Genomic DNA, 57671 nt, shown 5'->3' with positions numbered 1-57671 from the left:
TTATAGAAATACTGAGGTTGATCCACGATTCTAAATCTCGCTTTCTTCATTCCGTTAAAGAACTCACGACCAAACTTTCTATCAAACCCTACTTCTTTTATTTTGAAGCCTATCTTACGCATCATAATAAACCAATTAATAATATCGGTATAATGAACCGTTGGAGTGTTACTCATTGTTAGAACACCATCATCCTGCCACCCAAACAGCGGTATGTTATCTTCTTCGGCTTTTGCGTGCGCCATAACGACCGGGAAGAAAGCATGCGTGATGACAATATCTATTGATTTTCCTTCGTGATTATACTGACCGTATAACGCAGCTGCAGTTAAGTCATGCAACTTAGATAAGTCGGCACCGCCGTACCAATCAATCTTCATCTTAGCTAATTCTTCAATGGTCCAATCAAATTGCGTATCACTGCTTCTAAATTCATCAATATTAAAGTAAGCACGCATTGCACTTGTATAGATGTTTAATGACTTTGCTAAAAAATCTTTTCGTTGTTGAGGGTCATTCTGTGCTTGATACGCATCATTCTGCATATCTTCAGGACGTATCGTTACACCATAATTCGGATTAGCTTTTTCGTGCTCGATTGGATTAGTGTAATCAACATCACCATTTTCGTCCTCATCCGCCTTAGCAATAAATACAAAATACTGTTCATCCGTCACTGTTTTATCAAGTATCTTCTGACAATACTTAAGTCGGTTGTAACAGAACGTATTCATGTCATCACCAGCCGTAGTAATACCAATCATCAGCTTATTCGTATAAGCTTTCATTGCTTCTTTGATGATGTTGTACTGCTTCGGATTCTTATACGCATGTAACTCATCGGCGATACCGATATTACAGTTAAGCGAATCTTGTGCATCAGGATTAGCAGCCAAGGCTTGAATGAATAACGAACCATCGCCCAACGAGCCACTGATTGAATGCTCCATATTGTTATCTAAAACTCTGAAGTTTTCTAGTTCGCCCATCTCTGCAAGATTATATTTAATAAACTCAAATGACTGCATAGCTTGTTTTAAAGCAGCACCAACAATATAAACCGTTGAACCGGATCTACGCTCTAATAATGCTAATCCCCATGATAAAGCACTAACAAATCTTGTTTTACCATTCTTACGTGGTAAAAAGATAAAGACTTCTTTATAGCGTCTTATCTCTGTTCCCTTTTGAAAAAAACCTAGGATGTTATAAATAATAAACTTCTGCCATGGCTCCAATATAAAAGGCTCCCCACGTAATGGAGAACCATCTAGCCGTTCACCTTGATTATGAACAAAAGTAGTTTCAATTATCTGTATAACAAACTCAGCATCTTTAGTTCTGAAATCATATTCCGAATTATCTAAATCATCCAAAAACCGTTGACACGATTGGATGGTTTCTTTATTAGCTAACTTTTTTCTAGCTACAACCGATTGTGCATACTCCATCACAATCATTTTATTTTTATTTATTTTATCCAATCATTTTCAGCGCTTCAGCTAATTTTGATTTTGGCGGTTCTTTGATGTCTGTTAGAGATTGATATGACCTAGGATTAACCATGAGTCTATCGGAGTATGTAATGATATCTTTTCTCAGCGCCTCTAATTGAGTAACCAAAACAGGTTTTTTGCCAAAATCATCTTCAATTGGATACCCTAACTCTTCATAGAGTTCCATCATCCTTTGATAGTGATAAATCAGATCAGCATAAACTTCAATCAGCATGTCGAATTCCTTCTTGTAAACATCTAGCGACTTCATGTCGTTCGTCACTCTGGACTTAATTCTATTAACTTCTTTAATCTTAATTTCAAACGTCATACTTTCTGTTTTACCCGAACGTTTAAAGTAATTAGTTGCTAGTCCAAACACTTCAATAACCTTTTGTAAAATGTGTTCCGATGCACTTTTCTTGTTATTTTCAATTTCGGATAAATAGTTTCTAGATATACCAATCGCTTTAGCGAACTCAGCTTGAGTCATACCTTTTTCTTTCCTCAATTTTTTAATTAATTCGCCCACAAATCATCACCGCCTTTCTTTTTGTCGCTCTTTTTATGTGAAATACTTATGGAGAGGGAAAAGGCCCTCCCCCCTCGGTACCCTCCGATTCAAAAAATTAATTATGGGGTGGGGGGGTACCATAGAATTTTTTAAATTCATTTTTAAATTTGTTCTGCAATGCTATACCTTCACCAATAATTTCATTGGAATTTCTGTCATGAATTTTATTATGTTCGCTTTCATTCACGCTTGTGAGATTCCAATTGACTAGTGCAAGTTCAGGATACAATTCAAGTGGATAGATATGATGAACTGTATTTGCTGCAGTTGATTTACCAAACCGTTTGGATAGTTGACACAAATAACTATCTCGCTTTAGAATTAACTCACGCTTTCTCTTCCACTTCTTAGACTTATAGAATGGATTAACTACTTTCATTTCTCGTCATCCTTATCACTGATAGGTTCTATTCTATATATTTCATTAGTATGTATTGTATACTCTTCGTCTAATCCGTCATGAAGTAAGTCAACAACAATCTGATCAGGTGGTTGAGTTTTTATGATGCGTGCCATTAGTTCCATCTTGTCTATAAATACTATTGTTACAACTTCACCAGGCTCAAAATTTAAATCAACTGGTTTGTTCATGTAATCCCCTCCATATTTGTTTGTATAAAAAAAGACCTCAAAAGAGGTCTCATTTGTATTTATTTTTGATATATCGCCATAGATTGAAGACAACTAGGCATCCAACTACAGCGATAATAATAAGGTTAACTGTAGTTCTGTCCATTTTTATCACCTATAATTTTTCAGTATATTTTGTAATTCTTTCAACCGTATCATCATCAAAAAAATCATCATAATCATTTATTTTTGCTTTTATAAAAGTCAATGGATTTACTTTAAACCCCGTAAAGTCATACTTTAATTGAGATAAGATTAAAGAAAAAATATAAATTTGAAACGCTGAGAAGTCTTCACCTAACTCGTTCTAGATAGACTCTGATCTGTGCGTACTTTTCATATATTTTGCAAATGAATTAATTGTTTCATCAGAACCGTACATAAAAACATCACTAGTAATAGAATACATTGTATCCTCATCCATATTTTCTATAGTCCTTAAATCCACTAAAAAGTTTGTCCATTTTTCAAATAGTTTCTCTATTTTTTCTCCGCTTAATTGTCTATAGTATGCTTCTTGCTGTAAATTTCTATTGTTATCATGTTCTTTGCTTTGAAGGATTAAATTTTTATGGAGCTCTGGTATTACCTTAATGTACATGACTAGCACAGTAATAATGACTGTCGCCACTATTCTTAATATATCACCAAATAAAACTAACAAACTATCCATCTTTATACATTCCTTTTTGATACAACTATATCAAAAACCACCCCGGTTTGCGAGGTGGAAATAGGATGCTTTTAATGTCAGGCGGATATCTTCACTTATCCACAATATCATTCTACCACCTACAGCTCTCAAATTATTCTCAACTTTCTCTCAATATTTTCTCAATTCATTCTCATTTAAGTTAAGTTGCAATTAATTACATCTCAACTATCAATTCACCTAAGTGATAGACTTCCGCAAAAGCAAGCTGTGCTTTCTCCAGCTTTCTATAATAAGTCGCAACACTGATGTTGAACTTTGTTACTATCTCATATTCTGATGGTGCACTGATTGTGTAGTGCTCCCATAGTAGCTTACGTTGCTGGCCATTCAATTTATTCAATGCATCGTGTATATGAGTGATAATTTCAATTGCTGATACCTTTCTAGTAACCATATCTTCTACTGGCTTGCTTGTGCCTCCATCGCCCTTAGGCTCCAATGTATAGCTTGCTGTAAGCTTTTGCTCGTATTGTCTACCAGCCAATCTTCGTAAACTATGATACTGCCCTAATAATTTCATTACATTTCTTCGTGTCATTTTTTCGTTTATTTCTGGTAGTAGCAATACGATTCCTCCTACAACTTATTTTCTAACTTTTTGAATATAAAATCCACATGGCATAACATCCCCATTACCGTATCCAAACTTCTTCTTGCGTTTATTCTTCTTTTGTTTATTTGGATATTCAGTTAACAAATACTGATAAGCTAATCCCTTTGTCTTAAAGTATCCATGAACTAACTTCGAATCTTCAACGACTATATAATGATAATCTTCAACTAGCAATATTAATACCCTCCCTTAAAATGGTAGATCATCGTCGTCAATATCAACTGGTGTACCTTCAAATGGTTTACTTGGTTGATAATGTCGAGATGAATTCGCATCATAATTTGTAGTGCCTTGTGTATTGCTGTTTGATTTATTATTTTGGTTATTGCCTTGAATTTTGTTCTTTGACTCTAATAAGTGGAACTTATCGACAATGAGTTCTGTTACAAATACTCGTTGACCTTCTTTGTTGTCATATGTTCTTGATTGTAATCTTCCTTGTACACCTAATAATGAACCTTTTTTCGTAAAGTTCGCTAGATTCTCTGCTGCTTTTCTCCAAATGACACAACTAATAAAATCTGCCTCTCTCTCACCATTTTTTGAAGTATAGTCTCTATTAACAGCAAGATTAAATGTTCCAACGGCAGTACCGTTTGTCGTGTATTTTAAATCTATATCTTTTGTAAGTCGTCCGACTAAATCAACTGAATTCAATTATTTCCACCGCCTTGTAAGTTGTCATGATGTTCATTGTATTTATTCGCTATATCGATAATCACATCTAAATTTTCACGGCGATTAATAGCATTAAGTACTTCTTCTCTAAACCAGGCATCTAAATCTGTTAAAGTTGTGTATTCAATCTCCATATTCCACCTCTGTTACTCTAATTACTTTTGGTTTAACGTCAAACCAATCTCCATCTGAACCCTTAAAACGATATTCAATTTCTTTAGCTGCTTCATCTTCATCATCTGCTTCAACTGGATATTCAAAATACTCTCCCTCGCTGAAAACTACGACATTAAATAATTTAGACATATTACGTCATCTCCTTAACGGTGTAGCCTTTCCATTTCTTTGGAGTTAATCGGCCATTTCCTCTTAGTAGCGCATCATAAAGTGCATCTGGATTTACTCCAGCCAATTGGATTAATTCTTTCCTAGATTCATATATTGTTCGTTTTCCATTTGGATCTATTAATACAAGTGGCTTGGATTTAGCTATTCTTCTTCTTTCGTTTGACTTGACTTTACCACCACGAAAAAATAGCTTTAATTCATATAGTCTTACCTGTTCTGGCTTACTAAGATTTTCCATATCAAGCAACGATATCATTTCTAACCACTCATTAAAATGTTCACTTGCTCTAGACATAAATCAACTTACCTTTCCGCACTTAATACAAACTCGACGATTAGAAATTTATTTGTGTACACATCGTATCTAACATTAATAGCATAGTGATGATTGCATAATGCTTGTCTTATTCTTATTATTAAATTCTTCATTCCTTTTCCTCCCAAGTATTTTTGAATTTACAAATTAATGCAAACTCCTTATTGTACTCATATGATAACTTCTTCATTTCTGTTATATACTCTTGTTGTGTGAGTGTTCCTATTTCTAGTCGGTAGAGTAAGTCCATACTTGTATGTCTGTATTTTTTGTCTTGCAAGTTTATTTTTGTATTTATATCCATTCGTTTACTCCCTTACATAGTTATCTATCTTTCCCAAGCGTGCGATATACTTCATAGTGTCCTTGAGTTCCATTAGTAACAACTTCTGGAAAATAGACTACTTCGTACAGATTTGGTCTAATATCATCTCCAGCTTCATACCAATGTACAGTTTGTGGATTAGTACCGCTTAATGTTTGTCCGAAAATTGGATCCACTGATAATTCTGAAACTTCCTCTTGAGTGTTATTCCCCATATAAATGTATAAAAGGAATGCCACTAATAAAATAACTGATATCGACAATACACCTTGAATTACTTTAAAAATGTTATCCATTCAACAGTTCACCCCAATATTAATTATCCCCAGTAAGCTCAGAAACTTTATCATTAGTATGATTTAACAATCCATTAACTTGTGCTTCAATCTGGCTCAACTGCCCATTAACTGCACCTAGTTCATTATTCAATTCATTAATGCGATTTTGCTTATCATTAATTTCTTGCTGCTTCGCTTCAATCTCTCTTTGTTTTTCTGTAATCTCACTATTCTTATTCGTGAGCTCTATAGAGTGATCTGTCTTAATTTGTTCAATATCTTGTTTTAATTGAGCTACTTCAGTTTGTAATTGCTCTTTACTTCCACTCTCACTATCTAGTTGAGCTTGTAATTGTTCAGCACGCTCTTTTTCTTGTTTAGCAAATGCGAATGTAAAATCATAGTCCTCGCGAATTTGGTTTAAACTATCAAACACATTCGAAGAAGCATAACCTGACACACCACCTAAAACAAAAATACTTACTGCTAATAACGCTATATATCTTTTTTTCATTTTATAATTCCTCCATTTAGTCTTTGCTTAAATCATCTTGTTTTATAAAAATGCCGTTTCTTTTTACTCCAACTCGATCTGCAATTTCTGTATAAGCTTCATCAACACAATCTTGTATATTAAGTCCATGTTGCTGAGCTAAAATTACTAAGGTTACATAAACATCTCCAATGCTATCTATAATTAAAGGTAAGTCATTTCTAGCCATTCCAGATGCCACTTCACCTAATTCTTCAACTACCTTCAAAAACTGCTTAGAAGGCTCAGATTTATCCAATTCATGATTGATACTCCATAATTCAATCGCTCTAGTTAGTTGATTCATATCTGCCATTTTCTCTACTCCCTTGCTAGAATATATTTATTAATGGATTGTTCTCGATGAAAATTTCTTCTTTTAGTTGTTTATCTAATTCCCAATTCTCGATAAGCTCCATCGCTTCGTTATAATCTTTAGCAGGTATCTCCGCACGTCTAGGAATGCCAAAATATCGCTTAATCTCTTTGTTAATGGCTGAATATACTTTTCCTCGTATGCTACGGTTGTTATAAGCACTAGACTCTTTACCGCCTAGCCAGTTAATTACTCTCTTATTAACAGCACTGGTAAGTTTCATCTCTTGAATACCGTTTACTCTCATAGTGTCCTCTACTTTAGACAGGCGTTTTTCATGATTTGTCATCTGAGTTGAAATAGCTTGTATTGCTTCGCCAATCTGTCCAATGCTATTTATCAAAGTAATTGCGTTAGTGTGATCCTTACTTTGTCCTACAATCTCATTTTTATTCATGTGTAAATTCCCCCTCTATGATGACTTTAGTATTTAGCTTTTTACGTAAATCAATTGCCCATGAATCCACTCTCGATAACAGTCGCTCTAGTTCATCAATCGCTAGTTTGTCTTGATTTAAAATGTCCATATCGTCCATATAGATTAAGTGCGATGCAGAATCTAAAAACTTATTCATTTCTTTGGTTGTGTCTATTAAATTGCGATATGCTGCAATCTCTTTCTGTTGTGCATTTAACTTACCTTCAGCTTTCTGGATAGCTTGAGTAATCTCGTCATACTTCATAGACTTCTCTTCAACTTCTTTACGACTGTCCAGCAATTCATCGTATTGTTTCTTAATTGATTCATAGCTATCATTTAAAGATTTGTACTGACCTTTTAAATGCTCGTTTTGTTCTTTAGTCGCATCATAATCATCAGGTATAACATGTTTCTCAATAACGATTTCTTTCTCTTTTGCTAAAGTTTTATTTTGTTTCATGAGGCGATCTATATCTTTTTGTTTCGTCTTATTATCTTGTTCAGAGATTTTAAGCTGTATCTCAGCTCGTGATAACTGTTTTTTTAATTCCTGTAATTCTCTAACCGTCATTTCATCCGGTGTCTTTGTTTCGCCTTTTGAAGTAACATGTTCTTTTTCTCGTTCTTCTTCTGGAAGAGAAGCTATTAGATTTAATGCTGTAACACCTAAATGCGACAACGTTGCCGTATTTGGTAGTTCTAAAGAAACTTTCATCATTCTTTGAGCTTCACGTTGCCCAATCTTTATCTTGTCCAGCCACTTACCAAATTCACCATGCGTTAAGTTATTTGTTTTTACGTGATTTAATCTTTTACCAATCTCCCATACAGATTGACCGGCTATATTTTTATGATGCGTAATCTCCAACTCTAATTGGTTTAAGTCATTACTAAGTGATAATTCATGCATATATCTCACTCCTCTACTAATCCATCTAAAAACGGAATTAATCTCCCTTGGTTTATGATGCGATAAGGTTCTAAGTCCGTCTGATTAAGTGACTTCTTGCCAATAGTCTCTTTAAGGTTTATCCACTCGCTGTAAGGCACTCTATAAAAGTCTTTATCGCTGAAACTTAAGAGTACAAAAGTAATAGCTCCTAGTTTATGATGCGCTTCAAGATCTAATTCTTGTTGACTACTAATCCGGTTAAATTCTATTCTTGGTGATTCCGTATGCTTCGCTTCAAAAACGACTGACGTCCCGCCTGTTAAAGTTCCTGTAAAGTCTGGTTGAGCTTTTTTCTCGTATACAGCCATATACTGGCCTCTATTACGATTAAGCGCTCTAACTGGTCTCATCGGTTCAGGTGTCTTCTGTATGTAAGCTATACCTTGTTTAGAATAATGAATACACGATGCATCAATTAGCTTCTCAAAAAACTCTCCGTTACGTTTAGCAGCATAAGCTCCTTTTACACTCATGTAATCACTCTCCTATCAAAGCACTGAGTCGCTCTCTTAAGGCCTCTTCGCTTTCACTTGATACTTCTGGTTCTTCAATTACTTCTTGTTTTTCCTTATCAGTCATCCAGCTTGGAATAATCTCTGTATGGCTTGAATTGCGTCTACCTTTGTTTTTACGGTTATTAAATGCTAGCTCGTCCGCTTTAACGTCTTTAAGTGTCATAAGCTTAGAAGTAAGCCATCTCTGCATAATTGATTTTGCATAACCAAACGTTGCATTATTATCTACGGCTTTTTGCATTGCATAGATAACTAGCTCATCACTTTTAAAAATATCTACGTAATCAGTTAAATCGTCTAAAACAGACGGACGGATAACTCCAAAATTATTTTCAAAAAATAATAAAACTTTTTTTGTTTTTTCATCAACGGATGGCTCATCATCATTTTTAACGCTAGTAGTACTATTTGTTATACTTGTATTATTAATACTTGTAATATTATCTTTAAAGTTTTCTTTAATAGGGCTGTTAAAGTTTTCTTTATGACCCTCTTTAACTTCATTTTGAGGGGTATTAAAGTTTTCTTTAATAGGTACGTCATTTATATATATAAATCTTGCTTCAATTTGTTTTGAGTTTTTCGCATATTTTAGTTGAGTTTTTATAAACCCTTGTTTCTCTAAATTGCTCACCCAATTTGAAACAGAGACCTTTGATACTCCATATAGTTCAGCAAAATATGAATTACTTGCAAAACAGTAACCTTTAGCAGAAGCCAAAGCTGTAATCTCTCCATAAAGTAATTTTTCATTTGCCTTTAAATTTTTGCTGTATCTAACTGTTGCAGGAATCACCGCATAGTAACTTGGTTGTAAATTCATTTAAAACCCCTTCCTTTCACACGAACAAATATCGTGGTATAATTAACTTAGATATATTTTGTAAGCCCGCTACGAGTTGCCGCTCTAGCGTTTTTTTGTCCAATCGCATCATAATGCTCTACTTTCCTCAACATCATCAATCACTCCATTTATATAACGTCTAGGGTCATCATTAGCCATGACTACTTCGATGTTTAGCTCTTTAACTACTTCTCTTAATTCCAGTATGTCTTTGCCCATATGATCCTGTTCCCATATCGCATAACCTCTGTGATAGATTCCAGTCCTAAAGTATCCCATCATCATTTGAATGCATGCCGTGTATGTTTCTCCATACTTACATGCATAGCTTTCATTTACTTCCCATCCTTCTTCTTTCTTTACAATTGTTTCTAGAATTATATTCATCTCTTTCTCCTTGTCTTAAATATGAGCAATAATATATCCGGCCATCATTCCTATTACTAAAACAAAAAAATGAACAAGACTTCTAGATAATCGCTTTGATTCTAGCTCCGCTTTAACATGTCTTTGTACTTCATTTTCTATGGTGTATTTCATGTCTTCGATTTCCATTCTCACATCTCACTTTCACTTAAATTTTGTATCATCCATATACTTCAAAAACTCAACAAATCGGTCATATTCTACTAATGTTAGCTTCGTTGTTGGCTTCATGACTCCATCGCTGAAGTCATCATTGTCATACATCAACCTTGCGAAACGTTCACAAGTTTGTTTACCAACGCCCACAAATACTTTGGGCAAATCCTGAACTTTAATCCACTCAGGACGAACATAAATTACTTTTTCAGGTATCTTTGTTTGCATTTTTACTTATCCTTTCTTTGGTATAATCTTCCTTGAAGGGAGGTGAAATATTATGAATAAACATATCCTCGAATATTCTATTGAGATTAATACACCTAATATGGAATTTGGCATACGACCACTTAATTTTAATAATGCTGAGCATATTATCGTTTACGATGACACAAAGTTATTGGCCATTTGGTCAGATGGTGTAGTGATACAATACGAATCATTCCCTAATGTAAAGAAAACAAAGGTCTTCTCTAATAGCCCTTTATCATTAGATGAAGACTTTCCTTCTGACAGGCCAGAGTTAGTTATTTCTTAAATATTTAAATATTGTTCTATCTGATGAAGTTGTTACTACGTGATCTCCAATGATTAATTTTGGTTTGAATACTCGCCTTATTGCTACCCCAATAGCAACTAAAGCGAGTGTTTTTATTAATTTACTCATTTTTACTCTCCATTCTTATAAACGTATTTTTTGGGTAAAGTGTCCCTCTATTTTTAAAATAATTTAATCAATTTTTTAATTGTCTCAGCAATTAATATTGATTCTGAAATTGTTATATCATCGCCTTTTGATTTTTCACTGAGCAACTGTAATTGCTCGGTGATATAACCAGAAGGTTGTTTCTTATTTTCATTCATTTCTCGTACCTCCGAAATCTATTTTTAAATAATTAATGTTCGTCTTGTCTTTCGAAAAGATAAATTAGATCATACTCAGGAAAAAGTGATTGCTGAATTTTTAAAGCTTCATCAAAAGAAAACGTTGACATACCTTTTATTTTTTCAGATATTGTTTGGTATTTCTTCAATCCTAAAACAGAAGCAATCTGCGTTAAGGTAATTCCTTTTTCTTTTCTTGCGTTCTCTAGGTTAATTAACATCTGAATCCTCCAATCTTTTAAAGTTACGGAGTTCCGTAATATTAAACTAAAAAAATATACCTCTTGAACTCTTGCTTAAAGTATATACGGAGTTCCGTAACAAGTCAATACGAAACTCCGTACTTTTTTTCGAGAATATTCTTATTTGCGTTTACATACGGTATTCCGTATGATATTATTAATTCATCAAATGAATGAGGTGATAAATATTAATAGAGAAGAATTTTTAAAAATGATGATAGAGTCAAAGTTTGGGAATGTAAAAGCATTTTCTGAATTTGTTGGTGTTCCTTACACAACAATAAGAACCATTTTAGAAAATGGTATTGGAAGAGCTGGCGTTGATAATGTTCTAAAAATTTGCAAAGGCCTTGATATTTCACCAGAGCAACTTACTAATGATTTTAAAATTAACTCTGTAATTGCCAATACAATGGGAACACTTATTTCTCTTGATAATAATAGACAAGTTAAAGTTTATGACTTTACTAACGATCAATTGAAAGAACAAAATAACGTTATCAACTTTCCTGATAGAGTTGAAGAAGTACATAAATCCATTATTAATGGCCGTAAATCAGCTGCGGGTTATGCTATTGAAGTTGATGATTATGATGCGGAGGTAAAATCTGAGTCTATGGTTCCACATGGTGCAGATGAACGCGTTGAAATCGCCGGCGATTCTATGGAACCACTTATTCTTAAGGGTGATGAAGTATATATACGTCATCAACCAACTGTTGAAAACGGTGAGGTTGCAATTGTTAGAATTGAAAATGAGGGAGTAACTTGCAAAAAGTTTTATGTAGATCATGATACAAAAACAATTACTCTTAAATCAGAAAATAAGAAATATGAAGATATGCACTTTGACCCTTCACAAGTTACCGTATTAGGCAAAGTTTTATTATAAGGAGAAAAGTATGGACATTATATTATTTTTAATCACGTTAGTTATTTTGGGGTTTGCAATTTATTTTTTATTTAGAAAAAAATGGAAAAAATCTTTGTATACGTTTCTAGCTGCTATTGTATGTTTTGGTATATTTGCTTCAATAATTCCAAAAATTCCAAATGAAACTTCTGTTGCTGAAAATAATACAACTTCAAGTGAGTCTAATGAAACCTCTGAGGTAACAGAAAGTAACGATAATCAGAATGAACAAGAAACAGAAGTTAATAATACTGAAACTGAGTATACTGCTACGGAAGATGATGTATTATCATCCATTTCTGATTTTGAGCTTTTTATCAATAATTATAAAAAAATGGATCCGTCACTTAGAACCGAGTTGTGGGAAAATAGTATTTACGGAACAGAAGTATCGTGGAGTGGTAGATTAATTGGAACCTTAGGTGATTCTTTAATTTTAAGGGCTGATGGACCTTACATTGATGGTGTTGGGTGGTCTGATTTAGAAGATGGTGAAAAGTACGAGGTATTTATAGCTGATTTTGGACATGACATAGATGAAGATTTTTACCATTTGGGAAGAGTTATCACTATAAAAGGTGACTTAGAGTCCAGAGGAGATCCATCACTGGATCACAATTGGAAACTTTACAATTCTTCCATTGTTGAATAAATCAAGATGATACAAAATGGATTCATTCAAATGCTTTAAATCCCAATGAAAGGAATACTAAATGGAACTAGAAGAACAAAAATTTATAATGTATGAAACTGATGATAATTCTGTTGTTGTAGACGTCATTATTATGGATGAAACTATATGGATGACACAAAAACAAATGTCTAAATTATTTGAAGTTGATGATTCTGTAATTTCTAAACATTTATCTAATATATTTAACGAAAATGAGTTAGAGCAAAATGCAACTGTTGCAAAAATTGCAACAGTTCGAAAAGAAGGTAATAGAGAGGTTTCTAGGGATTTGACTTATTATAATCTCGATGCAATTATATCAGTTGGCTATCGAGTGAATTCTGTACGAGCAACTCACTTCAGACAATGGGCAACTTCTGTTTTAAAAGAATATATGATAAAAGGATTCGCTCTTGATGACGATAGGTTGAAGCAAGGATCAAACCTGTTAGACAAAGACTACTTCCAAGAACTTCTTGAGAGAGTTCGTTCCATACGTGCAAGTGAGCGAAGAATATGGTTAAAGCTAACTGATATATTCGCTGAAGTAAGTACTGATTACGATAAAAACAGTGATATAACAAGATTATTTTACGCTAATATGCAAAATAAATTTCATTTTGCTATTGTTGGGCAAACAGCTGCTGAAATCATTTATAATTCAGCCGATCAAACTAAAGATAATATGGGCTTGACCACTTGGAAAAATTCACCAGACGGTAGGATATTGAAATCAGATACACAAGTTGCAAAAAATTATCTTTCAGAGAAAGAAATAAAGCAATTAGAAAGGACAGTATCTTCATATTTTGATTATATCGAAGGATTGATTGAAAGAAGAAATACTTTTACAATGCAAGATTTTAGTGAAAGTATCAATCGCTTTCTTGAATTTAATGAATATAAGATTTTAGAAGGACATGGGTCCGTAAGAATGAAAAGTGCAAAAGAAAAAGCAGGATTAGAATACATTGAATTTAATAAAACTCAAAATATCCATTCTGACTTTGATGAGATTATCGACAAAATAATTGATGAACATAAATAAAATAACACCCCACTCTTGTAAGTTTGCCGACCACTAGAGTGAGATGTTACTAGAAAAGAACCTAAGATAGGGCTCTTTTACATGCCCTATTATAGCATAAAAATAATAGGAGGTTTTAATTATGTGGGTTGTTCCAACAAAAAGTGGTAAGTTTAAATTTGTGGAAGATTACACAGACCGCAGTGGTAACCGAAAATATGCTTCTACAACAATGAATACAGATTCTTCACAAGCTGAGAAAAAAGCACGCAAAATAATTGCTGAAAAGATTAGAAAGAAAACTGAAGAGGTAGAAGAAAACAATGACAATATTACTTTTAAAGAATTAGCTGATCAGTTCCTTGAGTACAAAGGACTATCCATCAAGAAATCAACTTTAGTTAATTACGTTGCAAACTTAAGAAAAGTCCATGAACATATTGGAGATTTGCATTTAGATGAATTGACACCAGGTAAAATTAATATTATTTTTGTAAAAATGTTTAAAGATGGGTTATCTTATAAAACAGTATCTGAGCGATATAAACTCATTTGCGCTGTTATAAATTATGGGATAGATTTTGATTTAATGGATGATAATAACATAATAAGTAAATTACGCGTGGATAAGATTAATCTACCCAACAAGGAAGAAAAGAAAGAATTGAAATACTTAGAAGTTGATGAAGCTGAGGATTTATTGAATCGGATGATTGTATCAGATGATGAAGAATTATCTGACTTTTTCAGATTACAAATGAAAACAGGTATGAGATTTAATGAAGTTGCTGCATTACATATACAAGACATTGATTTGATTAACAAAACTATTTTTGTTCGATATACATATGACAAAGTAAATAAGATCTTCACATTACCAAAGGGAAATGAAACTCGCTTAAATAATATCAATGACGATACCATTGAGTTAATCCAAAAAATAATGCGCAGAAGAAAAATTCTTTTAATGGCATATGGTTTACGAAAAACTACCTTACTATTCTTCAGGGATGATGGTACTCCTATCGATATAACAACATCGCAGAACAAATTACATGAATATGAATCGAAAGAAAAAGTACTGACTACCCAGATATTCAGACACACCTTTATAACGCGTATGGTCGAAAATTATGTTCCCGCAACACTTATTGCTGAGCATGTCGGACATAAAGATACACAATTAATTGAGAGAGTATATAACCACTTCAGCGGTAAGATGAAGGAAGACCTAAAGAGTGCAATTAATGACGTTATTATATAATTTTGCTACCTTTATGCTACCTTTTGGTTAAATATGAGGTAAATCCTTGCTATATCAAGGCACAAAAAAAGGCACATAGCTTCACCACTTATAGCTGCTACCTTCCGGTCCTGACTCATTCATGGTTCCACTATTGCCAACACTTATAATAGCATAGAAGACACTCGAATGCAAAATCTTTTTAGCATTAATTATCGATTTCTAATATTTCTTCCTGCACTAATTTACGAAGGACTGGAATAACCTCTTCTTCAAACCACGGATTAATCTTTAACCAGCGCTGATTCAAAGGCGATGGATGTACTAGTGGGAAGAACTCTGGCAAGTAATCTTCATAATGGCGAACAGTCTCTGTTAAATTTCGTTGACGTGTTTTTTTAAGATAATGCTTTTGTGAGTAGTTTCCAATTAGTAGAATCGTCTTCAAATTCGGCAACTCATCGATGATACGTGGATGCCATTTCGGTGCGAACTCTTTTCTAGGCGGAGCATCCCCAGTCTTAGCCTTACCTGGATAATAAAAGTCCATAGGTAGCTGAGCAATTTTATTTGATTCATAGAACTGTTCACGAGTCAGTCCCATCCAATCACGCAAACGGTCCCCACTCGGATCATTCCAGAATAATTGTGTTTCTTCCGCTTTGCGTCCTGGCGCTTGTCCAATGATCGCAATTGTTGCTTCTTTTGGCGCTTTGAATAAAGGGGGGACGCCGCGTTCGGTATAGGCCCGATTTAATTCATCTTCCATGATTTCTTGATAGATCTTATCCATCATACAGTTTGTCATCCTTCCATTTAATTAACAAGTTGTCCACAATTTATTTTATGTTAAAAATTAAGCCTATATTCCTATCAATATAGGTTAATATTTCTTAAAATATGTGATAAATGCTTCAATTTATCAACAATTAAGTAGTTATCAACAGCTAGGTCTGTGCATAAGTCTGTTGATAAGTCATTTTTCTGTGCATAGTTATAACTTATGAACAGATGTTCCCGTTTTTCTGTGGGTTATACACATTAATCTGTGGATAACTTTCTTTTTTTCTTCTTTTCACGTAATTCTCTAAAGAAATTGGTTAAAAGTTGTCCACATTCATCAGCTAGGACCCCTTTGATCACTTGAGGTTGATGATTAAACCGTTCGTCTTCCAGTAGATTCATTAGGGTTCCCCCGCAACCTGCTTTTAGATCTGCTGCTCCGTATACCACATTTTCCACACGTGAATTAATAAGGGCACCCGCGCACATGGGGCAGGGCTCTAATGTGATATACATTGTTGTCCCTTCTAATCGCCAGGCATCAAGTGCTTTATTGGCGGCTTGAATTGCCTTAATTTCTGCATGCCCTGTAGCATCTAACTCCAACTCTCGCACATTATGTCCTCTGGCGATAATTTCGCCATCTTTAACGATAATCGCGCCAATCGGGACTTCTGCCTTCTCCTTTGCTACTAACGCTTCTTTTATCGCTTCTTCCATCCACTTTTCGTGCTCTAAACGCACGGCTTCTTCTAATTCAATTGCTTCTAACATATTTCACCTCGGATTGTTTACTTCTCTTCATTCGTTATGCACAGCTTTAAGTATTTTCATACACAAAAAAACCGAGCAAACCACTTCACTCTTCAGTGTACATGATTCACTCGGATTTATTAACTCTTTTAGAGATTATTCAAAATACTCTTGAACGCGGTCAGTCACGTCAGAAGACATGTCTTTTGCACGATCCATAATTGAAGAGAACGCATCAGATGCTTGGTCTTTCACGTTTCCAGCACCACTTGCTAACTTAACGATTGTGTTTACTTCAGAATCACTTAAGTTATCAACAGCATTTACTAAACTATCTGAACCATTTAATTTATGTTTTACAAATAATTTAGCGCGTTCACGGTTCACAACACCTTCAACTCTATGACGAACGTCATCGTTATAGTACATCATTGCTGCAATTCCAGCAACTGCCGCAGCTGAACCTAGTAATACTAAGCCAAGTGACACATTATTTCCTTTTTTACTCATTTAAATTTCCTCCTTTTATGCTATATAAATTTATAACATCTTCATATTCAATTGATAAGTATATTATAGCATAAAACGCTATCACAACCTATTAATACGCCGTGGCTGGAAGCAATATTTTATAGTATATTGCGGTAAGATACTATTAGAACGCATTATTGTATTAAATTTATTTTTAAAATTGATAGTTGAAAATTTATTTAATATCGCTTAGCCTCATCTAGCAAGATTTGTGCGAACAAAAGGCGAACAAAAAACTATGACAATAATTTTATCCTAGCATAATACGACATGTTGGGTTAGAATACAGTAGCAGCACAATATATAGTGCTAACGGAACATTTTCACAAAGGGGTAATATAAATATGACTCAAACAACAGATCAACATGTGACATGGAACAAAGAACAATTAAATGAAGCTATCGAAGCATTTCCGCAAATCTTCCCTATGACAAGCGATATGAATATTACGCACAGTGGGGTTTCAAGAATGGTTATGTTAGATCGCTACTCATTCAAAGATGCAGCTAAATCAACGTTAGCGGTTGGAGACCTTGTTATCCTAACGGTTAAAGCAGATCCTAAATACCCTGCGAGAGGGATTGGGATTGTGCAATCCATTGATACGGCTAACAACGAAGTCCTTATTTGGATTGAAGAAGAATACCGTGGTTCGTTAGAAGATAAAACTGAACAAAAGACCGGACTTGTCACTCGCAAGATCGAAACGATTGATAAACCGTTAGAAATTTATTTTGAACAGATCGCAAAGCGTACTGCCAAAGGTCTTTCGGATGTTGAAACAGATGCGGTTAAACGCGAAGAATTAAATGGTCAATACTATACACAATTGAAAGAAATGAATTTTGTTCCCGCGGGTCGTGTGCTTTACGGAGCAGGAACAAATACTGATGTAACTTACTTTAACTGTTATGTGATGCCTTTCATTCCAGATTCACGTGAAGGTATTTCAGATCACCGTAAAGAAGTCATGGAAATTATGAGTCGCGGAGGCGGCGTGGGTACGAATGGTTCAACACTACGTCCAAGAAATACGCTCGCTCGTGGGGTGAACGGGAAGTCATCTGGTTCAGTTTCTTGGTTGGATGACATCGCTCAACTAACACATCTTGTGGAACAAGGTGGTAGCCGTCGTGGTGCACAGATGATTATGTTAGCTGATTGGCATCCAGATATTATTGAATTTATTATCTCAAAAATGCAAAACCCGCGCGTTCTACAATACTTAATTGAACAAACAGATGATGAACAAATCAAAACTCTAGCCAAAGAGAAATTAAAATTCACACCTTTAAATCAAGCAGAATTATCAATGTATGAAAATATCGTTCGTTACAAATCAATGCCTGGTTTAGGTGGCTTCTCAGAACAAAATATCAAAGACGCTGAAGCTAAACTGCGTGATGGCGGTACTTACAGTGTTAATAATCCTGATTTCTTAACAGGTGCAAATATCTCCGTGACTTTAACAGATGACTTTATGGAAGCCATTGAACAGGACGGCGACTGGACATTAAAATTCCCAGATGTTGAGAACTATACACCTGCTGAAATGGCTGCTTATAATGCAGAATGGCCAGACCACGGTGATGTACGTGAATGGGCTGACCAAGGATACGGCATTAGAGATTACCGTACGATTAAAGCGAAAGAACTTTGGAAATTAATTAATATTTGTGCAACTTACTCAGCTGAGCCTGGAATTTTCTTTATTGATAATGCGAATAAAGATACAAATGCGAAAGCATACGGTCAAAAAGTTGTTGCGACAAACCCATGTGGTGAACAACCTTTAGCACCATACTCTGTATGTAACTTAGCTGCCGTTAACTTAGCGAATATGGTAAATAAAGACACACATACTGTGGATTATGACCGATTAATTGAAACAGTGAAGACTGGTGTACGTATGCAAGATAACGTGATTGACGCGACACCGTATTTCCTAGAAGAAAATAAAAAACAAGCCCTGGGCGAACGTCGTATCGGTCTAGGTGTTATGGGCTTAGCTGACTTACTCATCTATACTGAACACGTTTATGGATCAGCAGAAGGAAACAAAATTGTTGATGAGGTATTCAAAACAATCGCAGTATCTGCTTACGAAGAATCGATTGCTTTAGCAAAAGAAAAAGGCAGTTTCCCATTCTTAATCGGCGAAAATGATGAAGAAACTCAAGTTCTTCGTCAAAAATTCGTTCAAACAGGCTACATGCAAAAAATGCCGGATCATATCCGTGAAGGTGTCTTAGAACACGGTATTCGTAACTCACACTTACTAACTGTCGCTCCAACTGGAAGTACAGGAACAATGGTTGGTGTAGCAACTGGATTAGAACCTTACTTTGCTTTCAAATACTTCCGTAGTGGCCGACTAGGTAAATTTATCGAAGTGAATGCTGAAATTGTTCAAGAATATCTTGATGCACACCCAGAAGCAGACGCTGAAAATTTACCAGAGTTCTTCGTTGAAGCTATGTCACTTGCGCCAGAAGCACACGTTGATGTTCAAACAACGATCCAAAGATGGGTTGATAGTTCAATTTCTAAGACTGTAAACGCACCTAAAGGTTACCAAGTCAGCCAAGTTCAAAGTATTTACGAACGCTTATACAAAGGTGGCGCTAAAGGTGGAACGGTCTATGTGGATGGGTCTCGTGACTCACAAGTATTAACACTTGCGGCTGAAGAGAATGAAGCAGAAAATATCGAATTATTCCCAATGGAAGAGGCGCGTATCGTTGATGACAGTAACGAATTAAGACAATTAGTTGACCTAGCTGAGTCAGAGCACGTTAAAACACTGGGACATACAGATGACGTTGTTTTTGGTTCAGATATCGGAGATACTTGCCCAATTTGTCGTAGTGGAATTGTTCAAGATATTGGTGGATGTAATACATGTACTAACTGTAACGCACAATTACGCTGCGGTTTATAATAAGGAGTATACTCATGCAAATTTACACACGGACAGGTGATCACGGTACCACTCGCATCATCGGTGGAAAGTCTGTTCATAAAGATAGCCAACAAGTCGAGGCTTACGGAACGGTGGATGAATTAAACAGTATTATCGGGATGATTGTTGCTTTAGAAGAAACGCCTAGTGATATGAAAGAAGAGCTCATGCGCATTCAACACTATTTATTCGACTGCGGTAATGACTTAGCAACACCCGAAAAACATGATAAGTATCCATATCGTACGAATGCAGACCTGGTAACTTGGTTAGAAAGCCGCATCGACGAGTATGCACCGATCCCTCCAACAGTTGAATCATTTATTTTACCAGGTGGAACACAACTCGCTGCTCAACTTCACTTTGCACGCACCGTTACAAGACGCGCCGAGCGTCGGATTGTTAGCTTGCAACAAGAACAGACGATTAATCAGCACGTATTAAAGTTTATTAACCGTCTATCTGATTACTTCTTTGCCCTAGCACGTGTGGCCAATACCCAAGCTGGTGTCGAAGACGTCTTGTATGAACGAAGCGGACGTGTCTTCCATACTGAATTGACAAAAAAAGATATACCAAAATAATTTCAAAAGAGCCATCAGAAAAATTTCTGATGGCTCTTTTATGTGTTACAGTTTCAACGTTTCCTATTCGTTATCCTTTTGAAGTCATAAATCGTTTTTGAATAATTGGCACCAGCGTCGGCTCCAGCACTAAAAAGAAGGCCACATTCCCAGCCGCATGCATTAAATCAAATGAAATCCCTTGGGCATAATAAACCCAGAAATTAACGACACCAAACATTTGTGATGAAAATAGTGAAATAACAAACCCGTAAATTAATCCAGTCGCTCCAGCGAACAGCGCAAAGATTACTCTTCGCGCACTCTGATGGTCCTTTAATCGATTGTATAAAGCCTTTAGAGCACTTGTAAGTAATACAATGATGCCATAGGCCATAATTTGATAAAGTGTCCAAGGACCCATTCCAAGTAGCATATTCGAAATGACCATCGAAGTGATGGCTACTAGGAGTCCATCCAAAGTTCCCATCGTTAAAGTAATAATTATTAAAATCACTGTGACAGGTTGTACATTTGGTATAAATTGAAAGGCAATTCGCCCAATATGACACAGAGCGGTCAGTAAGGCCAGTACTGCTAGACGCTTAACTGTGAAATACTTACTCATCCTTCGAAGGCTTCAAGTTTCCACTCGACTAAGTCACCGTCTGATAACTCTAATTCAGCCGCTCCAACTTCAGCCATCTCTCCGTTTAAGTCAAACAACCAGTATTTCCCTGCCTCTTCATCTTGTTCATGTCCGTTAATTGCAGAGATAAAGCCGTCAGCTTCTTCAAGTTCATAATGCTCTTTCATCACATCTAATAGAATCGCACCTTCTTCAACTTCTAGAACTTGTTCGCCTTCGTCAATTTCTTCTCCATCAACTGTTACTGATACAGTCACTTCAGCTAATACCGCTTGTTCACTTGATTCAACCGGTGTTGAAGTAACTTCTTCTGTCTGTGTCGTTTCACCACAACCAACTAATACTAAAGTTGACGCTAATAATAGTAACCATTTTTTCATTCTAAATGCCTCCCATATGATTTTGTGACAGATGACAGTATTCACTTCAAACTATTTGGAGAGAAAAGCATGGGTTTATTCGAATGGATCGGATATCACTCACTATTTTGCCTCGAAATAGTATGTCGGATAAGTATGCTTGAATAAAGATCTGACTCCATGCTTTTCGCATGATTACAGTGGCGGGACCGTCTCGGAATTTAACCGAACTTCCATATTCAAACTACTTTAAATTTGTATCTATCTCTCTTTATAATAATTATTAATGAAGGACAATGCAAGTTAATTGTCAGTAAAAATAATTGGTCAAATGATGAATTGAGTATTATAATCTTTATATTCGCATTTTTTGATTGCAAATTTTTAGACGAAGGAGTTAATTGATTGGACAATTTTATGATCGGATTCAATGCAGTCATGCCAATGATGCTTTACATGGCTTTAGGTCAGTTTTTTACACGCGCAGGTTTCATTAAACAAGACGCTTATGCTCAGTTTAATAAAGCGATTTTTTCTATTTTACTGCCATTGAATTTATTCTCAAATGTTTATAATACGAATATTGCGACGGATTTTAATGGGTTAACTTTATCTTTTAACATTATTTTTGCTATTGTTGCATTTATTATTTTGGCTTTTATTGTACCTATTTTCGAAAAATCAAATGCAAAACGAGGGGTCATTCTTCAAGGTTCGATTCGTTCAAACGCGATTTTATTCGGTTTACCAATGGGAATAGCTTTACTCGGTCAAGAAAATTTAGGGATGGTAACGATTGTTCTAGCAACCATTGTACCTTTAAATAATATCTTCTCTGTAATTGCTTTTTCAATTTATACTGATGAGAAATTCTCATTGAAACGAACAATTAAACAAGTATTGACTAACCCAATGGTTATCTTTACTTGCGCAGGGGTAATTGTTGCGGTATTAGGATTCAAGTTCCCTAATGTGATTGAAACGACGATGGGAAATTTAACACGTATGACGACGCCGCTTGCACTCATTGTTATGGGTGGAACGTTTAACTTTGGTAAATTAAAGGATGCTGACTGGTCTCTTTACGGAACTGTTCTTGCACGATTAGTAATTATTCCTACGATTGCTTTATTTATTGCAGGTGGTTTATTAGACTTTCGTGGAGCTGACTTAATATCAGTCTTAATCGCGACGGCTGGACCAACGGCTGTATCTAGTTATGCTCAAGCAGTTGTCGCCGGCGGTGATGGCGATTTAGCAAACCAAATTGTTGTCTTCACAACGGTCGCTTCAATGTTCTCGCTAGTTGTGTTTATTATGATTTTAAAGAGTTTAGCTTATTTCTAATACGATGGGCTATCAAGGAAACACCAGACTTTTCTGAAGTTTGGTGTTTTTTATGCTTTTTGGATCTTAAGACAAATGGACTTGCGGTTCGTCTTTAGTTGAGCTAACTCAAGACAAATGGACCTGCGGTTCGTCTTTAGTTCAGCTAACTCAAGACAAATGGATTCGCCGTTTGGCTCTAGTTGAGCTAACTCAAGACAAATGGACTTGCGGTTCTTCTTTAGTTGAGCTAACTCAAGACAAATGGACTTGCGGTTTGGCTTTAGTTGAGCTAACTTAAGACAAATGGATTCGCCGTTTGGCTCTTGTCACAGAAAAAAATCGTGCCAGCGAGATTTCTCTCACCGACACGATTCATCTGTATTATTTAGAACGGTTATTGATATTGATTGCTCCTTGGCGGCCACCAATGGTGATGTTATCACCTAATTTGATATCTCCACTTAGCATCATTTCACTTAACTCGTCTTCTATTTGTTTTTGAATTGCGCGACGGATTGGTCTTGCTCCATATTCTGGATCGAAGCCAGCGTCAGCAATAATTTCTAGAGCTGTCTCTGTTACACGGGCTTCAATCTCAAGATCATGTAGACGGTTGATGATATCTTGCGCTTGTAATTTAACAATCTCTTTAATTTGATCTTTAGATAATGGGTGGAAGACAATAATTTCGTCAATACGGTTAATGAATTCTGGACGGAATCCACGTTTTACTTCTTCCATAACGCGTGCTTCCATTGCCTTGAAGTCATCTGTATAGTCCACAGCACCGAATCCGACTGACTTGTCATCACGAAGAGCTGTTGCTCCCATGTTCGAAGTCATGATGATAATTGTGTTACGGAAGTCGACACGACGCCCTTTACCATCTGTCATATGACCATCATCAAATACTTGTAATAACATGTTAAATACATCTGGATGGGCTTTTTCAACCTCATCTAAGAGAATCACACTGTAAGGTTTTTGACGAACTTGCTCAGTCAATTGACCTGCTTCATCATAACCAACGTATCCTGGAGGTGAACCTACTAAACGAGACACACTGTGTTTTTCCATGTATTCAGACATATCCACACGGATCATATTGTCCTCGCTACCAAAGATAGATGAAGCTAAAGCTTTCGCTAATTCTGTCTTACCTACCCCAGTTGGGCCTAAGAACATAAATGACCCAATTGGTCGTTTAGGACTCTTCAAGCCACTGTATGCGCGGCGGATCGCTTTAGATACTGATACAACAGCATCATCTTGACCGATAACACGTTCATGCAACTCTTCTTCTAAGTGAACAAGACGTTTTGATTCGGCAGTATCTAATTGTTTTACTGGGATACCTGTTGAAATAGTAATTACTTCTGCGATATCTTCAGGACCCACTTTAAGAATTGCTTCACCTTCACCCTTATCTTTGCTTTCTGCTTTCGCAGCTGCTTCGATTTGAGTTTCAACTTTTTGTTCTTCTTCACGGATTTTGGCTGCAGTGTCAAAATCACGGGCTAAGATAGCTTTTTCTTTTTTATCGGATAATTCGCCTAATTTTTTCTCAAGGTCGCTTAAGTTTGTACTGTGCGTCGTTGCATCAATACGTACTTTAGCTGAGGCCTCATCAATTAAATCAACGGCTTTATCTGGTAAGCGACGTTCAGTTAAGTAACGTGTACTTAATTTAACCGCTGCTTCGACCGCTTCATCAGTAATTTCTACATTGTGGTGTTTTTCGTAACGTTCTTTAAGTCCATGAATAATTTGAACAGACTCTTGTTGAGTTGGCTCATCGATTTGAACTTTAGAGAAACGACGTTCTAAGGCTGCATCTTTTTCAATGTGTTTTTGATATTCATCTAAAGTAGTTGCACCAATGATTTGAATTTCTCCACGAGCTAATGCTGGTTTCAGGATGTTTGCTGCGTCAACAGCACCTTCGGCTGATCCTGCCCCAATTAATGTATGTAACTCATCAATGAAGAGAATTGTATAACCATCTTCGGTAATTTCTTCAATGATTTTCTTCATACGTTCTTCGAATTCACCACGGTATTTCGTTCCCGCAACAAGAGAACCCATATCTAACATCATTAAACGTTTGTTAGCAATGTTTTCAGGCACTCCACCAGATACAATACGTTCTGCTAGACCTTCGGCAATTGCAGTTTTACCAACACCAGGTTCCCCGACTAATACGGGGTTATTTTTTGAACGGCGACTAACAATTTGTACGATACGACGTATTTCATTCGCACGTCCAACCACTGGATCTAACTTCCCGTCACGCGCTAATTGTGTTAAGTCACGTGCAAGTGAATCTAAAGTTGGTGTTGTCGAACTTGCTACTCCATTTTGTTGCTGTTGTTGTTTTTGACGTCCACGACGGCCATTTTGAACGCGTCCTGTTGAATCGTTCACACCAACCATTTCGTAGATTGTTTTTCTTAATTCATTTAAGTTGATACCTAAGTTCTTTAATAGAACTGTTGCTAAGATTTCTTCTTTTAACATGCCTAGTAATAAATGCTCTGTTCCAACTTTTGGCACACCTAAACGTTTCGCATCATTCGATGCATTCATAATAATTTTCTTCGCACGTGGTGAGTATGGAATAACAATATCCCCTTGCATACGTGGAGCATTCACTTTACCGTGAATAATTTCTAATTCAGTTAGTAACGTTTGGTAGTCTGCGCCCATACCACGTAAAGCTTTCCCAGCAATACCTGACTCTTCACGAGCTAGACCTAATAAGATATGTTCTGTGCCCACAGCCTGATGTCTTAAGTAATACGCTTGCTCAGCAGCAAAAATCATTACTTGGCGAGCACTTTCAGTAAATAATTCTTCAAACATACTTTCACCTCTTTATTTATATGTAATTCGTAATTGTTCTAAAAACTTCGACAGAATCAAAGCTCTTGCTTCTTGTTCATGTAACGAGATTGTTTGTAGTAATGCTTTATCAATCACTGATAGTATTAATGCGCCTTCTCGTTCTGTCATTATACTATGGTTGACTAATGTTTCAATAATATTGATTGCACTGCGGTGATTTATACGCGGTCCTATCATTTGGATCATATCGTCAAGGGCGTCGATTTCATCAACTAACTCAACTTTTAGAATCCGTATATAGCCCCCACCACCTCGTTTACTTTCTACCATATAGCCATGTTCTTGAGTAAAGCGTGTATTAATAACATAGTTAATCTGTGAAGGTACACAATCAAATTGTTCTGCAATATCACTTCGTTTGATTTCAATTCTTTCACTATTTTTCAAAAAGCTTTTTAAATAAGCTTCAATAATATCCGACATATTTCTTTGTGCCACTATGATCCCCCTTCCACTAACATTGACTATCTTTGACTATTATATAATAAAAAAACTTTCTCGACAACTATTCAGTTTAAGGAAAGAGGACTTTAATGAAGTGATTGCGTGCCTTCTGACCTTCTTTGACCATTATAGCATATCCATTGAAAAAATCAACATTTTGAATTGAAAAAGAGCCCTAAATCTATCTTATATAGACATCAGGGCTCCATTTTATTTAAATATCTTGAATATCTTCAGGTGTCAATATTTTATGACGGAGGGCTTCAAATGGCTTTAATTTTAACCCTTCTTCTTCGTATTCATTCATTAGAGAACGTTCTTTGGCTTCTTCCCGAATCTGTTTACGATAGCTTATATCTAAACTGAATAGTTTATAGATTGTTGCAAAGACCGGTACCCCAAGTAAAATACCTGAAATTCCGAACAAGCCGCCACCGACAGTTACGGCTGCTAAGACCCACATACCTGGAAGGCCGATTGAATCACCAACCACACGCGGATAGATCAAATCTCCTTCGAGTTGTTGAACGACAATAACGAAAATGAGATAAATTAACGCATTCACTGGCGAAACCGCGAATTGGATAATAGCACCGACAAACCCCGCTAAAAATGCTCCGACTAAAGGAATAAACGCTAACGCACCTTGCAAGGCTCCGAGCATGGCTGCATATGGCATTTGGATGGCCCAAAGTCCAAGCGATACGATGAAACCTAGGATAAAGGCTTCAATGACCGTTCCTGTAATATAGTTGGAAAAGACATCGTCAGTCACATTCAAGATGTTCTTAACAATTCTTACTTGCTCATCACTCAAATATGAAATCAGGATATCATTGAAATTTTTACCCAGCTTTTCTTTCGACACTAAAATATAAAGGGCAAACATCACTGACAATACAAAGGTTGTCACAGCTGAAGCTGAACTAGATAAAAGTGATACAGAAGACTCCGCTACACCTCGAAGCAGTCGGTTTCCAATCTCTGCAAAACTAGACATCACACTACTCCAATTAAAGTCCACTTGCTCCATTAAGTCATTAAACATTGGGATAAGATGTTGTTGCTCTTCAACCCAAGTTTGCACAGAATTTGTCACGGTCGGCACCGCTTCAACTAATGTTGATATTGCTGTAATTAGTTGCGGAACAACTAAACCAATGATTCCCGCAACGACTAAAGTAATGACTAAAATTGAAAGTACAATCGCTAGCGGACGGCGAGTGTGTTGCAACCATTTTTTATCCGTATTGGGATACAATCTTTTCTCAAACTGGTTCATGAGTAAGTTCAAAACGTAAGCCATCATTCCCCCTAAGACAACTGGGAAAGCAACTTGCCAAACAACTCCAAAGGCACCTGCTACTTGTGACCAATTAAAAATAATTAAAATAACAACCGCAATAAATAATACCTTTGCTATAAATTGCTTATCAAGTTTAAAATGATTCAAAAAAACACCTCTCTCTTAGTTATAGAATAGACTAAGAGAGAGGTGTAGTCAATTAAATTTGTTTATTGTTTCTAGTCTTTATTAGACAGCATTATTATGTGTTTCGCTTGCTGTTTTAGCACCAGCAAAACCAGCGAATGAAGTAATAAACATTGCAACTAATAAGCCTAAGAATACATATAATGAGTATTGTGAAGTTTTATTTGCAACATCTTCAGCAACTTGTGCACTTTCAGCGAAAGCTTGCTCAGCTTGTACTTGTAAGTCTTCAACAGCTGCTTGAGCATCATTTAATGCTTGTTCAGCTTCTTGACTTGCTTGTCCATAAGCTTCTTGAATATTTGTTACGGCTTCTTCTGCTTCTTGTTCAGATAAATCAGTATTATTTGAGATTGCTTCAGTTAAAGCATCTTCATCTAATTCTTGACCGATTTCGTCAATACGACCTTGGATATTGCTAGTTACGTTCTCAATCTCTTGTTGTGGATCTTGTCCATTAACAACAATATTATAACCTGCTGTGGATACATCATCAATTGTCGCTTGAACTTGATTATCTAAGTAATCAGGTTGTAATTGCGCGATTTCAGTATCTTCTAATACATCTGTCACAGTTTGTTCTAAGTCTTGTGAATCAACATCAATTTCTTGAGCGATTGAATCAAATGCTTCTTGAGATAATGATCCAACAGTATCCGCTGTTCCAGAGATGGCGTCTCCAGCAACTTGTCCTGTATAGCCTAAAACTGTTCCTAAGGAATTAAATGCCATACCAACTGCAGATGTCATTAAAGCAAACATCACAATGACACTTACTGCCCAAGTTAAGAAACCATGGATAAAACCAGCTCGATTAGCTGTAATCCCTGTTACATAACCAGCGGCTGCTAGCGATACGATTAATGCGATAATGATCCAAATAACTAAACCGATCCCGACACCATCTAATGGGTTTTGGCTTGTAAAATCAGGTACGCCAAAGCCAATTGCTGCTCCAATCAATGAGAATAAAATACTAATCGCTACAAATGTTACAACACCAGCGAAAATCGCACGCCATGACATGTTATTTCCCGCTTTCTCATTAATTCCATCTAATATATATTTCTTCATCTTTTCACTCCTAAATAATTAATTATTACATAAATAATCTTATTACATTTAGATGTCAAGGTCAATTATAACGGCTTGGTTTCAATGATTCTATTTATTCAACTTATTGAATATTGCAACAATATATATATTCAGAAGGCATAATATTGTTTCGATTAAATGATAGTTTAAGCCTGTCAAATCCGTGTTATACTATAGAAAAGAGGTGAGTAAAATGATTGAAACGATGCTCGGTGATATTACTCAAGTCGATCAAGTAGATGCGATTGTTAATGCTGCCAACCATAGCCTTCTGGGCGGAGGTGGTGTCGATGGTGCGATTCATCGCGCGGCCGGTCCAAAACTTTTAGAAGAAACTCGAACACTTGGCGGTTGTCAAACAGGCGAAGCAAAAATTTCTCAAGCTTATCATCTCCCCGTCGAACATATTATTCACACCGTTGGCCCTGTCTGGAATGGTGGTTACTCTAACGAAGCGGATTTGTTAGAAAGTTGTTACCGACAATCTTTACTGCTAGCCATGGAACACGGTATTCGCAAAGTCGCTTTTCCTTCAATTTCAACGGGTGTTTATCACTTCCCTGTGAATCTAGCCGCAGAAATTGCAATTTCGACAGTTAAAGATGTCATGAACGAACATCCTGATGCGTTTGATTTAATTATTTGGGTGCTATTTGATTCAGATACTAAGAAAGCATACGATGGCGCGCTTAAGAATGCTTAACAAGAAACTCCCGCTTCAAGCTAGATTGAGGCCGGGGTTTTTATTCTTCGATTTTTAACTGATAGCCAGCTAAAAAGCTCGCTTCAAAATTTCCCTTTCCACGTAAGTATATTTTTCCAAACTCATCAATTAACCCATGGAATTCTTGGGCTTCCCAAGTTGTAAACTGCTCATCTAAAGAGACTTTCTTTCGCATCGCCTTGTAGTTATCCATACCTGTCACACCTAATTCTGTGTATAGTTTCTGAGCATATTTATCTGAGACAAAGACCGGTTGGTCGAATATATATAACAAAAGCACATCTGCTGTCTCATCGCCAACTCCATGTAGTTTCAATAATTCTTGGCGTAAGTGACTTTCATACTTTCTAACAATGCCTCTTAAGTCATTATCGTGCTCATTAAACCAGTGAAGTACAGAATGAACTGCCTTGCTCTTATTCTTATAGAAGCCAGCCGGACGAACTAATACCTCTAGCTCTTCTCTTGGCAAGTCCAAAATGGCTTGTGTATCAAATTGTGTTGCTTGACCAATATTCATAACCGCTCGCTCAGCATTCGCTGCCGTCGTGTTTTGAATCATAATAGCTCCTACTACAATCTCGACTTTTGATTCTGCCGGCCACCACCCCGTCTCTCCCATCTCTTCAAGTAATCGGTGGAACAATTCATATTGGGTCATTTCTTGCATTCAATTTCCTCCATTATCCAAAGTGTATTCGTATCATTATTGTATCAAATTCATCAACCAAACAACATTCACACTAATAAGCTGAGTTTGACAGTTATCAAAGCCAAAAAGACTTCCTAAGCCTAATCTATCAAGCTTGAGAAGTCTTTTCGTATTTTTTTAGCATGTATATCTACATTTAAATTTATTGCTTAATAATCCGGTAGTAAACCCTTGAAGTAATAAAGTAAAACAACAGATACACCACAATGAAAATCGCTAAGACCGTTCCATAACCAATTACAAAGGTACTTACATTTTTCACTGATAATAGACCTAAGAGTTCGAACATAATCTTAGACGCAAAGAGCGAGTGAATGACCGCGATCATAATCGGCAAAGCAAAAATCCAAAAAATTTGATGGCGAATCGTTTGTCGGATTAACTTATCAGGCAGACCGACTTTACGCATAATCTCAAATTTACCTTGATCTTGATACCCTTCAGACACTTGCTTGAAATAAAGCATCAACACCGTCCCAATCATCAAGACCACCCCAACAATAATTCCTAAGAATAAGAAGCCACCATTCAAGGAATATAAACTTTTCGATATTTGCTGAGCTGACATCACGCGAACTAAGTCCGAATCACTCAGTTCCAATATCTCATCTTCCGGTAGGTTCGCTTCAATATTATCACGTGCCTCTTCATCCGCCGCATTGAACACTAGCGAATACTCTACACTGCCGATTAATTCCTCGCCATTTCTTGTGTAAGTTGGAAAAGCTTGAGCTAAAGCTTCCACATCTTCAATCGTTGGAAAGACAACGTAGACAACTTGACCGACATAGTTCGTCGGAACATAACTTGAAGCAATCGTATGAACGTGAAATTCCCGCTCACCCATAGTGACTATATCTGAATCTTGGATTTTATCTAAATGACCTGCAAATAAGACTTCATTCTTCGCCAAGTCATAGTCTTGATTATATAACTGATTAAAATCTTCCAGCGGAACACCGATTATATAGACAAAGTCATTGGGCTGTAATTTGCTCGTCGGTTCAAGCGGTCGAAAGTCTTTATTAGAGTAAGCCGAAGTTATAAAACCTTCTCTTGCTAAAGTAACATCCTGAACATCTCCGTAGGTGGCGAATTCACTAAGCGCTTGATTCAAGACAGTTTCTGCTTTATCAGCACTAGCTCCTTCAACATAACCCATATATTCTAATTCAAAATCATGACTCGTAGCCTGTTCAACTTGTTCTTCCATCCCTAAGTACAAGGTCAACGTCGTACCCAGCGTTAAGACAATCCCAGTACACAGAATCGCAATCCCAGCCAAACTAGTTGCATTACCTTTCATCCGGTATAACATTCCTGATACTGATAAGAAGTGGATTGGCTGGTAGTAATAGTCCTTATTACGTTTCAAGCGTTTTAAGAAAATAATACTTAAACTCATTAACAAGGCATAAGTCGCAATAACCACTAAGAAAATCGCAACAAAGACCTTCAACAAAGCATCTATGACGCCCGTTGTCGTCAGGGCAATATAATAACCTGCCGCTAAAGTGATCAAACCAATTAACAAAACAAGCCAACGTGACTTAGGCTCTGATTCACCTGCATGTGTCTGACTTAATAATTCAGCCGGGTTCAAACGCGCTAAGCGAATACTATTTAACAGGTAGATGAAGAACATAACCCCCGCAATAATGGTAGTCGTACCTAGCGCTGCCCATGGGCTAAACGGATAATCCATCAATCCAGCTCCCAAGTCTTGCGTGAGCCGGTTGAGCAACATAAACATCACATTACCTAAAGCATAACCGACACCAATCGATAAAATACTACCAACAAACCAGGTCAGCACTTGTTCAATGAGAATAATCAAGCGAATGTGACGCCCTTCAAGCCCTAACACTGTATACAAGGCGAACTCCATCCGACGTTGCCTTTGAATAAAGTTATTAGCATATAAGATGAAGATCACCGCCAACAAGGTCGAGAAAAACGCACCAATCATAATTATTGTCGGCAACTCAGCCTGGCGCGTTTGGACATACTCGTTAGAGATAAGTGAAATCATAATATATTCCAAAGCCATAATTAAAACGACTGCTAGAAAATAAGGGAAATAAATTGTCCGTCTCTTCGCAATACCTTGAGCCGCTAACTTAGTCAACATAGAAAGTGTCATGTTGCTTACACCCCACGATCTGCTAGCATCGTCAAGCTTTGTGAGATTCGTTCATTGAACGCTTGATTCGACTCTTCTCCACGATACAATTCATGATAGACGACCCCATCTTTAATAAACAGAACCCGACTCGCATACGAAGCTGCTTGAATCGAGTGCGTTACCATTAAGATAGTTTTGTTCAAGCGATTCAATTCCTTGAACAGGCCTAATATTTGCTCGGAAGACTTCGAATCCAATGCCCCTGTCGGCTCATCCGCTAATAATAATGGTGGATTCGTAATAATAGCTCGAGCAATGGCTACCCGTTGACGTTGCCCACCTGATATCTCGTAAGGATATTTCTCCAGTAAATTTTGAATCCCCAGAATCGGCGCAATCTCTTGTAGGCGTCTTTCCATCTCTTTAATATCAGCATTCGATAAGACCATTGGCAATAAGATATTATCCTTATTCGAGAACGTGTCCAACACATTAAAATCTTGGAACACAAAGCCAAGTTGCTCCCGACGAAACTGGGCTATTTTATTCTTCTTTATTTTGGCTGTATTTGTACCATTCAAATGCACTGTTCCCTGACTGGGTTGGTCAAAGGTTGCGATAATGTTGAGTAAAGTTGATTTACCTGAACCTGACTCCCCCATAATCGCCACGAATTCTCCTTCATTCACCCCAAAGTCAATTTGTTGTAGTGCTGTTGTTTGGGTACCGCGTGTTTTATATACTTTTTTGACATTTTTTACATCTAATAACATAATATCCCTCCGTTAATATTCATTCGCTAATCTATGTCCTAAGTATATCCAACGACCGCCCCAGGTTCCTTTAACCAATCTTACAAAAAGATAACCCAACCTTACAAAATTGTAAGATTAGGCCTCTTTGTGGAATTTTATCGTAAAGACCGTCTCTTCATTCACTCTAGACTCAACGGTAACTGGCTGTTCCAAACGCTTAGACACTAAGTTCACTAAGTACAAACCAAGTCCGCTTGACTTTTGATTCAATTGCCCATTAAAACCTGAATAGCCTTTATCAAATATCTTCGGCAAATCTTCCGCTCGAATGCCTTTTCCGGTATCTTTAATCGATAATACATACGTTTCGGGATCAAATGTCAGGTAGATACTTTCTTGTTTAGCGTATTTCAAGGCATTGTTCAGTAGTTGCTCAATCATTAAACTTGTTAAATTCACTTCGGTCACAACTTCTGCTTCATTCAGCTCATAGTGTAATTTAATATTATGTTGAATGAATTGAATACGATATTTACGCAGGAGTGGTTTGATTATTTCACCTAGCTTTCGCTTAGAAAATACCATGTTCGTCTCAGGGTTAGATAGTTTCAAATAATTCAGAGCCATATTCGTATAATTATCGATATCCAACATTTCCTGTCGCAAATTAGCCAAGGCCTTGTCATCGGGATTGCTTAAAATTAATTGACTGACTGTAATCGGCGTTTTTATTTGATGGACCCACATCATAAAGTAATTTTCTAATTCACTTTGCCTTAAGCGACTTTGTTCAAGTATGTCCGTGCGCTCCTGCTCCAATTCTTCAATTACTTCTCTCAGTTGACTTTCGCGTTTGAATACTAACGCTTTATATACGAGATAAACACCCATCATAATCGTTAAGTTCCAGAACAAGACACCAAAGACATCCATTGGCAAAGCAAATAAAATGAACACCAGCCAAATTAATAAATGCATCGCTATAAATAAGGTGATTAACCCCATATGTTGGCTTAAAAACCGGCGCATCATACTGAATCACCTTCACCTTTTAAACGGTAGCCATAATTTTTCTTAGTTTCAATAAAATTGTCTAAGCCAATGCTCTTTAATTTCTTACGAATTCTTGTCATATTAACCGCCAAAGTATTATCATCAATAAATTGATTATTTTGCCAGCAATCATCCAAAATAGCTTCCCGACTCACATACTCCCCTTTGTGCTGGAATAAGGTCGTCATAATTTGCAACTCAGTAAAGGTTAAATCCGCTTGCCCGCCTTGGTAGATTACTTTAGATTTAGGAATATCTAAGAGAACGCCCGCAAACTCCATGTTCCCTGCCTGCATCGAGAAATCATAGGTTCGACGCAACAAAGCTTGTACCTTACTCACCATAAACTGCATATCAATCGGCTTCGGAATGTAATCATCGGCCCCCATCTGCATAGCCATAATCATATCCATGCGATCAGATACCGATGAGATGAAAATAATCGGTATATCCGACTCCTTACGAATCTCCCTACACCAATAATAGCCGTTGTAGTAAGGCAAATTAACGTCCAGCAAGATCAGTTGCGGTTGCTCCTCTCTAAAAGCTTCTATTATATATTCAAATTCTTCGACAATCACTACTTCGAATTGCCACTTCTCAAAGACTTTGCCTAATTCCTTGGCAATCGTCAAATCATCTTCAATAATCATAATTTTCAAGTTACTTCCTCACCACTTTCAACAAAACCTTCAACTTCTGTACTCAAATAATACCATAAAGTAAATTGAGTAGACATCTTTCCAAAGCCCCCTGGGTTAAACTAGCACTCGATTTTTATTCGAGGTTTTACTACGAAGCCAAATACTCAAATATAGAGAGATTCGATTGGAAATTGAGATAGCGACCACAATGAATTGAAATTGTGGTAGGTAATTGAGTTTGCGACCACAATAAGTTTGAATTATGGTAGGTAAATGGATCGGCCTCCTCATCCCCATCAGGAAATGAGGTAACTTGCATTGGATTTTTACACAATATTTTGGACTTGACACTCGATTTTTATTCGAGTGTTAATTTCCAGTTAAACAAGCACTCGTTTTAAATTCGAGTGCTAATTTAGACTTAATCAGGAACTCGTTTTCAATTCGAGTGCCTATTCTCACCTAATCTGGAACTCGTTTCATATTCGAGTGCTAATTAAATCCACAACAAAAAACACGAAACTCAATCACTCAAGTTTCGTGCTCGCTCAATTATAAAACTACTCAACAACAACGTGTTTCAATTGCACATCAACAAAGGCATCGGGATGCATATTTTGCACAAAGTCTTTGGCGACGTAAGCATTACTATAAAAGTAAACGGGTACTGTTGGCATCTCATCCATGAAGACCACTTCAGCTTGCTTCAATAGCTCAACCCGAGCCGCTTCATCTGTCTCTACATTGGCTTCATCTAGTAATGCTCGATACTCAGCATTCTCCCAACCAGTACGATTCATTCCATTATCTAGTTCATAATACATCTCCAAGAAAGCATTCGGATCATTATATTCCGCCACTGAACCGAGACGTCCTAATTGATAGTTCAAGGTTAATAAGTTATCTAAGTGAACTTGCCATTCTTGGTTGGCAATCTCTACATTAATACCTAAATTATTTACCCAACCTGCCTGTAAATATTGAGCAATGGCACCATGAGTTTCACTTGTGTTGGTTGTCAAAGTAACCGTTAATTCTGAAGGATCATTGAGTCCTAATTCCTCTAACCCTTTAGCTAAATATTCACGCGCTGTCTCAAAGTCACCGTCTTGGAAATAGTTATTACTATCTTCAAAGCCACGCATCGTTGGTGAGACTAGACCTAAGGCCGGTTTTTCATTAGCTTTCGTAATATTATCAATTAATGTTTGGCGGTCAATTCCATAAGCTAACGCTTTACGAATGTTTACATTCGACAACTGTGGATCGGTTACATTCATCTTGTATTCATATAAGGCCGCAAAGTCAACAGTTTCAAGTGTTTCGTCCGCTCTATACGTATTTAAGGCATCTAAAGATACAGTATTGAAAGGGATTCCTACAAAATCAATCTCACCTGCTTGGAAAGCCGCATTCGCAGTCGATTCCGCTTCAATAATTTGTATCTCAACTGTCTCTAATTGAACATTCTCATTATCCCAGTACGATGGGCTTTTGCTAAAGACAAAGTAACTATTATGTTCCCATTCTGATAATGTAAAGGGTCCATTAGTTACATAATTTTATCCAGCTTCCAGAGCCCACGACGAATTCTCTTCCACCGTTCTTGGGTTGACTGGATACATCACAGTTGTTCTTGCGGTCAAATCAAGGAAATAGGGTGTTGGACTCTCCAATGTCACCTCCAACGTCTTATCATCTAAGGCTTTAATACCAACATCTTCAAGCTCTGCTTCACCTAAGTAATATGCTTGTGCATTCGCTACTTCAAATAAGTCTCCTGCCTTTGGTGACGCCGTATCCGGATCTAAGACACGCTTCCAAGCAAATTCAAAGTCCCCAGCAGTCACTGGATCCCCATTCGACCAAGACCCCTCTCTTAGATGGAATGTATAAACTAAACCGTCTTCACTCACATCCCATGATTCTGCCATGGCAGGTTCTGGTACACCTTCTGCATCGGGGCGAGTTAAGCCTTCCATTAAGTTCTTAATCATAATACCAGAATAAGTATCAGGAACTAGCGCGGGGTCTAAGACGGGATCACTCGCTAAAGACGTTCTCAAAACACCTGGTTCAGGCGCTTGTGCGAATACACTATGAGTACCTGGTGCAAACATTAAATAAACTAGAAATAATAAGAATAATTGTTTGATTCGTTTCATTACTTTTCTCTCCTTTTAATTGTTTAGATATCGATACGCATATTCAGCCATCACTCGTGCACCGTTCTTCAACGCTGCCTCATCCACATTAAATTTATTATGATGATGTTCATAGTGGGTCGCTTCATCATCACTTTGTGCGCCGACAACCGCGAAGGCTCCTGGTAGACCGCCATTCACCATGTAGAAACTAAAATCTTCACCACCCGTCGTCTTACCTTGCTTGACGACATTCTCCTCCCCGAAAAACTCGCTTGCTAATCCTTGAACCCTTTGAGCACTCGCTACATCATTACTAACGGGTTGAGTAACATGTTGATAACCAAACTCCACAGTCCCACCATACATCGAAGCCACTGCTTGAGCGTAACGTTTTAAGGCTGTTTCTGCTTTTTCGCGCGTAACGGGGTTAAACGTTCTGACTGTTCCTTCTAAGTGTGCACGCTCCGCAATGACATTGAAGCGGTCTCCAACCTCCATCTTACCAATAGTTACAACAACTGATTCTATTGGACTCATTTCACGCGCTACAACAGCTTGCGCATTCATCACAAAGCTACTTGCCATCACTGCTGCATCCACACATTTCTCAGGTCTGGCAGCATGCCCACCCTTTCCGGTAAAGTTAACCGTCAGTAAATCATGTGACGCCATCATCTCGCCTTCTGGACACATGACAACACCTGTTCTAACTCCGCTTTGAATATGGATACCAAAGACGTTATCCGCCCCTTCAGTGACACCCTGTTCAATCATCTTCAAAGCACCTTGTCCATTTTCTTCAGAAGGCTGGAATACAAAGCGAACCGTTCCTTGTAAGTCTGCCTTCTCTTTATTCAAAGCTTTCAATGCCGTTAACAACATCGAAGCATGGGTATCATGTCCACAAGCATGCATTACACCGTCATTTTTAGAACAATACTCTAAGTCACGAGTCACTTCATAGATAGGTAGAGCATCGATATCGGCTCTCAATAAGACCGTTCTATCTGGCTTACCTCCCACAATCTCACCCACTAATCCCGTGGGCTCCATGAATTTGTATGATAAGCCTACTTTATCTAATTCACGCGCAATGCGTTTAGTTGTCTCATATTCTTCCATTGATAACTCAGGATATTGATGTAGTTCGCGACGGAATGCAATCATGTTGGCCTCTTCTTGTAGAATAGTCTCGTAAAGTTTGTTTGTTAAGTTCATTGTTTTTCCCCTTTTCTAATAATAAAAAAATACACCCACCTAGTAATTCACTCTAGGTAGGTGTATTTAATACGACCGGCAAAAAATGCAACATTTGTTACCTTAGCCTACCTAGATATTATGTCTAATATCTATATAGGCTCCTTCAAATAACAGCTTATTATAGATATCGTTGTTCGATAATAATAATAATGCTGTTAATAATATTTGAAGTTGATACGTTAGCAAATGTTGACATATTTTTCACCTCTCTTTTTAATATATTAGAATAATACATGCTTTTCTAATGTTCGTCAACCATTTTCTCGCTTTATTCTCGCTTTATTCACACTTAATCCTCATTGACTGTTCTATTTCTTCGAAAATGTATGCAGTAATTGAATAATATGTTCTACACCTTGATAGTAATCTTCAACCCGAATATTCTCATTTGGTGCATGTGCGCCAGACTCGACCCAACTTGTTCCAGCACCTAAGATAGGTACATTTAGGTATTTTCCGAACCCATACATCGGCCCTGTTCCTGCAGAATTTAATTCTAAGATGACATTCTCTTCTCCGTAAACTTCTTTAGCAGAGTTTATCACTTGTTCTGTGAATGGATCGGATATATCCGTTCTAAATGGCTTCACTCCAGTTAATAACTCCAAGTCAACATCTTTAAAGCCATGATTATCAAAGTGCTTGCGCAACACATCATAAACCGTTTTAGGTTCATAGCCTGGAACAAGTCGCACATCAATTTTCGCCATCGCTTTACGTGGTAGGACCGTCTTCGTCCCTTGACCCGTATAACCTGATAACAAGCCACTAATTGTCATCGTTGGATAAAGAATTAACGCCTCTTGGGCAGAATAATCTAAGCCATCCGTAATTAAAGGATGCTTTAATCCATAAGTATCTATCGTTGCGGCTTCATTATAAGGAAATGCTGCAACACTCTCTTTCTCAACGTCGGTTGGTTCTGTGCGCATTTCTTTGAATCCATCAACCGTAATATTATTATCGGCATCACGCAAAGTTGCTAAAGCATGGACTAAACGCCAAGCCCCATTATCAATCACCGCAGCTTGTGAAGAGTGAATATCAATATCCGCACTGACAACGGATGCTTCGAAGTAGGCAATCCCTTTAACCCCCGCACTAATTACCATTCGCTCTTCGCTATCTTTACTGCCTGATTCCCAAATACAGGCATCTGCACTGAACTTATCTGCATAAGTCTCTAGATACTTATCAATATTAGGACTTCCAATCTCTTCCTCACCTTCAACAAAGAACTTCACATTACAAGGTAAGCCGCCTTCAGTATCTTGAATGGCCTTAACCGCGACAATCCGCGACATAAAGTTCGCCTTATTGTCAGACACACCACGAGCAACAATTTTGCCATCAACAACCGTTGGTTCAAAAGGATTTGTCTTCCATTCATCAATTGGATCTTCTGGTTGAACGTCGTAATGGTTGTAGAATAGTAATGTCTTGTCACTATTGCCATTAGCACCGGCTTTGAAATAGCCGTAAACGACAGGATGCCCCCCTAGATCTCCTAGAATTTCACTCTCACCACCAGCTTCAATAATAGTATCTCTAACAAAATTGGCAGTCTCAGGAATTTCACGACCTTGCGCTGAGACGGTCTCATAGCGCAAGTACGTAAATAAGTCCTCCATATATTTGTCTGCGTAATCTTTTGCGATTGCTTTATAATCTACTGTCATAATTAATTCCTCACCTTTCAATGTGTCTATATTATTCAGTTATTGTTACTTCTTTTAGTTGGACATCCACCATTCCATCAACGAACAGTCCATCCACACGGTCATTCACTACTTGAGGATTACTATAGTAGTAGATTGGAATAAAAGGCATCTCGTCCATTAGAATTTCTTCTGCTTTTAGATACATGTTACGTTGTACGGATTCATCTTCTTCAAATAGAACATCGTCTAGAATTTGTTGGTACTCAGCGCTTTCCCAGCCCGTTCTATTTTGCCCATTTCCAGCTGCATAATAATGATCAAGAAAGGCATAAGCTGAATTGAAATCAACCGTCGGTCCAATACGCCCCACCTGATAATTAAGTTGACTCATGCTTTCAAAGTGAACATTAATTTCTGCTGTTTCAATCGTTGCTTGAACACCAAGTTCGCGCTCCCATTCGTTTTGAATGAATTGTGCCACTGCCATATGAGAATCATTATCATTGGTTTGGATGACAATCGGCATAGCTGTCGCATCATCATAACCCAGCTCTTCCATCCCTTGAGCCAAGTATTCACGCGCTGTCTCGTAATCCGCATCTTCAAAGTAACCACGATCCTCTTCAAAGCCTTTGACCGTTGGAGCAATGCCTCCTAATGCTGGTGTTTGTTCACCTTTAACCACATTATCTATCAATTCTTGACGGTTAATCGCTAGGGACAGAGCACGACGGATATTCACATTCGCCATCACTTCATCTGTTGTATTTAGCTTATACTTATATGTTGCACCAATTTCTGTGACATCTAATTCTCCGTTCTCGCGGTAGCTATCGATTGCATCTGCTGGAATTGTGTTGAAAGGAATACCAATAAAATCAAGTTCCTCATTATCAAAACTCATATTTGCCGTCATCGCATCTTCAATAATTCGCACATGCACGCCGTCTAAGTCAACGTTCGCTACATCCCAATATCCTTCATTCTTCTCTAGTGTATAATCTCCATTGTGATTCCATTCAACAAAATTAAATGGTCCATTGGATACAAATTGTTCACCGGCTTCAGTTGCCCATGAACCATCTGCTTCTACCGTCGCTTGATGAACAGGCATCATCGTTGTCTGTCGCGCTGTTAATTCAATAAAGTAAGGAGCAGGCTCTGCCAACGTCACTTCAAACGTTTGATCATCAACCGCATTGATTTTCACATCTTCTTCTGACCCTTCGCCCATAAAGTATGCTTCCGCTCCTTCAATAACAAACATCTTGGATGCATTCGGTGCTCCCGTTTCAGGATTAATGATACGCCTCCAAGCATATTCAAAGTCAGCCGCAGTAACTGGATCACCGTTATTCCACTCGATTCCCTCACGTAGATGGAATGTATAAGTCTTACCATCTTCACTCACATCCCAAGACTCCGCCATCGCTGGAACAATCTCACCTTCATTGGTTGGACGAGTCAATCCTTCAAAAATATTCTTAATCATTGGCATGGAATATGAATCCGTCACAAAAGCTGGATCCATAATCGGCTCAGATGCAACAGATAAATTTAAAATCTTATCTTCCTGTGCTACACCTGTGGTACTTGAACTAAATTGACTATAAACTTGGAAACCAATCACTGCCACAATAATAACTGCGATAATTTTTCTAATATGTTTCATATGTTGTATCCTCCTTATTTTTTGAACGAAAAAAGCCTACTAAGAATTGGACGTCAAATCTTAGTAGGCTTTTAGATACAACATAGCATATATATGTTGGCTAAACTTATTATTCCCACATAAGATTTGCGTCCTATGCGGGTACATGCTTAATTAGCACACCACATAGAACCTGAGTAATAATTGTGTGTTTAATAAGCTATTTAATTGTAATAAGTTTAGATTATTCATGAATATGCTCCTTCGCTCTTTATTTGTAACTTAGTATAAATGATAGAACATTAAAAAACAAGTATTTTATCTCATTTAATTCTAATCATATTATTGAAAAATTTTATCATCTTGCTATCCTAACTATTTCTCACTCATGATTAAAAACCCTCATCATTAGAATCATACCTAATAATAAGGGCCTATTATTCCCGATATCAGTCTTGCTATCGTTACAACTCAATTATACCTAATTTAATTGCCATAGTAACAGTTTCTATCGTAGACTGCGTGTTTAATTTCTTATTAATTAAATAAAGCTTATTTCGTACTGTTTTTTCAGCAATACTTAATTCATCTGCAATTACAGTTTGTTTGATCCCCATGCTGATAAGTTTTATTAATTTTTTTTCAGAAACTGTAAGTGATTCGTAGATATGTTCAAACTGTTGATGGTTATCAAATACTTTTTGATGATTAATAATTACTTGTTCTATTTTTTTCAACAATATGTCGACAGATATATCCTTCGTAATATACCCAAATGCACCCATATTAACTGCTTGTCTCTGATATTCAGGTAAATTATACCCTGATAGAAAGATTACCTTTAATTCTGGATAACCCCTAATAAGAGATTCTCCTAATGATAATCCACTTTCACCTTTTAAATTGATATCTAATAAAATAATATCATAATCTCCTTCTAAAATTCGTTTTTGTGCTTCTTCAGCACTCTTAACAAACGTAAATTCTTTAATTTTAGGTTCTTTTTCAAATGAGATTTCTAAACTTTTCCCTAACAATTCATGATCATCTACTAATAAAATTTTCAACAATAGTCTCCCTTTGCTTATCTTTTTAATGGAATAGTAATAATGATTTTCGAACCCATTTTATTTTGTGTCTTAGATTCAATAACAAATGACCCACCTAAAAGATTTACGTCATTTTTTATAGATAATAAACCTATATGTAGGGTTTCGTCTGGGTATATGTCCAAATCCTCATAATCAAAACCCTTACCATTGTCTTTCACAATTATTTCTAATTTATTGTGTACTATATTTATTTCTGTACTCGATTTACTAGCAATTGAATGCTTACCTACATTCCAATTTAATTCCTTAATTATTCTATACACTATCTTAGATAGTGGGGTGGGTATTTGATCTAACACATCACTCTGTATCAATTTAAATTCTATTGTTTCAAACTGCAATCTAATTTTTTCAAATAACACATTAATATTTTCTATTAAGGTGAGATTAAACAAAGTAGATGGAGCAAATTCATTAACCCTATTTCTTATAGAATAAATCAATTTTGCAATTTCAATATCTATTAAATCACTAATATAATCTACTCTTGGGGTATTGGACAATAAGTTCTGAACACTTAAAATACTTTGCAAAATTTCATCGTGGAGGTATTTTATATAATCATCACTTTGCTTATCCATCTTACTCACTGTGACTACATGCATTCTTTCATAACTTGATAAAGAATCATAATAATAGCTTTCATTCCTTAAAATCAAACTTCTAATATTTATAATAATTTTCCCAAAATACTCTAACTGTCTGTGCATGTTCCTTTTTTCGCTTTCAGTATGTAGGGTATCGGTATAGAACAACTGAATGCTCCAATTATCATCTTTATACTGTATGCATTCTATTGGCGGAAAAGAATGATGAGTATACCATACTTCAACTTTACTTTGATTTTCTATAATTTGGTTTGAAAGGAACAAATTATTTGTTAATATTTTAGTAACTGCATAATTTTCGCGTAGAACTAACTGATAAGAGTCCATTACGAAGTGATTTTCAATATAGTTATCAATCAATTTAACTATATCTTCCTTTATATTCGAAATATTAATATGTTGTTTAATTTGATTTTTTTCTATCGTTTTTTCTTTTATTTCGTCAAAGTATTGACTGATTTCTACATTTTCTAGTACTATTATTAAACTGTGCGAAAAGTATATCAATATTGAGAACATAATCGTAAACAGGAAAGTCAATTCACGAGTTGTATTAGTTATTGATAAAAATAAATAACCAATGATTATACTCAAAATGCTAGAGTAAAATCGAAAATCATTTTTAGATGGAATAAATATTCTTCTTTTTATTTGAAAGCAATAATGAACAAATGGTAACGATAGTACAGAAAGCACTCCAAGAAACATATGATATTGAATAATCCACAAGAATAAATGAGAACCAATAATCCCAAGTATATAAAATACATACCAAATTTTGTATGTATGAAATTTAATATAGCGATTTAAAAAAACAATTGATATGATGATGGAAAAGCATATTACTGCATGTTTAGCATTACTAACTATAAGAACCCAATAAATTAATATGTACAATAAAATGATATGTTTTTTCATTGTTTCTCTTGGCTTGATATTATATATTAGCATGAATTTACTAGCTAAAAAAAAGAAATCAGTTACTGTTATCCAAATATTTAAATTTTCAATATCACTAACCGAAAGAAACACTTTCATTATAATTAACTGAAAATATAACATATAATATCCATATTTTTGGTCTGGGAAAAACTTTTTATTAGAATGAATTCCAAATAAGGCAATAACAAGACTAATAAAGTAAATATCTAGAAACGTATCTTCTACCTTCATATAAAGTGTTATTTGTATAAAAAATATTAAAATGATGATAAAGTAATTTAAATATTTTAAATTAGAAAGATCGACTTTTTTCATTAAGTTTAGTGCTCCAGTTAGTTTATTGCTACTATAATACCATAAAATAAGTAGATTAAATTCTCTTCTATTCCATAATTGCTACTAAAAGTATAACTTTCAATTAATAACCTAATAAACTGCATGCACTGCTTGTAGCCCAATTACTATTTTTATAACTTTCACAAAACTGTGCCGCACCCCACTCATACAATTGAGTTGCTAGCCAACCAAAGCCTGCTTTAATCAAAATATTTGCTGCTGCTCCCATTAAAGCTCCCACTGTAATACTGTTTGGTGCTATAATTTCAAGTTCTGATTTATATTCTCTCGTTTTTTCTAATTGATCAGTAAAAACTTCCTGGTTCACAGTTTCACTTGTATTTTCATTTGCTATAATTGAAATTGGCATTATTAGTCTGCTCATAATAAGTATAACGATTGAAATCAATACATATCTTCTCACTTTAATGTCTCCTTTTATATTTAATTTTTGCTTCATATCAAATCCAAAAATGGCTTAGTCTTTTTTTTTATTTTCAAGTAAAGTAATAAAAATCGGGCCTATTACCATGTATGCTATATAAGTTGGTATCTTAAATTCTAATCTAAATATACTATTAATTAGTAAAATAATAATAAATCCGATTAATAGTTTGATAAATAACTGTTTCAATGTTTTTTTGCTCACTTAATCTCCACCTTTTTTTAAAAATTATATTATGGAGTATTCAATACATAAAAACATATTCAACAAAACGATTAAACAAATTAATCGTTTTATTGAATATTATATTGACCTCAATCACTATTCTGTAAAATTACTGATTATCTTTGCTGTATTTTAATTTTTTTAGCTTAAAGAAATTTATTTTTACCATAAATTAATTCTTCCATTGTTTGGAACAGTATCTATTGCATCAATATTGTCAGCAACATATTGACCCGGACTTGCCATATACAATGCTGCATCTATAAAAATTCCACCTAGAGTACCGGCACCAAATCGTGCTAACTGAGCTTGAATAGAATACCTTACGGCTCTGAGTGCGCTTGAAGATAACTTTGTAGCTACACTTGATATGACACCTCCAGTTGCAATAGCGATTGCTGTATCAATAGCAAAGGCTAGTTGTCCAGTTGTAACTCCTTGCCATGCCCTCGCTTGAATTTCATTTCCATCTGTCGGCAAATCCATTTCTTCGCCTCTAGCAGCTTGAGAGACAGCTTGATAAATTTCTTCTTGATTGAATTGAGGGTATAAATTACTTAGGTCTTGAGAAATTGCATCAATATCAAGAATATCATTTTCTTGGGCCGACACAACGTTTGGAGTTATAATATTAATCTCTGGAATCAAGCTGACACCTAATATAGTAGTAGCTATAGTTGCCGTAACAATACTTTTTTTAATTATTTTTTTCATTTATATCACTACCTCGCTTTATTTTTGTCTCTAATAAGTTCTAGTTTTTTTGATAAGATATTCCTAGGATACTACAACGTTTATCTTATCTGGTATAATAATATCTGTCCACAGATAATATAACAATGGGTAAAAACGGTAAGTTTATTATACAATTCTTATTTTCATTTATTACATCTCACTTATATATCGTCTATACAAACTATATTGAAAATAAAATGTTTCTTTAACTTTATTATTGGAGGTTTGCTTTTTTGAATAAATATATTATAGATATATTAGTTGTTTGTATAACATTTATTATTCAGCGAATTCTAGGCAGGCTAAACATTATAAACACTAACAATCTTTTTTTAGACTTCCTTACTTTTATAATAATTTTTTTTGTTGTTTATGTCGTTGTTTATGCATTTTCATTAAAAGATTTCGATTCAAAGTAATGCACTCCCTGCTGGATTTACACTACGATAAAGCACACAAAAATTCATAAAAGCCCTGATCATTAGATTCACATCAAATGATCAGGGTTTTTCATATTCATCTTATTTCTTACTCAGCTAACTCTTCAGCTGGTTTCTTCACTAACACATTTAATAAAATGGCTCCAACAATCCCACCAATGATCCACGATAGTGTATACATAAGTGGATTCGTCACCCCACCTGCTAGAACCGCAAAGATTCCACCATGTGGTACATAACTTACACTACCGAATAACATACTTAATGCTCCAGCAACCCCACTACCTACTGCTAATGAAGGAATCACACGAAGTGGATTCGATGCTGCGAATGGAATAGCTCCTTCAGTAATGAAAGCCGCCCCCATCACATAGTTCACTAAAGCACTGTTATGTTGTTCTGGCGCCCAAAGATTTTTGTTAAATGTTGCTGAAATAGCAATCGCTAACGGGGGAACCATCCCACCGATCATAACGGCTGCCATCACATCTGAACCTGCACCATTTGATGCTGTAACCAAAGCTGTACCAGTAACATAAGCAGCTTTATTAAGCGGCCCACCCATATCAATTGACATCATAGCTGCAGCAACGAAACCTAGAACTACAGATAATTCAGAAGGAATACTTGTTAATAAGTCTTGTAAACCTAACATGACTGCTCCCATGGGTGCATTCACGATAAAGAACATGATGAGACCCATGGCTAGAACACCTAGCACAGGATATAAGAAGATCGGCTTCATACCTTCCAGTGATTTTGGTAACCAACTTAAGCCTTTACGTAAGCACCAAACAATTCCACCCGCTAAGAAACCAGCGACTAAAGCACCTAAGAATCCTGATGCAACTGCATCTTCAAAGATTCCACCGGCATTAAAGGCTGTTAGAATACTTGGGTTAGCAAAAACCCCACCCATGAAACCAATCACTAAACCAGGTCGATCAGCAATAGATTGCCCAATATAACCTGCTAGTACTGGTAACATCATAGCGAAAGATAAATCTCCGAAAGTTTTTAAAGTATGAGCAATCGCATTATAACTTGCATCATCTGGATTCGCTGAGTTGATTCCCCAGAAGAATGATAAAGCGGCTAAAATCCCACCTGCGACGACGAACGGTAACATATGAGATACACCGTTCATTAAGTGTTTATAGAACTGACGTCCTAAAGATTCATTCTCCTCAGAATCGTCGGCTGACTGCTCATATTGACCCGCGTGATAAATACGCGCATCAGCATTTGCGGCACGCTTCACTAATTCATCGGCTTTATTAATTCCGTCGGCTACTTTTGTTATAATAACTGGTTTACCATTAAAGCGCGCCATATCTACTTGCTTGTCAGCTGCTACAATAATCGCTGTTGCGCGTTCAATATCCGCTTTCGTTAATTTATTACCAACACCTGTTTGCCCATTTGTCTCAACTTTAATCGCATAACCGGCTTTATCCGCTGCTTGATTCAGTTTCTCTTCCGCCATATAAGTATGCGCAATCCCTGTTGGACATGCCGTTACAGCTAATAAGTATACATCATCCGCGTCTTGTGCTTGAGTATCTACTGCAGCAACTGTTTCTTTTGCTTGGTTTTCTTCTTCTTTTTCTGCTTCATATTCCGCAATGATATTTACAACATCTTCTTGAGTTTGAGCATCAAGTAAAGCTTGTTTTGCTTCTGGATTCATTAAGATACTTGATAATTTTGCTAAAGCTTGTAGATGTTCTCCGCCACCTTCAGGTGAAGCAATCATAAAGATTAATTTTGCTGGTTGACCATCGAATGACTCCCATTCAATTCCTTCTTGTGAGCGAGCAAAAACAATCGCTGCTTCTTTAATTGAAGCATCTTGAGCATGTGGAATCGCAATTTCGTCTCCTACACCTGTTGTAGATTGGGCTTCACGCGCTTCTAGTTTCTCAACATAACTGCCAACATCACTCACGCCACCTACTTTGGCGAATTGTTCTGCCAAATGACGTAAAGTACTTGCTTTATCTGTTGTTGATAAAGTTAAATCCATCGCATCTTTTACAAATAATTGTGCTAGTTTCATTTTATCCACCTATCCTTTTTATTTCTATTTCTTTAATTAATTGATCTATCAATTCTTTTGTTGCGATTCCAACTGAAAATGCCGTCGCACTTCCTGATGCCGCTCCTTGCTTTAAACTGTCCTCGTACTGACCACTTTCAATATATTTTGCTATAAATCCTGCGACCATTGAATCTCCGGCACCTACGGAATTGACGACTTCGCCTTTAGGCACTGATGATTGATACACTTCTCCCGTCTCTGTGAGTAACACTGCGCCGTCGCCACCTAATGATACGATAACATTACGTGCGCCTTTTTCTTGGAGCATTTTACCGTAATGAATCACTTCTTCAATTGAATCTACCTTGACATTGAAGATTTCACTGAGCTCTTGCGCATTCGGTTTGATTAAAAATGGCTTATGCACTAAACAAGCGGTCAAAAGATCTTTATTCGAATCCAATACAAAATCAACCTGTTTACTTGCGCATAACTCAGCCACTTTAACGTAATGGTCGCTATTCATACCTGGCGCAGCATTACCGGCTAGTAAAACCGTATCTCCTTTGACTAATACTTCATTGAAATAATTAAATAACTTCTGAATATCCTGCTCTTGAATAACTGGTCCATTAGCATTAATTTCAGTTTCTTGATCTGCTTTTATTTTGACATTAATGCGCGTAATTGCATCAATGTCAACAAATTCAGGTTGTATGCCTTCTTCTTTTAATGAATTTTGAATAAAATCACCTGAGAAGCCTCCTAAAAAGCCTGTCGCAATATTGTGATGCCCTAGTCGCTTTAAGAGAACAGACATGTTAATGCCCTTACCTCCAGCCACATATTCATCTCGTTTCACGCGATTCAATTCACCTAAGTGAATCACATCTGTATTCATAACTAAATCCACTGCGGGATTAAATGTAATTGTATATAGCATTTCTTAAACTTCCTTCACTTTTGTATGTTTTTCGTATTTTAATCTCACGGGTTCTGGCAATGTATTTGTAATAATCAATGCATCTTCCAGTTCAACTATTCGACAAAATGATATTTTATCAAACTTACTACTATCAGAAAGTACATAAACTTGATTCGCTTGATGAATAGCTGTCTGCTTAACACTCGCCTCCTCACGATCAGGCGTTGTAAAACCGTACTGAATATCAATTCCGTTTGTCCCCATAAAAGCTTTCGAGAATTGATACTGTTTCAATTGATTTTTCGCGTCGGTTCCAATCATTGCGCGTGTTTTAGGCTTGATAAACCCACCAACTAAAATCGTCTGTATATCCATCTCTGTTAATATATTCGCAATTTCTAGACCATTCGTCACAACTGTAATATTTTCCGCTTTGATAAAAGGCAACATTGAAAGTGTCGATGTTCCGGCGTCTATATATATAAAATCATTCATTTCTATTAACGTCGCTGCGTACTTTCCTATATGTTCCTTTTCAGTCATAAATTGCTGTGACTTTTCTTTTACACTTGGCTCCGTATCTACTGAGAAAATGCGTTTAGCGCCCCCGTGAACTCTCACTAACTCGCCTAACTCTTCTAACTGAGATAGATCTCGTCTCGCTGTGGATTCAGAAGCCTCCGTTGCTTCAACGATTTCTTGTAGCTTCACAATTGAATTATCCGCAAGTAACTTGCGAATCGCTTGATATCTCTCCTCTGTAAGCATTTTCATCACTTCCTTACTAATAAGATACACCAAAACCAATCACAAATCAATCATTTTATTTCAAATAACGTTACATTCATTCAAATTCAATCATAAATACAGAGGTGATAAGTGGATTCGCCAGCTCAGGACTGCGAGCTAGCGAAGTTGGGCTGCATTCGCCAGCTCAGATTCGCGAGCTAGCGTAGTTTGGCGGGATTCGCCAGCTCAGATTCGCGAGCTAGCATAGTTCGACTGCATTCGCCAGCTCAGATTCGCGAGCTAGTGAAGTTCGACCGGATTCGCCAGCTCAGGAAAATGAGCTCGCGAATCCACACATTCTCAACATATTTTCACACAACAAAACGGCCAACCAAATTCGGTTAGCCGTTTATATACATTTTAATTTAAATAATCCAACGCTACTTTCACAAACGACGCTGTCGCCATATAGAATAGTGATTCGTCCACATCAAATTTCGCGTGGTGATGTCCGTGGAACTGGCCTTCAATATCAGATGGATTTGATAAAAAGAGGAAAGTCCCGGGAGCTTCATATAGATAATAAGCATAGTCTTCCCCGCCCATCAAAGGCTCTTCTACTTCAACTAATTGACCGGGGAAAATTTCTTCCAGCGAGTTCACTACTTCTGTTGTCACTTGCTCGTCATTCGTCACAGGTGGATATTTATAGTCGTAGGTCACGACACATTCTACATCCAGAGCTGCACCAATTCCGTGCGCAATTTGTTCAATTTTCTTATGAATAAACTCTCGTGTTTCATCATTTAATGCACGAACAGTTCCTTCAAGTTCAACCTTATCCGGAATAATATTTTGGTTGAAGCCACCTTGGACACGAGTAATTGAGACGACTGCTGGGTTGACTGCTTTTATATTACGACTCTTAATAGTTTGTAAGGCATTAATCAGTTGACCTGCAGCAGCAATCGGATCTTGAGACTCCTCAGGGTAAGCGCCGTGATAGCCTTTCCCGTTTACTTCGATCAAGAAGCGGTCCATAGATGCCATGATAGGTCCTTCTTTGTAAGCAATAGTCCCTTTCGGAACTTTGGGATCAATTTGTCCTTGGTGAAAGCCCATTACCCGTGTTACTTTAGGGTTCAACATTGCCCCCTCTTGAATCATCGGCTCCGCCCCACCAGGATATTCTTCTCCAGGTTGGAAAATTAATTTAATTGTTCCCACAAATTGGTCGCGATTTTCTTGGAGAATTTTAGCAGCTCCAAGTAGCATTGCTGTGTGCCCATCATGTCCGCAGGCATGCATATTTTGATTGAGTGAGCTAAAAGCTAAGCCTGTCGCTTCGTTAATCGGCAGCCCATCCATATCCGCACGAAAAGCTAAGACTTTATCGCTATTTAATTCAGCTTTTTTACCATGAATCAAAGCAACAATTCCATTACCATTCACATATGAAGCGTCATACTCAATCCCTAAACCAGCTAAGACATTTTTTACATAAGCAACGGTTTGAGGTAACACTAAACCAAGTTCAGGTATTTGATGTAAATCCCGGCGCCACTGAACAATATCCGCTTCGACTTCTTTTGCTAATTCCACTGCATTTAATTGTGACATTTATATCCTTCTTTCTAGAAAATTCTTAATAATACCTCAGCCAACACCACACATGAAAGTACAGTACCAATAATGACTAATAAAGAAACGATGACACCTTTATAACCGATTTTCTTAAAGGCTGGCCAATCTTTTCCAATTGTCACACCAGCATATGCCAAGATAGGTGTACATAGAGCAAGTAAACTGACTTTTTCAACAGAGGTGATGACCGCTGTCGCAATCGGGGACACTGGTAAACACGCCAAAATCGCAATCGCTGAAATATAAGCTACAGATGGTAAATCAAACGGAATCATTTCTTTAAGTAAAAAGCCAATTAATGTGAAAATGACCAACCAAATCATACCTTGAAAACTTTCCGTAAAAGTTGCGCCGTAGCCAATCGTGTTACCAATAATCGCAATCCCGCCTGAGATGATCAAGACGATGAGCCAGTCCAAAACTAGCTGAAGATTAATTTGCTTCATAATTCTCTGCTCCTTTTTCTTTCTTTATTCTTAACTTATCAAACCAACGATAAGCGCGTTCTGTTAACGGTAAACCAATAAATATCGCTGTGTAAATATTAATAACTGATGACACTAAATTCGACATAGCCGCATACGCTTCGAGTTCGGTAGCCATATCCGGGAAACGTTCAATTAAAGTTCCTAAACCACCGACCATCATTGATGCTGACCCAATTCCAGTTGCTAATGATAATGAAATCGGAGAAATATACGGAATCTCAGCTAAAACTGACATTAAGAAACTGACAGCAACAACCCCAAAGATTGTTCCGACAATATAGTTGGTCATAACACCACGAAACTCTGGTGATTGTGCACCGTATTTTTCTGAAATTAAAGCCACGTTCGCTTCACGACTGACCCCGAAAGTCATACCGATAGATTCACGCTTCATACCGAATAATATTGCTAGTGGTAAGCCTAGAAGGAATGAGAAACCTTCCCCTAAGTTTTGTAAAGTAACTGCGATACCCGCTTGCATTACTTCTTCAATCGCAGCACCACTTGAGACACCCAGTTTTGCAATTAATAAACCACCGGCTAATGCCATCATCGCTGATGCATTATTTGAACTCTTTTCTGTAATAATTTTTTGTTTTGGAATAAGATAAAAGACTGTCATTAATACCATTGAGAAAATCAATGGTGCTAACGTAAATGAGAAACGACCTACCTTAACTGATTGAGAACCAATCACTTCAGCAATAACTGAGAAAATTAAAACCATGATGTGTAAACGATAATCTTTCCAAATGGGTTGTGCTTTTTCCATGTTTATACCTCCATATAATAAAAAACGCCCCTTTGCCCAACAAACAAACTGTTAGACAAAGGGACGTAGTAATCGTGATTCCACCCTAATTTATGTTACTTTTACAAATAACAACTCCAATAGCACGGTTAAAAACTTTAACGATGCTGGGCAATATAACGGTTGCTCCCGCCTGCAAAGCGTAAACTCTACAGATGCTCCGACTTTGATTTCACTTATACAAATCTTATCCGTTCTCAGCAACCGGACTCTCTTTAAAAATTCTCTCATAAGTTACTTGTATCTTCATAGCTTTTATTTATTAATCTAGTGTCATTCTAACGTGGAAATATAAAATTGTCAAACCATTTTTTAATTTTTCACATAATATTTTAACAAAACATTAGTTTTTTAAATTTTCTGCTCGTTGAACTAAATCACTAAAAGCTCTTAAGTGGGCTGGATCCCTTTCAAACAGCACTTCCGGGTGCCACTGCACACCGATAATTAATGGAATATCTTCAGTACTTTCAAAAGCTTCAATGACCTTATCCTGACTCCATGCTGAAGCTTTCAGACCTGGCGCTAATTCATTCACAATTTGATGATGAATTGAATTAACTAAACTTTGATCATCCACGAGACGGGATGTATATGAATCTTGGTCTACGCTAATTGAGTGTGTCATATATTCTGGTTTGGCTTTTTGATCATGCTGAATCGAAATTCCTTCGTACTCAGATAAATCTTGATGTAAGGACCCACCTAATAAAGCATTAATTAACTGTAGCCCGCGACAAACACCTAAGACAGGAATTCCTTTTTCAACCGCACCTTGAAATAAGACAGCATCATTCGTATCACGATCTGGCTTTATTGTTCCAATCTTTTTTCTCGGTTCTTGCTTGTATACTAAAGGAGACACATCATGTCCGCCAATCAGAATCAAACCATCAATCACACTCATAACATCCTCTACATATTCGCCAGCGTTCATCGGAATCATATAAGGAATCCCTCCCGCTTGGAAAATAGCATCTGAAAAAACTTTCTGAGAATAGTTAATCTCTAATCCTCGATACTCATCTGTTCTTTCAAGAAAACTCGTATCACTTGTTATGCCAATAATTGGTTTTGTCATAAGGCTCCTCCAAATCATGTGACGTGCTCAAAACACATCTCATTCACATTTTATTTTAATCATCACTATACCATATCCTCCTACATGAGGTAAACTGGAGTGCATCTATCTTTAAGCCATGCGCTTAAATTGTTCCTGACTTACGCTATACTTCAGTTCCTCACCTTTTACAAAACGTTCCAACTCCTCCACCATAAAACTACCTAAACGGGCCTGTTCATTCCCGGCACTTCCGGCTATATGAGGGGTCAGAACAACGTTAGGCAAATCATATAAAAGTGAATCGGCTTCGGGCGGTTCTGGACTTGTGACATCGAGTAAGGCTGTCAGGTCCAATCGTTCCTGCAATACATCAATCATCGCCTGCTCATCTACAATCGCACCCCGGGCTGTATTAATAAAGGTCGCGTTCTCTTTCATCGATTGGAAGTGTTCTTTTTGAATCATCCCCTCCGTATCCGGCAACAATGGCGCATGTAAAGAAACGACATCCGCTTCTTTGAACAATTCATCCAAGCTCACTTGACGCACCCTAAGCTTGTCAAATTCCTCATCCGATACAAAAGGATCATAACCAATCATATTCACATCAAAACGCTTTAAATGCTCCACAACCATCCGGCCGACCTGACTCATCGAAATAATCCCAACCGTAGCTTTGTAATTACCAACCACTGGCTCAAATACTGCCAATTCATACGTGCGTTCTCTTTTCACTTTCTCAATAAAACGCCAAACATTTTTTAACGAAAATAAAATACCCGCTAAAGTGTACTCAGCCACTGGAATAGCGTTAGCCACATTCGCAGTGGTCACTTGAATATCACGTTGCCAAAACGCATCAGTTAAGACATGCTTCAACGTACCCGCACCGTAAAATACAACTTTTAAATTAGGCGCTGCATCTAATAAAGTCTCATCAAATAAAGGTGCACCCCAACTAGAAAAAATCACATCCACATCTTTTAATATTTCAGTATTTTCTAACAATTCACCTTTAGACATAACTGGTGCCAAAATCTCACAATATTCAGAAATTTTCTTCTGTGACTCTTGACTATAAACATTTTCAAAGACATTGGGTGACATGACATATAATCCTTTTAACATTTTAAAACTCCTTAATCTTTTGAATGATTCGCATAAAATATCCGACTAAAACGGCAGATACGAGCGTACCAATACCCACACCCACAATTCGACCTAAGGTAAACCAAGATAAAATCACTGCAATTAAAACATAAGCTAAATCTAACGGTACCTTCACTTTACTAAATTCAGTATTAAAGCGTAATGCAATCGCCTTTACAATTCCTTCACCGGGATTATTCACTAAATCTGCTTTCAATTGTATCGTAATACTCAAAGCGATAATAAAGCAACCTATAACAACTGCAATAAGTTGCCATAGAAAGTGATTTAACTCAAGATACTGAATCATCGGTCCCCAAAAATCAACCGAGACTCCTAAGACAATTGACACCACTAATTGAAAATACTGCAACAAAGGAAACCCCTTACCAAATAAAATAATTTGAAAAATAACCAATATAATATTAAAAATCATAGTCAATTCCCCAAAAGATAGTGGGACAAGCTCATTCATCACTAAAGGAATTGATGTGAGCGCAGATGTACCTAAATTAGCATGAGCAACTAAATTAATGCCTAAACCCATTATTACGATACTTAATAGTAAATATAACATAGATATAAAAAGTGACTGCTTTTCCAAGTGTAACCCCTTCCATTTCATTATAATAATAAAGATACATCTCACTGATTGAAAGATGTATCTTCATGGCTTACATATTTGTTCTAAGTATATCTAACGCTTTATTAAATTCTGCAATTGTTTCTGCTTCATCTTCCTTTTCACGCATCTCCTCTAAGAACAATATTAATTCTTGATTCGGTGACTCTTCAGTTATCTTAGCAATTGCCCACGCAGCCGTCCCACGAATCATTGGACGAGGATCTGTTTCAATGACTTGCAGTAACTTAGGAATGGCAGACTTTTCACGGTAATTCGCTAAAGCGATAATCGCATTTCTCTGAAGTGGTTTCTTACCACGCCATGATCCGGCCATTTTGCCAAAGCTCTCTTTAAATTCACGGTTTGATATATCCAATAAGGGTTCAAGTACTGGATTTGTTAGTTCTGGATCAGGTTCCATTTCTTCATGGTGTTGCGTATTGATCCCACGGTTGTAAGGACAAACAACCTGGCAAATATCACACCCATAAATGACGCGACCCATCTTCTTCCGGAATTCTTCTGGCATATAACCCTTAGTCTGTGTTTGATAAGAGAGACACACTTGGGCATTAATACGTCCGTCTCCGAGTAAAGCTCCTGTAGGGCACGCATCAATACATTTCATGCAATCGCCACAACCAAAAGGCACCTCTTCATCCGCTTCAAAATTAATATTCGTAATGATTTCACCTAAATATACAAAGGATCCAAACTCCTCAGTAATCAACAAGCCATTACGTCCTATAAAGCCAAGACCTGCCCGTTGAGCGACCGCAACGTCAACGAGTTCTCCAGTATCCACCATTGGTTTAAAATCAACAGAGCCGATATTCTCCTCGTCTGCAGCCTCTTTAATGTAGGCAATGAGTTTATTCATTCGATCATTGAGAATATGATGGTAATCCGTTCCCCACGACGCACGCGCAAACTCACCTCTAGGTTTACCTTTCTCCGACCGTGGTTTCTTCATGCGAGAGGGATACGCTAAAGCAATCGCAATAATTGACTTTGGCTGTTCAAAAATCTTCTCAGGATAAATTCTTTCTTCAATGTTCTTATGTTCAAAGCCAGAATTATGCCCCGCCGCTCGTTGTTTCTTCAAGCGATCCTCTAAAGTATAAAATGGCTCCGCATGTGTAAACCCAATTTTATCAATACCGAGTTCTTCAGCTTTTAACTTAATCTTTTCCTTTAGTTGTTGGTTCAATTCAGTCACCTCCACAAATCAACTACTGATGTTAATTATATTATATCATCTGACCAATATAATAGAAGGAGAAATCTGTACAAAAAAAGAACAGAACCACTGGGATTCTGCTCTCAACTATACAATGCATGGCAACGACCTACTCTCACAGGACCAAAGGTCCAACTACCATCGGCGCTAAGAAGCTTAACTGCTGTGTTCGGCATGGGAACAGGTGTATCCTTCTTGCTACCATCACCACACATTGTCTCTATATAAGTAATCTACTTAGATCACTCAAAACTGAATATCAACTGTGTATTTTCTTACCTGCTAAACCTGAATTGGTTCGTGGTTAAGTCCTCGACCGATTAGTACTCGTCCGCTCC

General features: G+C 36.8%; 65 protein-coding genes, 1 rRNA gene, 1 other RNA gene, 1 pseudogene, 1 riboswitch and 1 other annotated feature (1 of these 70 running past the window's edge). Of the genes and pseudogenes, 9 read left to right on the top strand and 59 right to left on the bottom strand.

The window, feature by feature from the left end; translation table 11 throughout:
• The 22 genes from ACFO5Y_RS00435 to ACFO5Y_RS00330 form a co-directional block, all read right to left on the bottom strand.
• Positions 1–1460, bottom strand: partial view of a terminase large subunit gene (locus ACFO5Y_RS00435; protein WP_197103239.1) — the 5' portion only. 253 nt of this gene lie to the left of the window's left edge; 1460 of the gene's 1713 nt are visible here — the first part of the coding sequence; it begins with the start codon at positions 1458–1460; the stop codon falls past the left edge of the window.
• A 16-nt stretch (positions 1461–1476) separates the two neighbouring features.
• Positions 1477–2028, bottom strand: coding sequence for a helix-turn-helix domain-containing protein (locus ACFO5Y_RS00430; protein ID WP_197103107.1), 552 nt, complete (start codon positions 2026–2028; stop codon positions 1477–1479).
• A 97-nt stretch (positions 2029–2125) separates the two neighbouring features.
• Positions 2126–2449 carry an HNH endonuclease gene (locus tag ACFO5Y_RS00425; protein ID WP_197103109.1) on the bottom strand — a complete coding sequence of 108 codons (324 nt, stop codon included), beginning with the start codon at positions 2447–2449 and terminating at the stop codon, positions 2126–2128.
• Positions 2446–2661: a hypothetical protein gene (locus ACFO5Y_RS00420; protein WP_197103111.1), complete on the bottom strand. Its 216-nt coding sequence runs from the start codon at positions 2659–2661 to the stop codon at positions 2446–2448. Before ACFO5Y_RS00420 ends, ACFO5Y_RS00425 begins: the two co-directional genes overlap by 4 nt.
• A gap of 346 nt (positions 2662–3007) precedes the next feature.
• On the bottom strand, positions 3008–3373 hold the full coding sequence (locus ACFO5Y_RS00415) for a hypothetical protein (RefSeq protein ID WP_197103113.1): 366 nt from the start codon (positions 3371–3373) through the stop codon (positions 3008–3010).
• 196 nt (positions 3374–3569) lie between these two features.
• Entirely contained in the window at positions 3570–3980 is a 411-nt protein-coding gene (locus ACFO5Y_RS00410; RefSeq protein WP_197103115.1) for an ArpU family phage packaging/lysis transcriptional regulator, read from the bottom strand.
• Between the two features lie 18 nt (positions 3981–3998).
• Positions 3999–4202: a hypothetical protein gene (locus ACFO5Y_RS00405; protein WP_197103116.1), complete on the bottom strand. Its 204-nt coding sequence runs from the start codon at positions 4200–4202 to the stop codon at positions 3999–4001.
• Positions 4203–4217: 15 nt separating this feature from the next.
• On the bottom strand, positions 4218–4685 hold the full coding sequence (gene ssb, locus ACFO5Y_RS00400) for a single-stranded DNA-binding protein (protein WP_197103119.1): 468 nt from the start codon (positions 4683–4685) through the stop codon (positions 4218–4220).
• Positions 4682–4840 (bottom strand): hypothetical protein, encoded by a 159-nt coding sequence (locus ACFO5Y_RS00395; protein WP_197103121.1) that lies wholly within the window; start codon positions 4838–4840, stop codon positions 4682–4684. Before ACFO5Y_RS00395 ends, ssb begins: the two co-directional genes overlap by 4 nt.
• Positions 4830–5012: a hypothetical protein gene (locus tag ACFO5Y_RS00390; RefSeq protein WP_197103123.1), complete on the bottom strand. Its 183-nt coding sequence runs from the start codon at positions 5010–5012 to the stop codon at positions 4830–4832. Before ACFO5Y_RS00390 ends, ACFO5Y_RS00395 begins: the two co-directional genes overlap by 11 nt.
• Before the next feature lies 1 nt (position 5013).
• Complete coding sequence (locus ACFO5Y_RS00385) at positions 5014–5349, bottom strand: hypothetical protein (protein ID WP_197103125.1); 336 nt, start codon at positions 5347–5349, stop codon at positions 5014–5016.
• A gap of 130 nt (positions 5350–5479) precedes the next feature.
• Positions 5480–5674 (bottom strand): hypothetical protein, encoded by a 195-nt coding sequence (locus ACFO5Y_RS00380; protein ID WP_197103127.1) that lies wholly within the window; start codon positions 5672–5674, stop codon positions 5480–5482.
• A 20-nt stretch (positions 5675–5694) separates the two neighbouring features.
• Complete coding sequence (locus ACFO5Y_RS00375) at positions 5695–5991, bottom strand: hypothetical protein (RefSeq protein WP_197103128.1); 297 nt, start codon at positions 5989–5991, stop codon at positions 5695–5697.
• A 19-nt stretch (positions 5992–6010) separates the two neighbouring features.
• A complete protein-coding gene (locus ACFO5Y_RS00370) occupies positions 6011–6487 on the bottom strand; it encodes a coiled-coil domain-containing protein (protein WP_197103130.1) in 477 nt (158 codons plus the stop codon).
• 16 nt (positions 6488–6503) lie between these two features.
• Positions 6504–6821, bottom strand: coding sequence for a MazG-like family protein (locus ACFO5Y_RS00365; protein WP_231606789.1), 318 nt, complete (start codon positions 6819–6821; stop codon positions 6504–6506).
• Positions 6822–6837: 16 nt separating this feature from the next.
• Complete coding sequence (locus ACFO5Y_RS00360; RefSeq protein ID WP_197103131.1) at positions 6838–7278, bottom strand: ORF6C domain-containing protein; 441 nt, start codon at positions 7276–7278, stop codon at positions 6838–6840.
• The gene (locus ACFO5Y_RS00355) at positions 7271–8212 is read right to left on the bottom strand and encodes a DUF3102 domain-containing protein (protein WP_197103133.1); all 942 of its coding nucleotides are present in this window, start codon (positions 8210–8212) and stop codon (positions 7271–7273) included. The genes ACFO5Y_RS00360 and ACFO5Y_RS00355 overlap by 8 nt, the downstream gene beginning before the upstream one ends.
• Before the next feature lie 5 nt (positions 8213–8217).
• On the bottom strand, positions 8218–8727 hold the full coding sequence (locus ACFO5Y_RS00350; RefSeq protein ID WP_197103135.1) for a Holliday junction resolvase RecU: 510 nt from the start codon (positions 8725–8727) through the stop codon (positions 8218–8220).
• Between the two features lie 4 nt (positions 8728–8731).
• Positions 8732–9592 (bottom strand): helix-turn-helix domain-containing protein, encoded by an 861-nt coding sequence (locus ACFO5Y_RS00345; RefSeq protein ID WP_197103137.1) that lies wholly within the window; start codon positions 9590–9592, stop codon positions 8732–8734.
• Between the two features lie 108 nt (positions 9593–9700).
• A complete protein-coding gene (locus ACFO5Y_RS00340; protein ID WP_197103139.1) occupies positions 9701–10000 on the bottom strand; it encodes a hypothetical protein in 300 nt (99 codons plus the stop codon).
• A 15-nt stretch (positions 10001–10015) separates the two neighbouring features.
• Positions 10016–10168: a hypothetical protein gene (locus ACFO5Y_RS00335; protein ID WP_197103140.1), complete on the bottom strand. Its 153-nt coding sequence runs from the start codon at positions 10166–10168 to the stop codon at positions 10016–10018.
• 15 nt (positions 10169–10183) lie between these two features.
• Positions 10184–10423: a hypothetical protein gene (locus ACFO5Y_RS00330; protein WP_231606790.1), complete on the bottom strand. Its 240-nt coding sequence runs from the start codon at positions 10421–10423 to the stop codon at positions 10184–10186.
• A 52-nt stretch (positions 10424–10475) separates the two neighbouring features.
• Between ACFO5Y_RS00330 and ACFO5Y_RS00325 the strand changes: the two genes are divergently transcribed.
• Positions 10476–10733 (top strand): hypothetical protein, encoded by a 258-nt coding sequence (locus ACFO5Y_RS00325; protein ID WP_197103142.1) that lies wholly within the window; start codon positions 10476–10478, stop codon positions 10731–10733.
• On the opposite strand, the gene ACFO5Y_RS00320 is transcribed toward ACFO5Y_RS00325, so the two are convergent.
• The 3 genes from ACFO5Y_RS00320 to ACFO5Y_RS00310 are packed head-to-tail and all read right to left on the bottom strand — an operon-like array spanning position 10719 to position 11301.
• Positions 10719–10862, bottom strand: a complete 144-nt coding sequence (locus tag ACFO5Y_RS00320) for a hypothetical protein (protein WP_197103144.1) — start codon at positions 10860–10862, stop codon at positions 10719–10721. The two genes, ACFO5Y_RS00325 and ACFO5Y_RS00320, sit on opposite strands and share 15 nt — an antisense overlap.
• A gap of 53 nt (positions 10863–10915) precedes the next feature.
• Positions 10916–11059 (bottom strand): hypothetical protein, encoded by a 144-nt coding sequence (locus tag ACFO5Y_RS00315; RefSeq protein ID WP_197103146.1) that lies wholly within the window; start codon positions 11057–11059, stop codon positions 10916–10918.
• Between the two features lie 32 nt (positions 11060–11091).
• Positions 11092–11301: a helix-turn-helix domain-containing protein gene (locus ACFO5Y_RS00310; RefSeq protein WP_197103148.1), complete on the bottom strand. Its 210-nt coding sequence runs from the start codon at positions 11299–11301 to the stop codon at positions 11092–11094.
• Between the two features lie 169 nt (positions 11302–11470).
• Between ACFO5Y_RS00310 and ACFO5Y_RS00305 the strand changes: the two genes are divergently transcribed.
• From ACFO5Y_RS00305 to ACFO5Y_RS00290, 4 genes are all read left to right on the top strand, one after another.
• Entirely contained in the window at positions 11471–12214 is a 744-nt protein-coding gene (locus tag ACFO5Y_RS00305) for a LexA family transcriptional regulator (protein ID WP_231606791.1), read from the top strand.
• A 10-nt stretch (positions 12215–12224) separates the two neighbouring features.
• Positions 12225–12887, top strand: coding sequence for a hypothetical protein (locus ACFO5Y_RS00300; protein ID WP_197103150.1), 663 nt, complete (start codon positions 12225–12227; stop codon positions 12885–12887).
• A gap of 61 nt (positions 12888–12948) precedes the next feature.
• Positions 12949–13956 (top strand): virulence RhuM family protein, encoded by a 1008-nt coding sequence (locus tag ACFO5Y_RS00295; protein ID WP_197103152.1) that lies wholly within the window; start codon positions 12949–12951, stop codon positions 13954–13956.
• 121 nt (positions 13957–14077) lie between these two features.
• Positions 14078–15199 (top strand): tyrosine-type recombinase/integrase, encoded by a 1122-nt coding sequence (locus ACFO5Y_RS00290; protein WP_197103154.1) that lies wholly within the window; start codon positions 14078–14080, stop codon positions 15197–15199.
• Between the two features lie 53 nt (positions 15200–15252).
• On the opposite strand, the gene ffs is transcribed toward ACFO5Y_RS00290, so the two are convergent.
• The 4 genes from ffs to ACFO5Y_RS00270 form a co-directional block, all read right to left on the bottom strand.
• An RNA gene (gene ffs / locus ACFO5Y_RS00285) (signal recognition particle sRNA small type) lies at positions 15253–15345 on the bottom strand.
• 41 nt (positions 15346–15386) lie between these two features.
• Complete coding sequence (locus tag ACFO5Y_RS00280; protein WP_197103247.1) at positions 15387–15971, bottom strand: uracil-DNA glycosylase family protein; 585 nt, start codon at positions 15969–15971, stop codon at positions 15387–15389.
• Positions 15972–16219: 248 nt separating this feature from the next.
• Positions 16220–16735, bottom strand: a complete 516-nt coding sequence (tadA, locus tag ACFO5Y_RS00275; RefSeq protein WP_197103156.1) for a tRNA adenosine(34) deaminase TadA — start codon at positions 16733–16735, stop codon at positions 16220–16222.
• Positions 16736–16870: 135 nt separating this feature from the next.
• Positions 16871–17224: a hypothetical protein gene (locus ACFO5Y_RS00270; RefSeq protein ID WP_197103158.1), complete on the bottom strand. Its 354-nt coding sequence runs from the start codon at positions 17222–17224 to the stop codon at positions 16871–16873.
• 365 nt (positions 17225–17589) lie between these two features.
• Between ACFO5Y_RS00270 and ACFO5Y_RS00265 the strand changes: the two genes are divergently transcribed.
• Positions 17590–20187, top strand: coding sequence for a vitamin B12-dependent ribonucleotide reductase (locus ACFO5Y_RS00265; RefSeq protein WP_197103160.1), 2598 nt, complete (start codon positions 17590–17592; stop codon positions 20185–20187).
• Positions 20188–20201: 14 nt separating this feature from the next.
• The gene (locus ACFO5Y_RS00260; RefSeq protein WP_197103162.1) at positions 20202–20792 is read left to right on the top strand and encodes a cob(I)yrinic acid a,c-diamide adenosyltransferase; all 591 of its coding nucleotides are present in this window, start codon (positions 20202–20204) and stop codon (positions 20790–20792) included.
• A gap of 70 nt (positions 20793–20862) precedes the next feature.
• On the opposite strand, the gene ACFO5Y_RS00255 is transcribed toward ACFO5Y_RS00260, so the two are convergent.
• Positions 20863–21399 (bottom strand): ECF transporter S component, encoded by a 537-nt coding sequence (locus tag ACFO5Y_RS00255; protein WP_197103164.1) that lies wholly within the window; start codon positions 21397–21399, stop codon positions 20863–20865.
• Positions 21396–21800, bottom strand: coding sequence for a DUF4430 domain-containing protein (locus ACFO5Y_RS00250; protein ID WP_197103166.1), 405 nt, complete (start codon positions 21798–21800; stop codon positions 21396–21398). The genes ACFO5Y_RS00255 and ACFO5Y_RS00250 overlap by 4 nt, the downstream gene beginning before the upstream one ends.
• A 93-nt stretch (positions 21801–21893) precedes the next feature.
• Positions 21894–22040, bottom strand: a riboswitch (adenosylcobalamin (AdoCbl) riboswitch).
• A 144-nt stretch (positions 22041–22184) separates the two neighbouring features.
• Here ACFO5Y_RS00250 and ACFO5Y_RS00245 point away from each other — a divergent pair.
• On the top strand, positions 22185–23126 hold the full coding sequence (locus ACFO5Y_RS00245) for an AEC family transporter (RefSeq protein WP_231606792.1): 942 nt from the start codon (positions 22185–22187) through the stop codon (positions 23124–23126).
• Between the two features lie 363 nt (positions 23127–23489).
• Here ACFO5Y_RS00245 and ACFO5Y_RS00240 read toward each other — a convergent pair whose 3' ends face one another.
• The 4 genes from ACFO5Y_RS00240 to ACFO5Y_RS00225 form a co-directional block, all read right to left on the bottom strand.
• Positions 23490–25970 carry an ATP-dependent Clp protease ATP-binding subunit gene (locus tag ACFO5Y_RS00240; RefSeq protein ID WP_197103167.1) on the bottom strand — a complete coding sequence of 827 codons (2481 nt, stop codon included), beginning with the start codon at positions 25968–25970 and terminating at the stop codon, positions 23490–23492.
• A 12-nt stretch (positions 25971–25982) separates the two neighbouring features.
• Entirely contained in the window at positions 25983–26450 is a 468-nt protein-coding gene (locus ACFO5Y_RS00235; protein ID WP_197103169.1) for a CtsR family transcriptional regulator, read from the bottom strand.
• A gap of 220 nt (positions 26451–26670) precedes the next feature.
• Positions 26671–27909 (bottom strand): AI-2E family transporter, encoded by a 1239-nt coding sequence (locus ACFO5Y_RS00230; RefSeq protein ID WP_197103171.1) that lies wholly within the window; start codon positions 27907–27909, stop codon positions 26671–26673.
• Positions 27910–27990: 81 nt separating this feature from the next.
• On the bottom strand, positions 27991–29022 hold the full coding sequence (locus ACFO5Y_RS00225) for a TIGR04086 family membrane protein (protein ID WP_197103173.1): 1032 nt from the start codon (positions 29020–29022) through the stop codon (positions 27991–27993).
• 214 nt (positions 29023–29236) lie between these two features.
• On the opposite strand from ACFO5Y_RS00225, the gene ACFO5Y_RS00220 reads away from it, so the two are divergent.
• A complete protein-coding gene (locus ACFO5Y_RS00220; RefSeq protein WP_138405278.1) occupies positions 29237–29746 on the top strand; it encodes an O-acetyl-ADP-ribose deacetylase in 510 nt (169 codons plus the stop codon).
• Between the two features lie 40 nt (positions 29747–29786).
• Here ACFO5Y_RS00220 and ACFO5Y_RS00215 read toward each other — a convergent pair whose 3' ends face one another.
• From ACFO5Y_RS00215 to rrf, 24 genes and pseudogenes are all read right to left on the bottom strand, one after another.
• Positions 29787–30437 (bottom strand): endonuclease III domain-containing protein, encoded by a 651-nt coding sequence (locus ACFO5Y_RS00215; protein WP_197103175.1) that lies wholly within the window; start codon positions 30435–30437, stop codon positions 29787–29789.
• Positions 30438–30621: 184 nt separating this feature from the next.
• Positions 30622–32622: an FtsX-like permease family protein gene (locus ACFO5Y_RS00210; RefSeq protein WP_197103177.1), complete on the bottom strand. Its 2001-nt coding sequence runs from the start codon at positions 32620–32622 to the stop codon at positions 30622–30624.
• A 5-nt stretch (positions 32623–32627) separates the two neighbouring features.
• The gene (locus tag ACFO5Y_RS00205; RefSeq protein ID WP_331459494.1) at positions 32628–33380 is read right to left on the bottom strand and encodes an ABC transporter ATP-binding protein; all 753 of its coding nucleotides are present in this window, start codon (positions 33378–33380) and stop codon (positions 32628–32630) included.
• Between the two features lie 114 nt (positions 33381–33494).
• Positions 33495–34391 (bottom strand): sensor histidine kinase, encoded by an 897-nt coding sequence (locus tag ACFO5Y_RS00200; RefSeq protein WP_197103181.1) that lies wholly within the window; start codon positions 34389–34391, stop codon positions 33495–33497.
• Positions 34388–35065 (bottom strand): response regulator transcription factor, encoded by a 678-nt coding sequence (locus ACFO5Y_RS00195; protein ID WP_269434902.1) that lies wholly within the window; start codon positions 35063–35065, stop codon positions 34388–34390. Before ACFO5Y_RS00195 ends, ACFO5Y_RS00200 begins: the two co-directional genes overlap by 4 nt.
• Before the next feature lie 551 nt (positions 35066–35616).
• Positions 35617–36990: pseudogene (locus ACFO5Y_RS00190) on the bottom strand (peptide ABC transporter substrate-binding protein).
• 246 nt (positions 36991–37236) lie between these two features.
• Positions 37237–38421 (bottom strand): amidohydrolase, encoded by a 1185-nt coding sequence (locus ACFO5Y_RS00185; RefSeq protein ID WP_231606793.1) that lies wholly within the window; start codon positions 38419–38421, stop codon positions 37237–37239.
• 350 nt (positions 38422–38771) lie between these two features.
• The gene (locus tag ACFO5Y_RS00180) at positions 38772–40142 is read right to left on the bottom strand and encodes a M20/M25/M40 family metallo-hydrolase (protein ID WP_197103185.1); all 1371 of its coding nucleotides are present in this window, start codon (positions 40140–40142) and stop codon (positions 38772–38774) included.
• A 31-nt stretch (positions 40143–40173) separates the two neighbouring features.
• Positions 40174–41796, bottom strand: a complete 1623-nt coding sequence (locus ACFO5Y_RS00175; RefSeq protein WP_197103187.1) for a peptide ABC transporter substrate-binding protein — start codon at positions 41794–41796, stop codon at positions 40174–40176.
• Positions 41797–42239: 443 nt separating this feature from the next.
• Positions 42240–42842, bottom strand: coding sequence for a response regulator transcription factor (locus ACFO5Y_RS00170; protein ID WP_197103188.1), 603 nt, complete (start codon positions 42840–42842; stop codon positions 42240–42242).
• A gap of 17 nt (positions 42843–42859) precedes the next feature.
• The gene (locus tag ACFO5Y_RS00165; protein ID WP_197103190.1) at positions 42860–44752 is read right to left on the bottom strand and encodes a sensor histidine kinase; all 1893 of its coding nucleotides are present in this window, start codon (positions 44750–44752) and stop codon (positions 42860–42862) included.
• A 103-nt stretch (positions 44753–44855) separates the two neighbouring features.
• The gene (locus ACFO5Y_RS00160; protein WP_197103192.1) at positions 44856–45233 is read right to left on the bottom strand and encodes a hypothetical protein; all 378 of its coding nucleotides are present in this window, start codon (positions 45231–45233) and stop codon (positions 44856–44858) included.
• A gap of 372 nt (positions 45234–45605) precedes the next feature.
• Entirely contained in the window at positions 45606–46157 is a 552-nt protein-coding gene (locus tag ACFO5Y_RS00155) for a hypothetical protein (protein WP_197103194.1), read from the bottom strand.
• Between the two features lie 549 nt (positions 46158–46706).
• Positions 46707–48677 (bottom strand): PTS fructose transporter subunit IIABC, encoded by a 1971-nt coding sequence (locus ACFO5Y_RS00150; RefSeq protein ID WP_197103196.1) that lies wholly within the window; start codon positions 48675–48677, stop codon positions 46707–46709.
• A gap of 1 nt (position 48678) precedes the next feature.
• Entirely contained in the window at positions 48679–49602 is a 924-nt protein-coding gene (gene pfkB / locus ACFO5Y_RS00145; RefSeq protein ID WP_197103198.1) for a 1-phosphofructokinase, read from the bottom strand.
• A gap of 3 nt (positions 49603–49605) precedes the next feature.
• Positions 49606–50352 carry a DeoR/GlpR family DNA-binding transcription regulator gene (locus ACFO5Y_RS00140; protein WP_231606794.1) on the bottom strand — a complete coding sequence of 249 codons (747 nt, stop codon included), beginning with the start codon at positions 50350–50352 and terminating at the stop codon, positions 49606–49608.
• Between the two features lie 381 nt (positions 50353–50733).
• On the bottom strand, positions 50734–51933 hold the full coding sequence (locus tag ACFO5Y_RS00135) for a M20 metallopeptidase family protein (RefSeq protein ID WP_197103202.1): 1200 nt from the start codon (positions 51931–51933) through the stop codon (positions 50734–50736).
• 14 nt (positions 51934–51947) lie between these two features.
• A complete protein-coding gene (locus ACFO5Y_RS00130) occupies positions 51948–52403 on the bottom strand; it encodes a hypothetical protein (RefSeq protein WP_197103204.1) in 456 nt (151 codons plus the stop codon).
• Positions 52390–53217, bottom strand: a complete 828-nt coding sequence (locus ACFO5Y_RS00125) for a DUF3100 domain-containing protein (protein ID WP_197103206.1) — start codon at positions 53215–53217, stop codon at positions 52390–52392. Before ACFO5Y_RS00125 ends, ACFO5Y_RS00130 begins: the two co-directional genes overlap by 14 nt.
• Before the next feature lie 56 nt (positions 53218–53273).
• Positions 53274–53515: a binding site (T-box leader), on the bottom strand.
• Between the two features lie 84 nt (positions 53516–53599).
• Positions 53600–54337, bottom strand: coding sequence for a gamma-glutamyl-gamma-aminobutyrate hydrolase family protein (locus ACFO5Y_RS00120; protein ID WP_197103208.1), 738 nt, complete (start codon positions 54335–54337; stop codon positions 53600–53602).
• A 111-nt stretch (positions 54338–54448) separates the two neighbouring features.
• The gene (locus ACFO5Y_RS00115; protein ID WP_197103210.1) at positions 54449–55447 is read right to left on the bottom strand and encodes a hydroxyacid dehydrogenase; all 999 of its coding nucleotides are present in this window, start codon (positions 55445–55447) and stop codon (positions 54449–54451) included.
• 1 nt (position 55448) lies between these two features.
• Positions 55449–56072 carry a YczE/YyaS/YitT family protein gene (locus ACFO5Y_RS00110; protein WP_197103212.1) on the bottom strand — a complete coding sequence of 208 codons (624 nt, stop codon included), beginning with the start codon at positions 56070–56072 and terminating at the stop codon, positions 55449–55451.
• A 70-nt stretch (positions 56073–56142) separates the two neighbouring features.
• Positions 56143–57312 carry a tRNA epoxyqueuosine(34) reductase QueG gene (queG, locus tag ACFO5Y_RS00105; protein WP_380706315.1) on the bottom strand — a complete coding sequence of 390 codons (1170 nt, stop codon included), beginning with the start codon at positions 57310–57312 and terminating at the stop codon, positions 56143–56145.
• 117 nt (positions 57313–57429) lie between these two features.
• Positions 57430–57545: ribosomal RNA gene (gene rrf / locus ACFO5Y_RS00100) — 5S ribosomal RNA — on the bottom strand.
• Positions 57546–57671: the final 126 nt, after the last annotated feature.

It is taken from the genome of Ruoffia tabacinasalis (assembly GCF_042652985.1).
Lineage (GTDB): Bacteria > Bacillota > Bacilli > Lactobacillales > Aerococcaceae > Ruoffia > Ruoffia tabacinasalis.
This window is presented reverse-complemented; position numbering and strand designations above follow the sequence as displayed.

Excerpts from the sequence above, each read along its gene's own strand:
- ACFO5Y_RS00350 (WP_197103135.1), bottom strand. The coding sequence starts at position 8,727 with ATGAGTGTAAAAGGAGCTTATGCTGCTAAACGTAACGGAGAGTTTTTT.
- ACFO5Y_RS00150 (WP_197103196.1), bottom strand. The coding sequence starts at position 48,677 with ATGAAACTAGCACAATTATTTGTAAAAGATGCGATGGATTTAACTTTA.
- ACFO5Y_RS00365 (WP_231606789.1), bottom strand. The coding sequence starts at position 6,821 with ATGGCAGATATGAATCAACTAACTAGAGCGATTGAATTATGGAGTATC.
- ACFO5Y_RS00345 (WP_197103137.1), bottom strand. The coding sequence starts at position 9,592 with ATGAATTTACAACCAAGTTACTATGCGGTGATTCCTGCAACAGTTAGA.
- ACFO5Y_RS00270 (WP_197103158.1), bottom strand. The coding sequence starts at position 17,224 with ATGAGTAAAAAAGGAAATAATGTGTCACTTGGCTTAGTATTACTAGGT.
- ACFO5Y_RS00160 (WP_197103192.1), bottom strand. The coding sequence starts at position 45,233 with ATGAAGCAAAAATTAAATATAAAAGGAGACATTAAAGTGAGAAGATAT.
- ACFO5Y_RS00240 (WP_197103167.1), bottom strand. The coding sequence starts at position 25,970 with ATGTTTGAAGAATTATTTACTGAAAGTGCTCGCCAAGTAATGATTTTT.
- ACFO5Y_RS00210 (WP_197103177.1), bottom strand. The coding sequence starts at position 32,622 with ATGACACTTTCTATGTTGACTAAGTTAGCGGCTCAAGGTATTGCGAAG.
- ACFO5Y_RS00200 (WP_197103181.1), bottom strand. The coding sequence starts at position 34,391 with ATGATGCGCCGGTTTTTAAGCCAACATATGGGGTTAATCACCTTATTT.
- ACFO5Y_RS00165 (WP_197103190.1), bottom strand. The coding sequence starts at position 44,752 with ATGAAAAAAGTCGATCTTTCTAATTTAAAATATTTAAATTACTTTATC.
- tadA (WP_197103156.1), bottom strand. The coding sequence starts at position 16,735 with ATGTTAGAAGCAATTGAATTAGAAGAAGCCGTGCGTTTAGAGCACGAA.
- ACFO5Y_RS00225 (WP_197103173.1), bottom strand. The coding sequence starts at position 29,022 with ATGAAGAAATATATATTAGATGGAATTAATGAGAAAGCGGGAAATAAC.
- ACFO5Y_RS00115 (WP_197103210.1), bottom strand. The coding sequence starts at position 55,447 with ATGTTAAAAGGATTATATGTCATGTCACCCAATGTCTTTGAAAATGTT.
- ACFO5Y_RS00375 (WP_197103128.1), bottom strand. The coding sequence starts at position 5,991 with ATGGATAACATTTTTAAAGTAATTCAAGGTGTATTGTCGATATCAGTT.
- ACFO5Y_RS00130 (WP_197103204.1), bottom strand. The coding sequence starts at position 52,403 with ATGAAGCAAATTAATCTTCAGCTAGTTTTGGACTGGCTCATCGTCTTG.
- ACFO5Y_RS00320 (WP_197103144.1), bottom strand. The coding sequence starts at position 10,862 with ATGAGTAAATTAATAAAAACACTCGCTTTAGTTGCTATTGGGGTAGCA.
- ACFO5Y_RS00395 (WP_197103121.1), bottom strand. The coding sequence starts at position 4,840 with ATGGAGATTGAATACACAACTTTAACAGATTTAGATGCCTGGTTTAGA.
- ACFO5Y_RS00215 (WP_197103175.1), bottom strand. The coding sequence starts at position 30,437 with ATGCAAGAAATGACCCAATATGAATTGTTCCACCGATTACTTGAAGAG.
- ACFO5Y_RS00335 (WP_197103140.1), bottom strand. The coding sequence starts at position 10,168 with ATGGAAATCGAAGACATGAAATACACCATAGAAAATGAAGTACAAAGA.
- ACFO5Y_RS00300 (WP_197103150.1), top strand. The coding sequence starts at position 12,225 with ATGGACATTATATTATTTTTAATCACGTTAGTTATTTTGGGGTTTGCA.
- ACFO5Y_RS00340 (WP_197103139.1), bottom strand. The coding sequence starts at position 10,000 with ATGAATATAATTCTAGAAACAATTGTAAAGAAAGAAGAAGGATGGGAA.
- ACFO5Y_RS00305 (WP_231606791.1), top strand. The coding sequence starts at position 11,471 with ATGATATTATTAATTCATCAAATGAATGAGGTGATAAATATTAATAGA.
- ACFO5Y_RS00255 (WP_197103164.1), bottom strand. The coding sequence starts at position 21,399 with ATGAGTAAGTATTTCACAGTTAAGCGTCTAGCAGTACTGGCCTTACTG.
- ACFO5Y_RS00185 (WP_231606793.1), bottom strand. The coding sequence starts at position 38,421 with ATGAACTTAACAAACAAACTTTACGAGACTATTCTACAAGAAGAGGCC.
- ACFO5Y_RS00175 (WP_197103187.1), bottom strand. The coding sequence starts at position 41,796 with ATGAAACATATTAGAAAAATTATCGCAGTTATTATTGTGGCAGTGATT.
- ACFO5Y_RS00280 (WP_197103247.1), bottom strand. The coding sequence starts at position 15,971 with ATGGATAAGATCTATCAAGAAATCATGGAAGATGAATTAAATCGGGCC.
- pfkB (WP_197103198.1), bottom strand. The coding sequence starts at position 49,602 with ATGCTATATACAATTACATTTAATCCCGCAGTGGATTTAGTTATGAAT.
- ACFO5Y_RS00220 (WP_138405278.1), top strand. The coding sequence starts at position 29,237 with ATGATTGAAACGATGCTCGGTGATATTACTCAAGTCGATCAAGTAGAT.
- ACFO5Y_RS00330 (WP_231606790.1), bottom strand. The coding sequence starts at position 10,423 with ATGCAAACAAAGATACCTGAAAAAGTAATTTATGTTCGTCCTGAGTGG.
- ACFO5Y_RS00135 (WP_197103202.1), bottom strand. The coding sequence starts at position 51,933 with ATGTCACAATTAAATGCAGTGGAATTAGCAAAAGAAGTCGAAGCGGAT.
- ACFO5Y_RS00380 (WP_197103127.1), bottom strand. The coding sequence starts at position 5,674 with ATGGATATAAATACAAAAATAAACTTGCAAGACAAAAAATACAGACAT.
- ACFO5Y_RS00260 (WP_197103162.1), top strand. The coding sequence starts at position 20,202 with ATGCAAATTTACACACGGACAGGTGATCACGGTACCACTCGCATCATC.
- ACFO5Y_RS00250 (WP_197103166.1), bottom strand. The coding sequence starts at position 21,800 with ATGAAAAAATGGTTACTATTATTAGCGTCAACTTTAGTATTAGTTGGT.
- ACFO5Y_RS00140 (WP_231606794.1), bottom strand. The coding sequence starts at position 50,352 with ATGCTTACAGAGGAGAGATATCAAGCGATTCGCAAGTTACTTGCGGAT.
- ACFO5Y_RS00120 (WP_197103208.1), bottom strand. The coding sequence starts at position 54,337 with ATGACAAAACCAATTATTGGCATAACAAGTGATACGAGTTTTCTTGAA.
- ACFO5Y_RS00420 (WP_197103111.1), bottom strand. The coding sequence starts at position 2,661 with ATGAACAAACCAGTTGATTTAAATTTTGAGCCTGGTGAAGTTGTAACA.
- ACFO5Y_RS00355 (WP_197103133.1), bottom strand. The coding sequence starts at position 8,212 with ATGCATGAATTATCACTTAGTAATGACTTAAACCAATTAGAGTTGGAG.
- ACFO5Y_RS00415 (WP_197103113.1), bottom strand. The coding sequence starts at position 3,373 with ATGGATAGTTTGTTAGTTTTATTTGGTGATATATTAAGAATAGTGGCG.
- ACFO5Y_RS00315 (WP_197103146.1), bottom strand. The coding sequence starts at position 11,059 with ATGAATGAAAATAAGAAACAACCTTCTGGTTATATCACCGAGCAATTA.
- ACFO5Y_RS00385 (WP_197103125.1), bottom strand. The coding sequence starts at position 5,349 with ATGTCTAGAGCAAGTGAACATTTTAATGAGTGGTTAGAAATGATATCG.
- ACFO5Y_RS00425 (WP_197103109.1), bottom strand. The coding sequence starts at position 2,449 with ATGAAAGTAGTTAATCCATTCTATAAGTCTAAGAAGTGGAAGAGAAAG.
- ACFO5Y_RS00155 (WP_197103194.1), bottom strand. The coding sequence starts at position 46,157 with ATGAAAAAAATAATTAAAAAAAGTATTGTTACGGCAACTATAGCTACT.
- ACFO5Y_RS00295 (WP_197103152.1), top strand. The coding sequence starts at position 12,949 with ATGGAACTAGAAGAACAAAAATTTATAATGTATGAAACTGATGATAAT.
- ACFO5Y_RS00370 (WP_197103130.1), bottom strand. The coding sequence starts at position 6,487 with ATGAAAAAAAGATATATAGCGTTATTAGCAGTAAGTATTTTTGTTTTA.
- ACFO5Y_RS00290 (WP_197103154.1), top strand. The coding sequence starts at position 14,078 with ATGTGGGTTGTTCCAACAAAAAGTGGTAAGTTTAAATTTGTGGAAGAT.
- ACFO5Y_RS00390 (WP_197103123.1), bottom strand. The coding sequence starts at position 5,012 with ATGTCTAAATTATTTAATGTCGTAGTTTTCAGCGAGGGAGAGTATTTT.
- ACFO5Y_RS00195 (WP_269434902.1), bottom strand. The coding sequence starts at position 35,065 with ATGATTATTGAAGATGATTTGACGATTGCCAAGGAATTAGGCAAAGTC.
- ACFO5Y_RS00125 (WP_197103206.1), bottom strand. The coding sequence starts at position 53,217 with ATGGAAAAAGCACAACCCATTTGGAAAGATTATCGTTTACACATCATG.
- ACFO5Y_RS00325 (WP_197103142.1), top strand. The coding sequence starts at position 10,476 with ATGAATAAACATATCCTCGAATATTCTATTGAGATTAATACACCTAAT.
- ACFO5Y_RS00310 (WP_197103148.1), bottom strand. The coding sequence starts at position 11,301 with ATGTTAATTAACCTAGAGAACGCAAGAAAAGAAAAAGGAATTACCTTA.
- ACFO5Y_RS00180 (WP_197103185.1), bottom strand. The coding sequence starts at position 40,142 with ATGACAGTAGATTATAAAGCAATCGCAAAAGATTACGCAGACAAATAT.
- ACFO5Y_RS00360 (WP_197103131.1), bottom strand. The coding sequence starts at position 7,278 with ATGAATAAAAATGAGATTGTAGGACAAAGTAAGGATCACACTAACGCA.
- ACFO5Y_RS00265 (WP_197103160.1), top strand. The coding sequence starts at position 17,590 with ATGACTCAAACAACAGATCAACATGTGACATGGAACAAAGAACAATTA.